Source organism: Piezobacter thermophilus (assembly GCF_055386745.1).
This window is the reverse complement of sequence record NZ_AP042380.1, coordinates 3,107,137-3,162,636: the sequence shown is the minus strand read 5'-3', so window position 1 is coordinate 3,162,636 and position 55,500 is coordinate 3,107,137. Positions and strand designations below refer to the sequence as shown.

Annotated in this window: 55 protein-coding genes (2 of these 55 cut by a window edge); 36 read left to right on the top strand and 19 right to left on the bottom strand. The window is 66.6% G+C overall.

All coding sequences use genetic code 11. The annotated features are described in order from the left end of the window. Window positions 1-116, bottom strand: partial view of a 4-hydroxybenzoate 3-monooxygenase gene (pobA, locus tag ACZ5CM_RS15350; protein ID WP_464639925.1) — the start only. Its footprint begins 1,057 nt before the window's first position; only the first 116 of its 1,173 coding nucleotides appear in the window; its start codon is at window positions 114-116; the stop codon falls past the left edge of the window. Between the two features lie 85 nt (window positions 117-201). Between pobA and ACZ5CM_RS15345 the strand changes: the two genes are divergently transcribed. Then, window positions 202-1,113, top strand: a complete 912-nt coding sequence (locus tag ACZ5CM_RS15345) for a helix-turn-helix domain-containing protein (RefSeq protein ID WP_464639923.1) — start codon at window positions 202-204, stop codon at window positions 1,111-1,113. 34 nt (window positions 1,114-1,147) lie between these two features. After that, window positions 1,148-2,236, top strand: coding sequence for a CaiB/BaiF CoA transferase family protein (locus ACZ5CM_RS15340; RefSeq protein ID WP_464639922.1), 1,089 nt, complete (start codon window positions 1,148-1,150; stop codon window positions 2,234-2,236). A 75-nt stretch (window positions 2,237-2,311) separates the two neighbouring features. Here the strand turns inward: ACZ5CM_RS15340 and hemE are convergent, their stop codons facing one another. After that, window positions 2,312-3,352, bottom strand: a complete 1,041-nt coding sequence (gene hemE / locus ACZ5CM_RS15335) for a uroporphyrinogen decarboxylase (RefSeq protein ID WP_464642651.1) — start codon at window positions 3,350-3,352, stop codon at window positions 2,312-2,314. A 104-nt stretch (window positions 3,353-3,456) separates the two neighbouring features. Between hemE and hemC the strand changes: the two genes are divergently transcribed. Both hemC and ACZ5CM_RS15325 read left to right on the top strand, forming a co-directional pair. Continuing rightward, the gene (gene hemC / locus ACZ5CM_RS15330; RefSeq protein WP_464639920.1) at window positions 3,457-4,413 is read left to right on the top strand and encodes a hydroxymethylbilane synthase; all 957 of its coding nucleotides are present in this window, start codon (window positions 3,457-3,459) and stop codon (window positions 4,411-4,413) included. Between the two features lie 107 nt (window positions 4,414-4,520). Further along, window positions 4,521-4,715 carry a hypothetical protein gene (locus ACZ5CM_RS15325; RefSeq protein WP_464639918.1) on the top strand — a complete coding sequence of 65 codons (195 nt, stop codon included), beginning with the start codon at window positions 4,521-4,523 and terminating at the stop codon, window positions 4,713-4,715. Window positions 4,716-4,742: 27 nt separating this feature from the next. Here the strand turns inward: ACZ5CM_RS15325 and ACZ5CM_RS15320 are convergent, their stop codons facing one another. The 7 genes from ACZ5CM_RS15320 to ACZ5CM_RS15290 form a co-directional block, all read right to left on the bottom strand. Then, window positions 4,743-6,056 carry a TRAP transporter large permease gene (locus tag ACZ5CM_RS15320; RefSeq protein WP_464639916.1) on the bottom strand — a complete coding sequence of 438 codons (1,314 nt, stop codon included), beginning with the start codon at window positions 6,054-6,056 and terminating at the stop codon, window positions 4,743-4,745. Window positions 6,057-6,062: 6 nt separating this feature from the next. Then, on the bottom strand, window positions 6,063-6,593 hold the full coding sequence (locus ACZ5CM_RS15315) for a TRAP transporter small permease (RefSeq protein ID WP_464639914.1): 531 nt from the start codon (window positions 6,591-6,593) through the stop codon (window positions 6,063-6,065). Window positions 6,594-6,657: 64 nt separating this feature from the next. Further along, window positions 6,658-7,638 (bottom strand): TRAP transporter substrate-binding protein, encoded by a 981-nt coding sequence (locus tag ACZ5CM_RS15310; RefSeq protein WP_464639912.1) that lies wholly within the window; start codon window positions 7,636-7,638, stop codon window positions 6,658-6,660. Further along, the gene (locus ACZ5CM_RS15305; RefSeq protein ID WP_464639910.1) at window positions 7,635-8,945 is read right to left on the bottom strand and encodes an NAD(P)/FAD-dependent oxidoreductase; all 1,311 of its coding nucleotides are present in this window, start codon (window positions 8,943-8,945) and stop codon (window positions 7,635-7,637) included. The genes ACZ5CM_RS15310 and ACZ5CM_RS15305 overlap by 4 nt, the downstream gene beginning before the upstream one ends. A 130-nt stretch (window positions 8,946-9,075) precedes the next feature. Next, the gene (yaaA, locus tag ACZ5CM_RS15300; protein WP_464639908.1) at window positions 9,076-9,858 is read right to left on the bottom strand and encodes a peroxide stress protein YaaA; all 783 of its coding nucleotides are present in this window, start codon (window positions 9,856-9,858) and stop codon (window positions 9,076-9,078) included. Between the two features lie 31 nt (window positions 9,859-9,889). Further along, entirely contained in the window at window positions 9,890-11,950 is a 2,061-nt protein-coding gene (gene recQ / locus ACZ5CM_RS15295; RefSeq protein ID WP_464639906.1) for a DNA helicase RecQ, read from the bottom strand. Between the two features lie 119 nt (window positions 11,951-12,069). Next, window positions 12,070-12,357: a YggT family protein gene (locus tag ACZ5CM_RS15290; RefSeq protein WP_464639904.1), complete on the bottom strand. Its 288-nt coding sequence runs from the start codon at window positions 12,355-12,357 to the stop codon at window positions 12,070-12,072. 327 nt (window positions 12,358-12,684) lie between these two features. Between ACZ5CM_RS15290 and ACZ5CM_RS15285 the strand changes: the two genes are divergently transcribed. The 9 genes from ACZ5CM_RS15285 (at window position 12,685) to idi (ending at window position 20,337) form a co-directional block, all read left to right on the top strand. Further along, entirely contained in the window at window positions 12,685-14,052 is a 1,368-nt protein-coding gene (locus ACZ5CM_RS15285) for an MFS transporter (protein WP_464642649.1), read from the top strand. Then, window positions 14,052-14,927 (top strand): penicillin-insensitive murein endopeptidase, encoded by an 876-nt coding sequence (gene mepA / locus ACZ5CM_RS15280; RefSeq protein ID WP_464639902.1) that lies wholly within the window; start codon window positions 14,052-14,054, stop codon window positions 14,925-14,927. The genes ACZ5CM_RS15285 and mepA overlap by 1 nt, the downstream gene beginning before the upstream one ends. Beyond that, complete coding sequence (locus ACZ5CM_RS15275; protein ID WP_464639900.1) at window positions 14,900-15,787, top strand: esterase-like activity of phytase family protein; 888 nt, start codon at window positions 14,900-14,902, stop codon at window positions 15,785-15,787. The genes mepA and ACZ5CM_RS15275 overlap by 28 nt, the downstream gene beginning before the upstream one ends. Before the next feature lie 93 nt (window positions 15,788-15,880). After that, the gene (locus ACZ5CM_RS15270) at window positions 15,881-16,531 is read left to right on the top strand and encodes a queuosine precursor transporter (protein WP_464639898.1); all 651 of its coding nucleotides are present in this window, start codon (window positions 15,881-15,883) and stop codon (window positions 16,529-16,531) included. 86 nt (window positions 16,532-16,617) lie between these two features. Next, window positions 16,618-17,037, top strand: coding sequence for an alternative ribosome rescue aminoacyl-tRNA hydrolase ArfB (gene arfB / locus ACZ5CM_RS15265; RefSeq protein WP_464639897.1), 420 nt, complete (start codon window positions 16,618-16,620; stop codon window positions 17,035-17,037). Window positions 17,038-17,100: 63 nt separating this feature from the next. Further along, entirely contained in the window at window positions 17,101-17,847 is a 747-nt protein-coding gene (locus tag ACZ5CM_RS15260; RefSeq protein WP_464639896.1) for an SDR family oxidoreductase, read from the top strand. Between the two features lie 96 nt (window positions 17,848-17,943). Beyond that, on the top strand, window positions 17,944-18,975 hold the full coding sequence (locus tag ACZ5CM_RS15255; protein WP_464639894.1) for a P1 family peptidase: 1,032 nt from the start codon (window positions 17,944-17,946) through the stop codon (window positions 18,973-18,975). 123 nt (window positions 18,976-19,098) lie between these two features. Next, a complete protein-coding gene (locus tag ACZ5CM_RS15250) occupies window positions 19,099-19,509 on the top strand; it encodes a c-type cytochrome (RefSeq protein ID WP_464639892.1) in 411 nt (136 codons plus the stop codon). A 285-nt stretch (window positions 19,510-19,794) separates the two neighbouring features. Continuing rightward, window positions 19,795-20,337, top strand: coding sequence for an isopentenyl-diphosphate Delta-isomerase (idi, locus tag ACZ5CM_RS15245; RefSeq protein WP_464639890.1), 543 nt, complete (start codon window positions 19,795-19,797; stop codon window positions 20,335-20,337). Window positions 20,338-20,361: 24 nt separating this feature from the next. Here idi and glpK read toward each other — a convergent pair whose 3' ends face one another. The 3 genes from glpK to panB form a co-directional block, all read right to left on the bottom strand. Continuing rightward, entirely contained in the window at window positions 20,362-21,846 is a 1,485-nt protein-coding gene (gene glpK, locus ACZ5CM_RS15240; protein ID WP_464639887.1) for a glycerol kinase GlpK, read from the bottom strand. 92 nt (window positions 21,847-21,938) lie between these two features. Continuing rightward, entirely contained in the window at window positions 21,939-22,790 is an 852-nt protein-coding gene (gene panC / locus ACZ5CM_RS15235; protein WP_464639886.1) for a pantoate--beta-alanine ligase, read from the bottom strand. Next, entirely contained in the window at window positions 22,787-23,626 is an 840-nt protein-coding gene (gene panB / locus ACZ5CM_RS15230) for a 3-methyl-2-oxobutanoate hydroxymethyltransferase (protein WP_464639884.1), read from the bottom strand. Before panB ends, panC begins: the two co-directional genes overlap by 4 nt. 205 nt (window positions 23,627-23,831) lie before the next feature. On the opposite strand from panB, the gene ACZ5CM_RS15225 reads away from it, so the two are divergent. The 5 genes from ACZ5CM_RS15225 (at window position 23,832) to ACZ5CM_RS15205 (ending at window position 30,364) form a co-directional block, all read left to right on the top strand. Beyond that, window positions 23,832-25,283 (top strand): ABC transporter substrate-binding protein, encoded by a 1,452-nt coding sequence (locus ACZ5CM_RS15225; RefSeq protein WP_464642647.1) that lies wholly within the window; start codon window positions 23,832-23,834, stop codon window positions 25,281-25,283. A gap of 166 nt (window positions 25,284-25,449) precedes the next feature. Beyond that, complete coding sequence (locus ACZ5CM_RS15220) at window positions 25,450-26,397, top strand: ABC transporter permease (RefSeq protein WP_464639882.1); 948 nt, start codon at window positions 25,450-25,452, stop codon at window positions 26,395-26,397. Further along, window positions 26,394-27,209, top strand: coding sequence for an ABC transporter permease (locus ACZ5CM_RS15215; RefSeq protein ID WP_464639880.1), 816 nt, complete (start codon window positions 26,394-26,396; stop codon window positions 27,207-27,209). The genes ACZ5CM_RS15220 and ACZ5CM_RS15215 overlap by 4 nt, the downstream gene beginning before the upstream one ends. Next, window positions 27,206-28,813 carry an ABC transporter ATP-binding protein gene (locus ACZ5CM_RS15210; RefSeq protein WP_464639879.1) on the top strand — a complete coding sequence of 536 codons (1,608 nt, stop codon included), beginning with the start codon at window positions 27,206-27,208 and terminating at the stop codon, window positions 28,811-28,813. The genes ACZ5CM_RS15215 and ACZ5CM_RS15210 overlap by 4 nt, the downstream gene beginning before the upstream one ends. A gap of 93 nt (window positions 28,814-28,906) precedes the next feature. Then, a complete protein-coding gene (locus ACZ5CM_RS15205; RefSeq protein ID WP_464639878.1) occupies window positions 28,907-30,364 on the top strand; it encodes an aldehyde dehydrogenase family protein in 1,458 nt (485 codons plus the stop codon). A gap of 29 nt (window positions 30,365-30,393) precedes the next feature. Here ACZ5CM_RS15205 and ACZ5CM_RS15200 read toward each other — a convergent pair whose 3' ends face one another. Beyond that, window positions 30,394-31,131: an N-formylglutamate amidohydrolase gene (locus tag ACZ5CM_RS15200; protein WP_464639876.1), complete on the bottom strand. Its 738-nt coding sequence runs from the start codon at window positions 31,129-31,131 to the stop codon at window positions 30,394-30,396. Between the two features lie 116 nt (window positions 31,132-31,247). On the opposite strand from ACZ5CM_RS15200, the gene pyk reads away from it, so the two are divergent. The 10 genes from pyk to mscL all read left to right on the top strand — a co-directional run bounded on the left by pyk (window position 31,248) and on the right by mscL (window position 40,803). Beyond that, complete coding sequence (gene pyk, locus ACZ5CM_RS15195) at window positions 31,248-32,693, top strand: pyruvate kinase (RefSeq protein ID WP_464639874.1); 1,446 nt, start codon at window positions 31,248-31,250, stop codon at window positions 32,691-32,693. Window positions 32,694-32,739: 46 nt separating this feature from the next. Beyond that, window positions 32,740-32,964: a hypothetical protein gene (locus ACZ5CM_RS15190; RefSeq protein ID WP_464639873.1), complete on the top strand. Its 225-nt coding sequence runs from the start codon at window positions 32,740-32,742 to the stop codon at window positions 32,962-32,964. A gap of 123 nt (window positions 32,965-33,087) precedes the next feature. Continuing rightward, window positions 33,088-33,288, top strand: a complete 201-nt coding sequence (gene rpmI / locus ACZ5CM_RS15185) for a 50S ribosomal protein L35 (protein ID WP_464639871.1) — start codon at window positions 33,088-33,090, stop codon at window positions 33,286-33,288. Window positions 33,289-33,306: 18 nt separating this feature from the next. Beyond that, complete coding sequence (gene rplT, locus ACZ5CM_RS15180) at window positions 33,307-33,672, top strand: 50S ribosomal protein L20 (protein WP_464639869.1); 366 nt, start codon at window positions 33,307-33,309, stop codon at window positions 33,670-33,672. Between the two features lie 78 nt (window positions 33,673-33,750). Further along, window positions 33,751-34,188 carry a PaaI family thioesterase gene (locus ACZ5CM_RS15175; protein WP_464639867.1) on the top strand — a complete coding sequence of 146 codons (438 nt, stop codon included), beginning with the start codon at window positions 33,751-33,753 and terminating at the stop codon, window positions 34,186-34,188. 87 nt (window positions 34,189-34,275) lie between these two features. Beyond that, the gene (locus tag ACZ5CM_RS15170; RefSeq protein ID WP_464639865.1) at window positions 34,276-35,694 is read left to right on the top strand and encodes a TrkH family potassium uptake protein; all 1,419 of its coding nucleotides are present in this window, start codon (window positions 34,276-34,278) and stop codon (window positions 35,692-35,694) included. 96 nt (window positions 35,695-35,790) lie between these two features. After that, window positions 35,791-36,873 carry a phenylalanine--tRNA ligase subunit alpha gene (gene pheS / locus ACZ5CM_RS15165; RefSeq protein ID WP_464639863.1) on the top strand — a complete coding sequence of 361 codons (1,083 nt, stop codon included), beginning with the start codon at window positions 35,791-35,793 and terminating at the stop codon, window positions 36,871-36,873. 148 nt (window positions 36,874-37,021) lie between these two features. Then, on the top strand, window positions 37,022-39,418 hold the full coding sequence (gene pheT / locus ACZ5CM_RS15160; RefSeq protein WP_464639861.1) for a phenylalanine--tRNA ligase subunit beta: 2,397 nt from the start codon (window positions 37,022-37,024) through the stop codon (window positions 39,416-39,418). Between the two features lie 185 nt (window positions 39,419-39,603). Next, entirely contained in the window at window positions 39,604-40,239 is a 636-nt protein-coding gene (locus ACZ5CM_RS15155; protein WP_464639860.1) for a phosphoribosyltransferase, read from the top strand. A 135-nt stretch (window positions 40,240-40,374) separates the two neighbouring features. Further along, a complete protein-coding gene (gene mscL / locus ACZ5CM_RS15150; protein ID WP_464639858.1) occupies window positions 40,375-40,803 on the top strand; it encodes a large conductance mechanosensitive channel protein MscL in 429 nt (142 codons plus the stop codon). Window positions 40,804-40,870: 67 nt separating this feature from the next. Here mscL and ald read toward each other — a convergent pair whose 3' ends face one another. Continuing rightward, window positions 40,871-41,989, bottom strand: a complete 1,119-nt coding sequence (ald, locus tag ACZ5CM_RS15145; RefSeq protein ID WP_464639856.1) for an alanine dehydrogenase — start codon at window positions 41,987-41,989, stop codon at window positions 40,871-40,873. Between the two features lie 143 nt (window positions 41,990-42,132). Between ald and ACZ5CM_RS15140 the strand changes: the two genes are divergently transcribed. Beyond that, window positions 42,133-42,591 (top strand): Lrp/AsnC family transcriptional regulator, encoded by a 459-nt coding sequence (locus ACZ5CM_RS15140; protein WP_464639854.1) that lies wholly within the window; start codon window positions 42,133-42,135, stop codon window positions 42,589-42,591. A gap of 131 nt (window positions 42,592-42,722) precedes the next feature. Continuing rightward, a complete protein-coding gene (gene ppk2, locus ACZ5CM_RS15135) occupies window positions 42,723-43,613 on the top strand; it encodes a polyphosphate kinase 2 (RefSeq protein WP_464642645.1) in 891 nt (296 codons plus the stop codon). 21 nt (window positions 43,614-43,634) lie between these two features. On the opposite strand, the gene ACZ5CM_RS15130 is transcribed toward ppk2, so the two are convergent. Both ACZ5CM_RS15130 and ACZ5CM_RS15125 read right to left on the bottom strand, forming a co-directional pair. Further along, a complete protein-coding gene (locus tag ACZ5CM_RS15130; protein ID WP_464639852.1) occupies window positions 43,635-45,029 on the bottom strand; it encodes an aspartate aminotransferase family protein in 1,395 nt (464 codons plus the stop codon). A 70-nt stretch (window positions 45,030-45,099) separates the two neighbouring features. Continuing rightward, window positions 45,100-45,789: a GntR family transcriptional regulator gene (locus tag ACZ5CM_RS15125; protein WP_464639850.1), complete on the bottom strand. Its 690-nt coding sequence runs from the start codon at window positions 45,787-45,789 to the stop codon at window positions 45,100-45,102. A 140-nt stretch (window positions 45,790-45,929) separates the two neighbouring features. Here ACZ5CM_RS15125 and ACZ5CM_RS15120 point away from each other — a divergent pair, with 140 nt between their 5' ends. From ACZ5CM_RS15120 to ACZ5CM_RS15095, 6 genes are all read left to right on the top strand, one after another. Further along, the gene (locus tag ACZ5CM_RS15120; RefSeq protein WP_464639848.1) at window positions 45,930-47,015 is read left to right on the top strand and encodes a polyamine ABC transporter substrate-binding protein; all 1,086 of its coding nucleotides are present in this window, start codon (window positions 45,930-45,932) and stop codon (window positions 47,013-47,015) included. Window positions 47,016-47,108: 93 nt separating this feature from the next. Further along, window positions 47,109-48,236: an ABC transporter ATP-binding protein gene (locus tag ACZ5CM_RS15115; protein ID WP_464639846.1), complete on the top strand. Its 1,128-nt coding sequence runs from the start codon at window positions 47,109-47,111 to the stop codon at window positions 48,234-48,236. Further along, window positions 48,236-49,126, top strand: coding sequence for an ABC transporter permease subunit (locus tag ACZ5CM_RS15110; RefSeq protein WP_464639844.1), 891 nt, complete (start codon window positions 48,236-48,238; stop codon window positions 49,124-49,126). The genes ACZ5CM_RS15115 and ACZ5CM_RS15110 overlap by 1 nt, the downstream gene beginning before the upstream one ends. Next, window positions 49,123-49,941, top strand: a complete 819-nt coding sequence (locus ACZ5CM_RS15105; protein WP_464639842.1) for an ABC transporter permease — start codon at window positions 49,123-49,125, stop codon at window positions 49,939-49,941. Before ACZ5CM_RS15110 ends, ACZ5CM_RS15105 begins: the two co-directional genes overlap by 4 nt. After that, on the top strand, window positions 49,941-51,254 hold the full coding sequence (locus tag ACZ5CM_RS15100; protein WP_464639840.1) for an NAD(P)/FAD-dependent oxidoreductase: 1,314 nt from the start codon (window positions 49,941-49,943) through the stop codon (window positions 51,252-51,254). Before ACZ5CM_RS15105 ends, ACZ5CM_RS15100 begins: the two co-directional genes overlap by 1 nt. 77 nt (window positions 51,255-51,331) lie before the next feature. Further along, window positions 51,332-52,657, top strand: a complete 1,326-nt coding sequence (locus tag ACZ5CM_RS15095; protein WP_464639838.1) for a UDP-glucose dehydrogenase family protein — start codon at window positions 51,332-51,334, stop codon at window positions 52,655-52,657. Here ACZ5CM_RS15095 and ACZ5CM_RS15090 read toward each other — a convergent pair. The 3 genes in view from ACZ5CM_RS15090 to ACZ5CM_RS15080 are tightly spaced (at most 5 nt apart) and all read right to left on the bottom strand, a layout consistent with a single transcriptional unit that may run on beyond the window. Continuing rightward, window positions 52,615-53,490 carry a phosphotransferase family protein gene (locus tag ACZ5CM_RS15090; RefSeq protein ID WP_464639836.1) on the bottom strand — a complete coding sequence of 292 codons (876 nt, stop codon included), beginning with the start codon at window positions 53,488-53,490 and terminating at the stop codon, window positions 52,615-52,617. The genes ACZ5CM_RS15095 and ACZ5CM_RS15090 overlap by 43 nt on opposite strands. Then, window positions 53,480-54,274, bottom strand: a complete 795-nt coding sequence (locus ACZ5CM_RS15085) for a flagellar hook capping FlgD N-terminal domain-containing protein (protein WP_464639834.1) — start codon at window positions 54,272-54,274, stop codon at window positions 53,480-53,482. The genes ACZ5CM_RS15090 and ACZ5CM_RS15085 overlap by 11 nt, the downstream gene beginning before the upstream one ends. A gap of 5 nt (window positions 54,275-54,279) precedes the next feature. Next, window positions 54,280-55,500, bottom strand: partial view of a flagellar hook-length control protein FliK gene (locus tag ACZ5CM_RS15080; RefSeq protein ID WP_464639833.1) — the 3' portion only. It continues 375 nt past the right edge of the window; 1,221 of the gene's 1,596 nt are visible here — the last part of the coding sequence; its start codon lies beyond the right edge, outside the window; its stop codon occupies window positions 54,280-54,282.

Genomic DNA, 55,500 nt, shown 5'->3' with positions numbered 1-55,500 from the left:
ACATGTTCGCGGCTGTGCTTTTCCAGCACGACATTGTCGATCCCCCGCAGATGCAGAAGCTGCGACAGCAGCAGACCCGACGGGCCGCCGCCGATGATTGCGACCTGAGTTCTCATGCGCGTCCTCCCTGGCGCGGGATGATGCCGCAGCGGGGTGGCCGTGCGAATGGACCCATCATTCATGTTCTTGTACATTTCGAACATGCGCGCCCGAGAAGATGCAATTCGCACCTACAACCTGTTCGGCGAAACCGCCGAACTGCCCGACGTGGTGCATTGCGAAACGATCGAGTCCCGCTCGCGCCTGCACGGCTGGGCGCTTCGCCCGCACCGCCACGCCCGCCTGCACCAGTTCCTGCTGATCGTTTCGGGCGGCGGCATGGCGGATCTCGACGGCCGCAGCATTCCCCTTGCGTCCCGCATGGCCCTCAACATCCCCAGCGGGATCGTCCACGGATTTGCCTTCGCCCCACAAACGCAGGGCTGGGTCATCACGCTGACCTCGGATTTCCTCGACGAAACGCTCCACGCTGGCGAGGGGCTTCGCCCGCCGCTGCACAGGGCGCAGCCGGTCCCGCTTTCGGAGGATCTGCGCCGACTCGGCGCACGGCTTCTCGCGGAACATGCCGGTCACGGATTCGCCCGCGCACAGGTGCTCAGATCGCTGGCCGGCGTGATGATCGGCCTGATGGCCCGGGCCATCGCCGAAGAAGCCGGGCGCGCCGATTCGCCCCGCCAACACCCCCTGTTCCGGCGTTTCGAAAAACTGGTCGAGCAGCAGTTTCGCCGCCGCGCCAGCATCGCCGATTATGCCGCGCAGCTGGCGATATCGCCCACGCATCTGAACCGCATCGTGCGCCAGGCCACCGGCGGGCCGGCCTCGCGTGTCGTGACCGACCGGATGCTGCGCGAAGCGCGCCGCCTGCTGACATATACCGACCTGCCGGTGGCCCAGGTGGGATATGAGCTGGGCTTTTCCGATCCGGCCCATTTCTCGCGCGTCTTCGCCCGCGGCACCGGCCTTGCCCCGCGCGACTTCCGCCGCCGCCTGCAAAGCGGCGGCAACGCACCGCCGCAACGCGACGACGCGCTTGCCTTCGCACCGTCGCGATGAAACCCTTGGCGCGCCACGGACGGAAGGAGGGGTCATGCTGAACGGTGTCCGCATCATCGAGGTCGAGGGGCTCGGCCCCGGTCCCTTCACAGGGATGCTGATGGCCGATCTGGGCGCCGACGTGATCGTGGTGCACCGCAAGGGCGGAGGGGTGACGCCCGGAATGCCCGAAGGCTCGCTGCTCGACCGCGGCAAGCGCTCGATCGCGCTCGACCTCAAGAACCCGACCGATATCGACATCTTCAGATCCCTGATCGCCACCGCCGACGGGCTGATCGAGGGCTTCCGCCCCGGCGTCATGGAGCGCCTGCGGCTCGGCCCCGAAGACTGCCACGCGATCAACCCGGCCCTGGTCTATGGCCGCATGACCGGCTGGGGGCAGGACGGGCCCCTTGCTCACGCTGCCGGCCACGACCTGAACTATATCGGGCTCTCCGGCGCGCTGTGGTATGCCTCGCCGCCGGGTGAACCGCCCCTGACCCCGGCCACGCTGGTGGGCGATATCGGGGGCGGCGCGCTGTATCTGGCGGTGGGCCTGCTGGCCGGCCTTCTGAAGGCCCGCGCCACCGGCCGCGGCACGGTGATCGATGCGGCAATCTATGACGGCTCGGCGCACATGATGAACCTGCTGATGAGCCTCGCCCAGACCGGCAACCTGTCCGTGCAGCGCGGGGAAAGCCTGCTCGACGGCCCTCACTGGTCCCGCACCTACCGCACCGCCGATGGCGGCTTCATGTCCGTGCAATGCCTCGAACCGAAGTTCTACGCCACCTTCCTCGACCTGATGGGCCTCTCCGAGGATCCCGATTTCCGCCACCAGTTCGACCGCGCCCGCTGGCCCGAGCTTACCCGCCGTCTGGCCGAACTGTTCGCCACCAGAACCCGCGAGGAATGGAGCAGGCTCTTCCTCGGCACCGACGCCTGCGTGGCTCCGGTCCTGTCCCCGCAGGAAGCCGGCGAACACCGGATGAACAAGGCCCGCCACACCTGGGTGAACGCCCACGGCACGCTCCAGGCCGCCCCCGCACCACGTTTTTCCGAAGCGCCCGACTGGCAGCCGCCGCCAAGCCCCGCCCGCGACCAGCATCGCACGGAAATCCTGCGCGAACTTGGCCGCGCGTGACTTGCGCCGCCTTTCCTCTTGCAAAAAATACTCCGGGGGTGAACGGGCCGCAGGCCCGGAGGGGACAGCGCCCCCTCAGCCGCGCCGCTCCCGCACCGTGTCAATCATCAGCTGCACATTGGCGGGGTCCGCGTCCGGCGTGATCCCGTGGCCCAGGTTGAAGATGTGCGGCCCGCCCGAGAATGCCTCGACCACCCGCCGCGTCGCCTCTACCAGCGCCGGGCCGCCGGTGACCATGTGCCGCGGGTCGAGATTGCCCTGCACGCAGCCATCCACCTGCACATGGGTCGCCGCCCAGTCGGGATCGACCGAATTGTCCAGCGCCACGCAATCGACACCGGTGGCCCGGGCAAAACCCGCATAGCGTTCTCCCGCCTCGCGCGGAAAGCCGATCACCGGAATCCCCGGATGCCGCTCCTTCAGCGCCTGCACGATCCGCCGGCAGGGCGCGACCGCATAGCGGTCGAACGCCGCTCCCCGCAACGATCCGGCCCAGCTGTCGAAGACCTTGACCACCTCGGCCCCGGCCTCGATCTGGCGGGAAAGATAGGCGATGGTGGCCTCGGTCAACCGCTCGATCAACGCATCGAACAGGGCCGGCTCCTCGGCCATCAGCGCGTGCGCCGGCCCCTGGTCCGGCGTGCCCCGCCCGGCGATCATGTAGGTCGCCACCGTCCACGGCGCCCCGGCAAAACCGATCAGCGCCACCTCGCCGGGCAGTTCGCGGGCAAGGATGCGCACGGTCTCATAGACCGGGGCCAGATGATCGTGAATCGCCTCGGCCGGCTTCAGCCGCGCCAAATCCTCCTGCCGGGTGAGCGTGGACAGCCGCGGCCCCTCGCCGGTCTCGAACCACAGCTCCGCCCCCAGAGCCTGCGGCAGCAGCAGAATGTCGGCAAACAGGATCGCCGCGTCAAAACCGAAACGCCGGATCGGCTGCAGCGTCACCTCGGCCGCAAGATCGGGATTGTAGCACAGCGACAGGAAATCCCCCGCCTGCGCCCGCGTGGCGCGGTATTCGGGCAGATAGCGCCCGGCCTGCCGCATCATCCAGATCGGCGGCACCTCCATCACCTCGCCCGCCAGCGCGCGCATGAGCTTCTTTCCTTCGGCCATATGAGCCCCCGTCACTGTCCTTCCCCCCGCACGTCCCCCCAAGGCGGCAATTTGTCAAGGCCGGGCAGTTGTCACGCCACGCCCGCGCGACTAAAGCTGCCACCATGACCGCACAGCTTCCCACCCCCGCCGCGCCCCTGCGCATCGGCACCCGCGGCTCGCCGCTGGCGCTGGCGCAGGCGCATGAAACCCGCGACCGGCTGGCCACCGCCTTCGACCTGCCCCCCGAGGCATTCGAGATCGTCGTCATCCGCACCACCGGCGACGATGCGGCGCTGATCGCGAAGGACCGCCCCCTGAAGGAACTCGGCGGGAAGGGGCTGTTCACCAAGGAGATCGAGGACGACCTTCTGGCCGGCCGCATCGACATCGCCGTGCATTCGATGAAGGACATGCCGGTGGCACAGCCCGCCGGCCTGGTCCTCGACACCTTCCTGCCGCGCGAGGACGTGCGCGATGCCTTCGTCTCGCCCTCGGTATCCTCGATTTCCGAACTGGCCAAAGGCGCGGTTGTCGGCACTTCGTCCCTGCGCCGGCGGGCGCAGCTGCTCAACCGTCGCCCCGATCTGCGGGTGGTGGAGTTTCGCGGCAACGTCCAGACCCGCCTGCGCAAGCTGGCCGAGGGGGTGGCCGAATGCACCTTCCTGGCCATGGCCGGGCTGAACCGGCTGGCCATGGACGGGGTACCGGCGACGCCGATTTCGCCCGACGACATGCTGCCCGCCGTGGCGCAGGGGGCAATCGGGATCGAGCGCCGCGCCAATGATGCCCGCGTGGCGGAGCTGCTGGCTGCGGTCCACCATGTGCCCACGGGACAGCGGCTTGCGGCAGAGCGTGCCTTCCTCGCGGCGCTTGACGGCTCTTGCGAGACCCCCATCGCCGGCACGGCCCAGTTGCAGGGGGGCACCCTGCGCCTGCGGGGCGAGGTGCTGCGCCCGGATGGCTCGGAATCCATCGCCAAGGACCGCAGCTGCCCGGTCGAGGACGGGGCCGAGCTGGGGCGCGAAATGGCGCAGGACATCCTGAACCGGGCCGGGCCGTCCTTCTTCGACTGGCGCTGAGATTTTCCGTCGGCGCCGAAGAGCGTTGACGGATCGGCCGTGGCATGCCCAGAATGATCGGTGCCCCGCCTCGCTTTCGGGCGGCAGGATCGAAGAAAGGTCGTCACGTGCGCAAACTCGCCCTTGCCCTGATGTCCGGGCTGTTCGTCGCCGGTTGCGAAAAATGCACCGATCCGGCGCGGCTGAATGCCGGTATCGGCATCGGTTCGGGCGGGACGACGGGCGGCGTCTCGGTCGGCAAGACCTGCGGGCCGGCCTATGTCACGCTGGGTCTCGGCAACAGCTATTTCCTGCACTGGTAGGCAGGCCGGCCTTCCGCCAGCCGGCCATCAGCCCCCGGGTCTCTGCCGGATGTTGTCGGGCAGCCATGTCGCCAGTTCGGGAAACGCGATCAGCACGAACACCATCAGCACCATGATCAGGAACATCGGTATTGCCGCGCGCGCGATGAAGGTCATCTCGTGCCCCGTCATCCCCTGAAGCACGAACAGGTTGAACCCGATCGGCGGCGTGATCTGGGCCATCTCGACCACCACGACGATGAAGATGCCGAACCAGATGATGTCGATGCCGGCCTGCCGGATCATCGGTTCGACCACCGCCATGGTCAGCACCACCGAGGAAATCCCGTCCAGGAACATCCCCAGCACGATGTAGAACACCAGCAGCGCCATCAGCAGTTCGAACCGGGAAAGTTCGAGGCTGGCGATCAGGTCCGCCAGCCCCCGCGGCAGGCCGGTGAACCCCATCGACAGCGACAGGAACGCCGCGCCGGCCAGGATCAGGGCGATCATGGCCGAGGTGCGCACCGCTCCCATCAGGCTTTCGGTAAAGGTGGCCCATGTCAGCGAGCCCTGCGACGCCGCGAGAACCAGCCCGCCGACCACGCCGAAGGCCGCCGCCTCGGTGGCGGTGGCATAGCCCATGTACATCGACCCGATCACCACGAGGATCAGGCAGACCACCGGGATCAGGTAGCGCGAATTCTTCACCTTTTCCATGAACGACATCGCCGGCTCGGGCGTCGGGTCGAAGCGTTTCGACGTGACCGCGACGATCGCCACATAGGCCATGAACATCAGCGCAAGGACAAGCCCCGGAAAAACGCCGGCCATGAACAGCCTGGTGATCGATTCGTTGATTGTCACCCCATAGACGATGAGGGTGAGCGAGGGCGGGATCATCAGCCCCAGCGTCGCCGCCCCGGCCAGGGTGCCGATCACCATGTGCTCGGGATAGTTGCGCTGGCGCAGTTCGGGTATCGACATCTTGCCGACCGTGCTCAGCGTCGCCGCGGACGAGCCCGACACCGCCGCGAAGACGGTGCAGCCGACGATATTGGTATGCACCAGCCCCCCCGGCAGGCGGGCCATCCAGGGCGAAAGGCCCCGGAACATGTCCTCGGACAGGCGCGTTCGGAACAGGATCTCTCCCATCCAGATGAACAGCGGCAGCGCGGTCAGCGTCCAGCTCGACGTGGACGACCAGACCTTGGTTATCATCGCATCGCCGGCGGGCCGGGAGGTGAACAGGTCCATGCCCACATAGGCCACGCCCATCAGCGCAAGCCCCACCCACACGCCCGACCCCAGCAGCAGGAACAGGACGAACAGGAAGATGCCGATCGGGATGAGCTGTTCCATGGTGCGCTACTCCGCGTGGCTCTGATCGACAAGGTTGGAGCGTATCCCGTGATCGCCCGCGAAAACCAGCCGCACCAGGTGATCCCAGAAGGCGATGGCCAGCAGGATCGTTCCCGCGCTCATCGACAGTTGCGGAATCCAGATGGGGGTGGCGTCCAGGCCCTGGCTGAGCTCGTTCCACCGCCACGAAACGTAGGTTCCCTTTACCGCGTACCACGCGAACCAGGTGGTGATGACTGTGCCGATGACGAAGCACCACAATTCGCCCCACCAGCGCCATTTTCCCAGCGCCGAAAGGAACAGCGACACGCGGATATGGGCGCCGTGATTGAGCGCATGGGCAAAGGCGAAGAAGGACGCCCCGGCCATGGCGTAGCCGGCATAATCGGTGGCGCCGGGAAAGACGTTGCCGGTCCAGCGGGCCAGCATCTGCAACAGGATGATGACGAGAATCGCGATCAGGAACAGCGATGCGATCACCCCGCCAAGCAGGTAGAGAAAGTCGAGCAGGCGCCGAAGCGCACGGGCTGCCGCCATGTCAGGGCTCCCTTCGGATCGAAAGGGGCCGGGGATCTCGCCCCGGCCCGGCCGTCGTTTCCAGTCAGTTCGATGCCTTGTAGGCCTCGACGATGGCCTTGCCGTCGGCGCCGGCCTTCTCCAGCCATTCCCTGGTCATGGTTTCGCCGATGGCCTTGAGCTCGCGCATCAGCTGCTCGCCGGCCCGCTGCACCGTCATGCCGTTTTCCTTCAGCTTGGACAGCGTGAACGCGGTATAGTCCTTGGACCGCTGAAGCCCCTTGGCCGCGGCTTCCTCGGCGCAGCCGGTCATCACCTTCTGCGTGTCGGCGTCGAGTCCGTTCCACGCATCCATGTTCACGAACACGGCGTTGCGCGGCAGCCATGCGTCAACTTCGTAGAAATGGGTCAGGTGCTCCCACACCTTGCGGTCATAGCCGGTGGCCCCGGACGAGATGAAGCTTTCGGCCACACCGGTGGCCAGTGCCTGGCTCAACTCGGCCGCCTCTACCTGAACCGGCAGCATTCCGGTCAGTTCGGCCATGCGCGCCGTCGCGGTCGAGTAGGAGCGGAACTTGATCCCCTTCAGATCGGCCACCGAGTTGATCTCCTTCTTGGTATAGAGGCCCTGCGGCGGCCACGGCACCGAGTAGAGGTAGTGCAGGTTGTCCTTCTCCAGCGCCTTCACCACATAGGGTTCGGCAATGTCCCAGAGCTTTTCGTGCTCGTCGAAGGACGACACCAGGAACGGGATCGAATCGACCCCGTAGATCGGGTTCTCGTTCTGGTGCGCCGACAGAAGGCGTTCGCCGATATTGGCCTGTCCCGTCTGCACCGCGCGCTTGATCTCGTTGCCGGCGAACAGCGACCCCGAGGGGTGAGTGACGATCTCCAGCTTGCCGCCGGTGCCGTCGGTCACGCATTTGGCGAATTCCGCGCCCGTCACCGAATGGAAGTTGGTCGCCGAATAGGCCATCGGCATGTCCCAGCGTTCGGCGGCCTGGGCGGAAACGGCCGCAGCCGCCACGAGCGCGGTTGTCGCCATCAGGTTCCTGATTGTCTTCATGGTCTCGCTCCCTTGTTGGTTGGTTCCGACACATGCCCGATCTTCTTTGCCCGGCCCTGACTGAAACGTGCCGGGGAATAGGGGCTCAGGTCAATATCGGTATGGCGGCCCGAAATCATCTGCGCCAGCAGTTGCCCGGTCCTCGGCCCGCCCGTCAGGCCGACGTGATGGTGGCCAAATCCCGCATAGACCCCTTTCAGGCCCGGGATCTCCCCGATGACCGGGATCGAGTCCGCCGGCGCCGGGCGATGGCCCATCCATTGAGTGACCTCGCGGTAGCGGATGCCGGGCAGAACGGCGCCTAGGTTGCGCCTGAGCAGCGCGAATGGCGCGCGCGAGGGTGGCGCGTCAAGCCCGCCGAATTCCACGACCCCGGCAAGGCGCAGCCGCCCCTCCATCGGGGTCATCACGAACTTGCCGGATACCACCATGACCGGCGATTTCGGCATGATCGACGGCTCCCACAGTTCGATGTGATAGCCCCGTTCGCTTTCCAGCGGCACCTTCAGCCCCAGCCTTGCAGTCAGCGCCCCCGACCAGACGCCGGCCGCGATCACGGCCGCGTCGCAGGGGATGGTCTCGCCGCCCGCACGCACCCCGGTGACGCGGCCGTTTGCGCGCGCGAAATCCTCGACTTCGGCGCGCAGGATGCGGCCGCCATGCCGCTCCACATGCGCGGCGAGATCCTTCACGTACCGCCCCGGATCGGAGATTCTCCCGTGTCCCTCCAGCCTGGCGGCAAAACCCAGATCGCGCGCGAATGCCGGGTCGCGGGCGTGAAAATCCGCCCCGTCCAGTTCGTCCCACGCGAACCCGTTCTCGCGCCGGATGCGCCAGCCGAAGGCGTCCCGGGCATAATGCGCGCGGTCGCGGTAGATGAACAGGTAGTCGGACGGAACGATCCACCTTTCGGCCCCGGTTCCCGCGGCCAGCGCAAGATGGTCGTCGAGACTGTCGCCGATGATTGCCGTCAGGGCCCGCGCCACCTTGCGCACGTGATCGGCATTCGCGTGCCCGAGATAGCGCAGCAGCCACGGGGCGAGGCGGGGCAGGTAGCCCCATTTGAGGAACAGCGGCTGATCGGGCGAGAGCAGCATCATCGGTGCCTTCCAGATCAGCCCCGGCACCGTCACCGGAACCACCGCACATGATGCCAGCACGCCGCCATTGCCGAAACTCGCGCCTTCCGCGGGTCCGGCCCGGTCGATCAGGATGACGTCGTGGCCCTCGCGCTGAAGCCAGATCGCGGTTGAGACGCCGACAATTCCGGCGCCGATTACCGCTACGGTTTTCCGCTTGCCGCTCATGCGCGTCACCCCCCTTGCCGCCCGATCTCCTGCAGCGTGCCACAGCCAGCCTGCACCGGCGGAGGCATCCTTGCCAAGGAAATCCGCACATGTTCGGTGGGGGCGTGACCGGCAGAAGCGCCGGGCGCGCTCAGAGGGCGGCCGCAGAAGAGGGGGCCGCGTCGCGCACGAAAACCGGGCGGTCGGGCTGCGACAGGTCTGGCCGGAAGCGATATCCGCCGGTGTCGAAATCGCACAACGCCTCCGGGTCCGTCAGCCGCCTCTGGATGATGAAGCGGGCCATGGCGCCGCGCGCCTTCTTGGCGAAGAAGCTGACGATCTTCGGCCCGCCTTCGCGCTCTTCCATGAACACGGGCGTCACCACCTGCAGCTTCAGCGCCGGCCGGTCGGCGGCGGTGAAATATTCCACCGAGGCGCAGTTCACCAGCACATCCGTGCCCAGCGTCCGGGCCTGTTCGTTCAGCGCCTCGGCAATCCGGTCGCCCCAGAAATCGTAAAGCGTCCGGCCCCGGTCGGTCGCCAGTCGCGTGCCCATCTCCAGCCGGTGCGGCGCGATCACGTCGCGCGGGCGCAACAGGCCATAGAGCCCCGACAGGATGCGCAGGTGGTCCTGCGCCCAGTCCATCTCCTCGGGGTCTAGCGAACGCGCCTCCAGTCCGGCGTAGGTGTCGCCCGCGAACATCTCGATGGCCCGCTTGGTCCCCGTGCCCGAGCCGAGCGCGGCAAAGCGCTGCACGTTCAGCGCCGCCAGCTTCGGGGAAATCCGCATGAGCCGTTCCAGGTCGGCGGCGCTCAGCCCCCGCGCCACCTGCGCCAGCCGGCGGGTGTCCTCGGCGAAGAGTGGTTCGCTGCCGCCGTCGGCGCGGGCAGGGGATTCATCGAGGCGCTTGGCGGGGGAGACGACAATCAGCATGGTGCCGTTTCTACCCGTTCCGGTGCCGGGATCAACCGGCGCGCCCCGCCTCTTGCCCAGCCTCGCGCAGCACGTCGAGGAAGGCGGCGGCGAAACGCTCGGCCCGGCGTTCGCCCAGAAGCCGCTTCATCGCCCGTTCGTCGCCGGGGCGAAGCTGCGCCACCCGCGCCAGCAGCGAGGCCGAGCAGCTCAGCGGTCGGGCGGTGCCGTCCGCGCCGCGCTCCAGTTCGGCCTGAACCTGCAGCAGGCGGTCATAGACGTCCCCCGCCGCGCGCCCGGCCAGTTTCCGCCGCACCGGGTGGACCCGTTCGGCGGCGCCGTTGATGACCTCGAGGAAGGCGGCGCCATAGCGTTCGAGCTTCTTCGCGCCGACGCCGCTGATGCGCGCCATGTCGTCAAGCGTGGCGGGCCTGCATTCGGCCATCTCGATCAGGGTCCGGTCGTTGAAGACGACATAGGCCGGCACCCGGGCGGCCTCGGCCAGGGCGCGGCGGCGGGCCTTGAGCGCCGACAGCAGCGGCGCGTCCTCCTCCGAGACCAGCGCCCGCGCCAGAGGGGCGCGCGCGGCCTTGCGGATCGAATCCCGGCGCAGCCGGATCGTTGCCTCGCCGCGCAGGATCGGCAGGGCCGTTTCGGTCATGCGCAACGCGCCGTGGCGGGCGGTGTCGGGGCGGATCAGGTCGCGCCCCATCATCTGCCGGAAGATCGCCTGCCATTGCCGCCGGTCGAATTCCTGCCCGACCCCGAAGGTGGGCAGCCCGTCATGGCCCTGGGCGCGCACCCTGTCGGTGGCGTTGCCGGTGAGAATGTCGATCAGGTGCCCCGCGCCGTAGCGTTCTTCGGTGCGCAGCATCGCCGAAAGCGCCTTGCGCACGGCCTGGGTGCCGTCGAACGACTCGGCGGGGGTGTCGCACAGGTCGCAGTTGCCGCAGGGGCCGGTCTCTTCTCCGAAATAGGCCAGAAGCACCTGCCGGCGGCAGGCCAGCGCCTCGGCCAGGCCCAGCAGCGCGTTCAGCCGCGCGTGATCGGCGGCGCGGCGCTCGGGCGGGGCAAGGCCTTCGTCGATCTGGGCGCGGCGCAGGCGGATGTCGTCTGCGCCGAACAGGGTCAGCGTTTCGGCCGGAGCCCCGTCGCGGCCGGCGCGGCCGATCTCCTGGTAATAGGCCTCGATGCTCTTGGGCAGATCGGCATGGGCGACCCAGCGGATGTCGGGCTTGTCCACGCCCATGCCGAAGGCCACCGTTGCCACCACGATCAGCCCGTCCTCGCGTGCGAAGCGGGCCTCGACGATGCGGCGGTCCTCGGCCTCCATGCCACCGTGGTAGTGGCAGGCGGCGTGCCCGTCTTCGCGCAGCGCCGCAGCCAGGGCCTCGGTCTTGGCGCGGGTGCCGCAATAGACGATGCCCGACTGCCCGCGCCGGGCCGCAGCAAAGGCCAGGATCTGCCGGCGCGGATTGTCCTTGGCAGCAAAGGCAAGGTGGATGTTGGGCCGGTCGAAGCCGTGCAGGAAGACGCGCGGGGCGGCGCCGTGGAACAGCTTGTCCACGATCTCGGCCCGGGTTTCGGCGTCGGCGGTGGCGGTAAATGCCGCCAGCGGCACCCCCAGCGCCCGGCGCAGCTCTCCGATACACAGATAGTCGGGGCGGAAGTCGTGGCCCCATTGGGAAACGCAGTGGGCCTCGTCCACCGCGATCAGACCGACCCCGATCCGCCGCAACATCCCCACCGCCGCCCCCGAGGCCAGCCGTTCGGGCGCCATGTAGAGAAGCTTCAGCCGCCCCTCCTCGAGCGCCTCCCACACGGCATCGGTTTCCTCGGGGGTATTGCCCGAGGTCAGCGCCCCGGCGGTCACGCCGGCCTCCTGCAGGGCGCGCACCTGGTCACGCATCAGCGCGATCAGCGGCGAGATGACCACCGTCACGCCCGGGCGTATCAGGGCCGGCAACTGGAAGCACAGCGACTTGCCGCCGCCCGTGGGCATGATCGCAAGAACGTTCTCGCCCGCCGCCACGGCCTGGACGATCTCGGCCTGACCGGGGCGGAACGCGTCGAATCCGAAGACCTCCCGCAAGAGGGGTTCAGCCGCGGTCATGGGGTGGGGCCTCGTGCCTGTTTGTGCCGTTCTGCCTTCGTGCCCCGACCATCACACGGCGCGCGCCGGCGGGCAAGAGGCGATACCTGGCCCGCCCGCCCGGGTCGGTGGAATCCGGGTCAGTAGAACAGGGCGATGTTGTTGATCAGGATGATCCGCAGGGCATAGATCGCCAGCAGCACCACCAGCGGCGCCAGATCAAGCCCCCCCATCGGCGGCAGGATGCGCCGGACCGGGGCGTAGAGGGGTTCGAGTATGCGGTTGAGCCCGTACCAGATCTGCCCGACAAGCTGCTGGCGGATATTGAGCACCTGGAAGCTGATGAGCCAACTCATGACCACGTGGGCGAGAATGAAGAACCACACGACATCCAGCAGCATCATGAGTATCTGGAACAACGACTGCATAGGCATTTCCCTTTCAAGACGTCCCATGACCTAAGCGGCATTGCCGCCGGGGACAAGAGCGGCGCGGCCACGATTCGCCCCATCCTGAATCCTTGCCCCCGGCCTCTTCCTTCCTCTTGCTCCAAATACTCCGGGGAGCGCGAGGGGCAGTGCCCCTCGCCCGAAGAACCGTCGGGCCAGTCGCCGCATGCCGCAACCCGGACCGCTGCCCCGGACCGCAAGGACCGCACGGAGGCCGGCGCCACAGATCACTTGCCTCTGCGTCGCATCCGCTGTCTTATTCGCCAATACAGGCGGAGGGAGGCAATGTCGGAAATCTCGGCGCAGATGGCGGAAATCTCGACGCGCAAGCGCATCTGGGGTTGGTGGTTCTTCGACTGGGCCAGCCAGCCCTACAACACCTTGATGCTGACCTTCATCTTCGGGCCCTATTTCGCCAAGGTCGCCAGTGCCCGCTTCATCGAGGCGGGCATGGCCGAACAGGCGGCCAAGGCCGAGGCGCAGGCGCTTTGGGGGTACGGCCTGACCGTGACCGGCATCACCATCGCGGTCCTCGCCCCGATCCTTGGCGCCATTGCCGACAGCTCTGGCCGCCGTATGCCGTGGATCCGGCTGTTTTCGGTGGCCTATGTGGTCGGGGCATGGGGCACCTGGTGGACCGCGCCCGAGGACTTCTCGGCCACCTGGGCGCTGATCTTCTTCGGCATCGGCTTCATCGGCATGGAGTTCGCCACGATCTTCACCAACGCCCTGCTGCCGACGCTGGGCCCCAAGCGCGAACTGGGCCGGATATCCGGCTCGGGCTGGGCCTTCGGCTATCTGGGCGGGGTGATTGCCCTGGCGATCATGCTGCTGCTGTTCCAGGCCGGAGAGGGCGGGCGCACCATGGCCGGCATCGAGCCGCTTTTCGGCCTCGACCCCGCGACAGGGGCAGACAGCCGGGCCGTCGGCCCGTTCACCGCGATCTGGTACGCGGTGTTCATGATCCCCTTCTTCCTGTGGGTGCGCGACGGCGAGACCACCCGCGTCACCGGGGCAGGGGTCGGGCGGGCGCTGAGCGATCTTGTCGCCACCATCAGGGGGCTGCCCCGGCATCCCTCGCTGCTGGCCTATCTGGGCAGCTCGATGTTCTATCGCGATGCGCTCAACGGCATGTATACCTTCGGCGGCATCTACGCGGCCGGGGTGCTGAACTGGTCGATCATGCAGATCGGCATATTCGGCATCACAGCCGCCCTCAGCGGGGCACTGTTCACCTGGATCGGCGGCTATGCCGACCGCGCCTTCGGGCCCAAGCCGGTCATCGTCGTCAACTGCCTGGTGCTGATCGGTACCGCCATCCTCATCGTCAACCTGACGCCGGACACGGTGTTCGGGGTGACGCTGGCAGAGGGATCCTCGCTGCCCAATATCCTGTTCTATGTCGCCGGCATGCTGATCGGTGCCGCCGGCGGGGCGCTGCAGTCGGCCAGCCGCAACATGCTGACCCGGCAGGGCAACCCCGCGCGCATGACCGAAGCCTTCGGCCTCTACGCGCTGTCGGGCAAGGCCACGACCTTCGTCGCCCCGGCGCTCATCGCCATTACCACGGATCTCAGCGGCAGCCAGCGTGTGGGCGTGACACCGCTGATCCTGCTGTTTTCCATCGGGCTGGCGCTGCTCTACTGGGTCAAGGCCGAAGGGGATCACGGCTGATGCGCCTGCTGACCCTGGCCTTTCTGTCTCTGGCGGCGCCCTTCGCCACCGCCAGCGCGATGGCCGAGCCGCCGGCAAAGCAGCTCTTCGCCGCCAAGGCGCAAGCTTCCCGGCAGCGGCCGGCACCCTGGGGCGGCTATGCGAGGGGCTGTCTTGCCGGTGCCCGGCAATTGCCCGACACCGGCCCCACCTGGCAGGTCATGCGCCCGGGCCGCAACCGCAACTGGGGGCACCCGGTCACCATCGACTTCATTCGCGATCTCAGCGCCTTCGCCGCCGGCCTGCCGGGGTGGAGCGGCCTCTACATCGGAGACATGAGCCAGCCGCGGGGCGGTCCGATGCTGACCGGGCACCGCAGCCACCAGATCGGGCTGGACGTCGATATCTGGATGCGGCCGGCACGGGACCTGACCCTGTCCCGGCAGCGGCGCGAGACCTTCCCGCCGATCTCGATGCGCCGGAACAAGGGCGCCTACGTGAACGCCAACTGGACCCGGCAGAACCACGCGATCCTGCGCGCGGCGGCACGGGATCCGCGCGTTGCCCGCATTTTCGTCTTTCCCGGTGCCAAGGTGCAGATGTGCAACGATGAGGCGGGCGACCGCCGGTGGCTGCGCAAGATCCGGCCCTGGTGGGGGCACTACTATCACTTTCATGTCCGCCTGAAATGCCCCCGCGGCGCGCGTGGTTGCGTGGACCAGCCACCCCCGCCGCCCGGCGACGGCTGCAAGGAGGCCCGCAAATGGGTGGACGACATACTGAACCCGCCTCCGCCCCGGCCACGCGACCCGAAGGCCCCGCCCCCGAAAAAGCGCCGCGAATACACTCTGGCCGATCTGCCCGGACAATGCGTCTCGGTTCTGCGCTCCAGATAGTCCTCGTACTCGGCCTGGTCCTGACGGCCGGCGCGGCCGGGCAGCCGGCGGCGTTTTTCCTCGGGCGTACGGTCTGGGCGGTCAAGGCGCCGTGGTTCGGCGGCTTTTCGGGGATCGAGCTGTCGCCCGACGGGCGCCGGATGACCGTTCTGTCCGATCGCGGCATGATCGTCACCGCCGACATCCGGCGCGGCAGCACGGGGCTGATCGACGGCATCTCCATCCGCAGCGCCGTGCCGCTGAGGTCCAGCAGGAACGTACGGCTGACCGGGCGGATCAATGACCCCGAGGGGCTGGCGCTGGCCCCCGACGGCAGCCTTTTCGTATCCTTCGAAGGGGTGACGCGCGTTGCCCGATACCGCACCCCCGCCGCCCCGGCGCAGCCCTTGCCCCGGCCCGAGGCCTTCCGTCACTTCCCGGAAAACCGGGCGCTGGAGCCGCTTGCGATCGATTCCCGCGGCCGCCTCTACACCCTGCCCGAGGATGCGCCTGATGCCGCGGGAAACATTCCCGTGTTCCGCTGGAACGGCCGGGCCTGGTCGGTTCCCTTCTCGATCCCGGCCCGAGACGGCTTCCTGCCGGTGGGTGCCGATTTCGGCCCCGACGGCCGCTTCTACCTGCTGGAGCGCAGCATCGGCATCTTCGGCTTTCGCGCCCGGGTGCGGCGCTGGGACATGGAGGGCGGCACGGCCCGCAACGAAACCATCCTGGCGGTCACGCGCCCGGGGCGGTTCGACAATCTCGAAGGGCTCTCGGTCTGGCGGGACGAAGCGGGGCGCATTCGCCTGACAATGATATCGGACGACAACTTCTTCTTCCTGCAGCGCACCGAACTCGTCGAATACGCGCTGGTGGAATGACGTTGCATTCAGGCGCGAGTGCCTGTAATGGCCGCATCGCCCGCGGAACGCGCGGGCCAAGTCGCCGCAACCTTGTCAAAACGGGCACCAGACATGAAACGCGAACACCTCCCCGGCATCATCGCCATGGCCGCAATCGTCGTGGCCTCGAACATCCTTGTCCAGTTCCTCATCCTCGACGGGCTGCTGACCTGGGGCGCATTCACCTATCCCTTCGCCTTCCTCGTGACCGACGTGATGAACCGCGTCTATGGCGTGCAGGCCGCGCGCAAGGTGGTGGTCGCAGGCTTCCTCACCGGGGTCATCAGCTCGCTGATCGGCAGCCAGATCATGCTGCAGGGGGATGGCTACGAATATGTCGCCGTGCCGCTGCGCGTGGCCGTGGGGTCGGGGATTGCCTTCCTGGCCGCCCAGCTTCTGGACGTGGCCGTGTTCAACCGCTTTCGAGACGGCGTCTGGTGGCGCGCGCCGCTGTTCTCGACGCTGGTCGGATCGGCCGTGGACACGGCGCTGTTCTTCTCCATCGCCTTTTCGGCCTCGATCGCCGTCTTCGGCCCCGGCGCCGACGAGCAGATCAGCTGGGCGTGGGAGGCCGTGCCTTTCCTCAACACCGGCCCGACGGCACCGCTGTGGACCTCGCTCGCCTTTGCCGACTGGCTGGTGAAACTCTCGCTGGCGCTGGTCGCCCTGGTCCCCTTCCGGGTCATCGTGAAACGGCTTCTCCCGGCTACCGGCGCCGCCTGAGCCGCGCTCGACCAGCCGCGACACCGGCCCGCCCGCCCCCGCGGGCGGGTTTTGCGGTTTTTGGCTGTGCACCGTAAGGTCTCCCCATGCTGCGCATCGACGACAACATTGTCATTCAGGACTGGGAGCTGACGGAAACCTTCTCGCGCGCCTCGGGCCCGGGCGGGCAGAACGTGAACAAGCTGTCCACCGCCGTAATGCTGCGGTTCGAGGCGGCGCGCTCGCCCTCGCTTTCCCCCGCGGTCAAGGCGCGGCTGCGGAGGCTGGCCGGACGGCGCTGGACCGGCGACGGCGCCATCGTGATCCGCTGCGACGAAACCCGCAGCCAGGCCCGCAACCGCGAAATTGCCCGCCAACGCCTTGCCGACCTGATCGCCCGCGCCCTGGTGGCGCCGAAAAGACGAATCCCGACCCGCCCCACCAGAGGAGCAATCCGCCGGCGCCTTGCCGCGAAAAAGGCCCGCAGCGCGGTGAAGGCCCTGCGCGGCCCGGTGTCCGACGAATAGGTTGGCCCCCCTTTGCCGCGCTGCTAGTCTCGGGCCGACAGGAACATCGGGGGGAGGAACCATATGCGCCTGAAAGGAAAAACCGCGATCGTCACCGGCGGTGCTTCGGGCTTCGGCGCGGGCATCGTCCGCAAGTTCGTGGCCGAAGGAGCCCGGGTGATGATCGCCGACATCAATGGCGACGCGGCCCGCGACATGGCCGCCGAGCTGGGCGACGCCACCCTGGCGCACAGGGTGGATGTCTCGGGAGGGGCCTTGGTGCAGGGCATGACCGAAGCGGCGCTTGCGGCCTTCGGCGCGCTCGACATCCTCGTCAACAATGCCGGCATCACCCACCTGCCCGCGCCGCTCGAAGAGGTGAGCGAAGACGATTTCGACCGTGTGCTCAGGGTCAACGTCAAATCCGTCTACCTGACCGCGCGCGCCCTGGTCCCGCACATGAAGGCCCGCCGCTCCGGCGCAATCCTCAATATCGCCTCCACCGCCGGGCTCAGCCCGCGCCCCCGGCTCAACTGGTACAACGCCTCCAAGGGCTGGATGATCACGGCGACGAAAACCATGGCCGTGGAACTGGCCCCCCACGGGATCCGGGTCAACGCGCTGTGCCCGGTGGCCGGCGAAACTCCGCTGCTCAAGGCCTTCATGGGCGAGGACACCCCCGAGATGCGGGCGAAATTCCTCGCCACCATTCCGCTGGGCCGCTTCTCCACGCCCGAGGACATGGGAAATGCGGCAAGCTTCCTGTGCTCGGACGAGGCCGGGATGATCACCGGCGCGGCACTGGAAGTCGATGGAGGACGCTGCATCTGATGCAGCCCGCCTTTTCATCTCGCCCCAAATACTCCCGCCGGAGGCCGCGCGCCGCAGGCGCGCGCCCATGACCGCCACGACAGCACGAGGAACGGCATGAAACCGGGACCGCGAAACCTGATTACCGACATTGCCGGCCTGAGGGTCGGCAATGCCGGGGACGAGGCGCTCAAATCCGGGGTGACGGTGCTCACGGCCGATGCGCCCTTCACCGCCTCCGTGCATGTCATGGGCGGCGCGCCCGGCACCCGCGAAACCGATCTGCTGGCCCCCGACAAATCCGTGGCCGCCATTGATGCGCTGGTGCTCGCGGGCGGGTCGGCTTTCGGCCTTGATGCCTGCTCGGGCGTGGCCGAGGGCCTGCGCGCGCAGGGGCGCGGCTTTCGCGTCGGACCCGCGCTGGTGCCGATCGTGCCCGGCGCGATCCTGTTCGACCTGCTCAATGGCGGCGACAAGTCCTGGCGGGAAAACCCCTACCGGGCGCTGGGGCGGGCCGCACTCGATGCGGCGGACAGCGATTTCGCGCTGGGAACCGCCGGGGCCGGGACCGGCGCCCTCACCGCCATGCACAAGGGAGGGCTGGGCTCGGCCTCCTTCGTGCTGAAGGACGGCACCACCGTGGGCGCTCTGGTCGCGGCCAACCCCATGGGCAGCGTCACCACCCCCGGCAACCGCCATTTCTGGGCCGCCCCCTTCGAGGTGGGCGACGAATTCGGCGGGCTCGGCCCCGACCCGGCCTCGGGGCTCGGCGGGCAGGGCGACAGCCGGCGGATGGAGGCCATGCTCTCCCTGGCGGGAGCGGGAGAGCGCGCCAATACCACCATCGCCATCGTCGCCACCGACGCCCGCCTTTCCAAGGCGCAGTGCCAGCGCCTGGCCATCGCCGCCCATGACGGCATCGCCCGGGCGATCCTGCCCAGCCATTCGCCCTTCGACGGGGACCTGGTGTTCGCCCTGTCCACCGGCGCGCGCGACCCGGCCGACCCCGATCGTGCCCTAGGGGAAATCGGCCACGCGGCCGCTCTCTGCCTTGCCCGCGCCATTGCCCGCGCGGTCTATCTCGCCCGCCCCGCGCCGGGGGACATCCTGCCCTGCTGGTCACGAGAAAATGACCGCCGATCCGGGTAGGCGGGACAATTCGCGCAGGCCCGGCACTCATCCGCCGGTGGACTCGGGCGCGGCAATGTGGCAGTTGAAAGTCGGACGCAACAACGGTCTTCTCGGGCCATTCCCAGGAACGGAGTACACGCAATGAAACGTATCATCGCAACTGCGCTTGTTGGCCTTCTGGCCGTACCGGCCTTCGCCGAAGGCGATGCCGCCAAGGGCGAAAAGGGCTTCAAGAAGTGCAAGGCGTGCCACGCCATCACCGCTCCCGACGGCACTTCCATCGTCAAGGGCGGCAAGACCGGCCCGAACCTCTATGGTATCGCGGGGCGCGCCGCTGCTTCCGCCGAAGGGTACAAGTACAGCGCCTCGCTGAAGGCCGCGGGCGAGGCCGGCCTGGTCTGGGATGAGGACAACTTCGTCGAATGGCTGAAGAGCCCCAAGGATTTCATCAAGAAGGCCACGGGTGACAGCAAGGCGAAGACGAAGATGAGCTTCAAGCTCAAGAAGGGCGCCGAAGACATCTACGCCTATCTGGAAAGCGTCGCCCAGTAAGGGTTGAATGCCTCATTCCCCCTGGCGGGGCGGGGCAGTCTCGGGTGCCCCCGGAAACGGGCCGTGGCCATGCGCCACGGCCTTTCGCGTTCCGGCCTGCCGGGGCCGGCAGGGCGGGGGTCGTGTCAACTTGACGCGCCCCTTGGAAATCGCCTGACGCACGCCACATGGAGCGTTATCCTTCGGGCGGTTGCGGGGACCGGTGCCAGACGGTCAGAGCCGCCCGCCCGGACAAGCAGCGGCGCCCCCGGCAGCGGCCCCGGCAAAGGCCAGTGAGTGCGAGCCATGACAATTCTTATCCCGGCCTGGGTGAACGGCAAGCTGACGCCGGTCGAGAAGATCGAAGCCCATGAACGCGGATTGCGCCACAAGGCGGTATCCGTCTTCGTCATGCGCGGACAGGAGATCCTCATGCAGCGCCGGGCGGTAGGCAAGTATCACACGCCGGGCCTGTGGGCGAACAGCTGCTGCACCCATCCCGGCTGGGATGAGGAGCCCTGCGCATGCGCCGTGCGCCGTCTGCGCGAGGAGCTGGGCATTTCCGGCCTCTACCCCGAGTTCCGGCACCACCTCGAATACCGGGCCGATGTCGGCAATGGCATGATCGAACACGAGGTGGTGGACGTCTTCCTTGCCCATGCGTGGGAGCCGCTCTCCCTCGCCCCCGATCCCGAGGAAGTGATGGAGACCCGCTGGGTCGACTATCACGACCTCCTGGCTGAGGTGAAGCGCCACCCCGATCGGTTCACTCCCTGGCTCAAGATCTATCTTCGGGACCATGCGAACACGATTTTCGGGCCCGACCTGCTGCTGGCCTCCAGCCCCTGAACCGCGCCGGGTCCCGTCGCGCCGTCAGACGGATATTGCCGCTTGCACGGCGCGCCGCCAGCGCCCGTAGCGGCGCGCACGGCTGTCCGCGTCCATCTGCGGTTCGAACCGCCTGTCCAGCGCCCAGCTTGCGGCGAATTCCTCCATCCCCGGATAGATGCCGGCACGCATCCCGGCCAGCCATGCCGCGCCCAGAGCGGTGGTCTCCTGCATGACCGGCCGATCGACCGGCGCCCCGATCAGGTCGGACAGGCGCTGCATGGTCCAGTCGCTGGCGCTCATCCCGCCATCGACGCGCAGCACCACGTCGCCGGCGCCCTGCCAGTCGGCGCGCATCGCCTCCAGCAGGTCGCGAGTCTGGAAGCCAACGCTTTCCAGCGCCGCGCGGGCAAATTCCCGCGGCCCGGAATTGCGGGTCAGGCCGAACACCGCGCCACGGCAGTCGGGCTTCCACCACGGCGCGCCGAGGCCGGTAAAGGCGGGCACCAGGATCACGTCCTGGGCCGGGTCGGCCGCGGATGCCATGTCTCCGGTCTGCGCGGCGCTCTCGATGATCCCCAGCCCGTCGCGCAGCCACTGCACGGCGGCACCGGCGATGAAGATCGACCCTTCCAGGGCGTAGGATCGCCGCCCCTGCAACTGCCAGGCGATGGTGGTCAGCATCCGGCTCTGTGAGGGCACCGCCTGCGTGCCGGTATTCAGCAGGGCGAAACAGCCGGTGCCGTAGGTGGATTTCATCATGCCGGGGCGGAAACAGGCCTGACCGATGGCAGCCGCCTGCTGGTCGCCGGCCACGTCGAGGATCGGCACCTTCGCCCCCAGCAGCGCCGGATCGGCAAAGCCGAAATCGGCGGCGCAGTCGCGCACCCGGGGCAGGATCGCGGCGGGCACGTCCAGAAGCGCACAGAGATCGTCGCTCCAGTCCCCTTCGTGGATGTCGAACAAAAGCGTCCGAGAGGCATTGGTGGCATCGGTGGCATGGACCCGGCCGCCGGTCAGGCGCCAGATCAGGAAACTGTCGATGGTGCCGAAGGCCAGCTCTCCGCGCGCGGCCCGGTCGCGGGCGCCGGGCACGGAATCGAGGATCCACTTCACCTTGGTGCCGGAAAAATACGGGTCCAGCAAAAGCCCGGTACGCGCGGTGATCTCGGCTTCGTGCCCGGCCGCGCGCAGGGTTTCGCACAAGGGCGCGGTGCGCCGGTCCTGCCAGACGATGGCGTTGTGAATGGGGGCTCCGGTCGCGCGGTCCCAGATCACGGTGGTTTCGCGCTGGTTGGTGATGCCGATCCCGGCCAGGGTGGTTGCCGGCACGCCGGTCTGCTCCAGCACCTGCCGGCAGACCGTGATGGTGGTCTGCCAGATTTCCTCGGGATCATGTTCGACCCAGCCGGCCTGCGGGAAATGCTGGGTGAATTCCTGCTGGGCGATGCCGGCCACCTGCATCGAGGTGTCGAACAGGATCGCGCGCGTGGAAGTGGTGCCCTGGTCGATGGCGAGAATGTGACTCATGCGGGGGCTCCCGGTGCGGTTGCAAGGCTGTCGGTTCGATGTTGGCCGATCCGGGCCCGGCATCCAAGCGATTTCGGGGCCGAGCCGTCCTGTCAGCAGGCGGGGACGGGGATATTGTCGATCAGCCGCACCCCGTCCATCCAAGCGGCGGCAAACAGGCGCGCCGGGCGGTCGGGCCGGTCGAGCGGGGAGAGATCCTCCTCGGCGCGGAGTTCGAGATACTCGATCTCGGCAAAACCGGCCTCGCGCAGCCGCGCGCGCGCGGTTGCAACCAGCCCGTCAAGGGGTTTCCCGCCGGCAAGTTCGGTCGCCACCTGCTGCATCGCGGCATGAAGCTGCGCGGCCCTTTCCCGGCCCGCCGGCGACAGCCGCAGATTGCGTGACGACAGCGCAAGGCCGGACGCTTCGCGCACCGTCGGGCGGCCGATGATCTCGACCGGAATGTCCAGATCGGCCGCCATCCGGCGCACGACCTTGAGCTGCTGAAAGTCCTTTTCGCCGAAATAGGCCCGGTCGGCCGATGTCTGCAGGAACAGCTTGGCGCAGACGGTGGCCACGCCGTCGAAATGACCGGGGCGGAAGGCGCCTTCCATCACGTCGGTCAGCCCCTCGACCGAAACGGTGGTGGCAAATCCCCGCGGGTAGATTTCCTCGGGGTCCGGCACATAGATCGCGTCCACCGCATGCGCCGACAGCTTTTGCGCGTCCTCGTGCTCGGTGCGTGGATAGTTGGCCAGGTCTTCGGGGTTGTTGAACTGCCTGGGATTGACGAAGATCGTCACGATCACCCGGTCGCAGGCCGTGCAGGCGGCTTCCACCAGCGACAGATGCCCCGCATGCAGCGCGCCCATCGTGGGGACCACGCCGATGACCTCGCCGGCGCGCTTCCATTCGGCGGTTCGCGCGCGCAGCTCGGCCAGCTTGCGCAGGATCGGAGCAGTCATGCGGGCGGCTCCTTCGTCGGCGCCTTGTCGGCAAAGACGTGTTCGGCCGCGGGAAACCGGCGCGCGCGGACTTCGGCGGCGTATTCGGCAATGGCGGCTTCGGCCCGGGCGCCCAGATCGGCGTAGCGCTTGACGAATTTCGGCCTGAACGCCTGGAAGAAGCCCAGCATGTCGTCGACCACGAGGATCTGCCCGTCGCATCCGGCCGACGCGCCGATGCCGATGGTGGGAATCGGCACCTCGGCGGTGATCCGGTCGGCAAGGCGGGCGGGCACTTTTTCGAGCACCACCGAGAACGCCCCCGCATCGGCCACCGCGCGCGCGTCCGCCAGAACCCGCTCGGCCTCGGCCGCGCGGCCCTGAACGCGATAGCCGCCCAGCGTGTTGACCGATTGCGGCGTCAGCCCGACATGCGCCATCACCGCAATCCCGCGGGCGACGAGGAAGCGGATTGTCTCGGCCATGTGGGTGCCGCCTTCCAGCTTGACCGCCCCCGCGCCGGATTCCGCCATCAGCCGGGCCGCGTTGCGAAAGGCCTGCGCGGGGCTTTCCTCGTAGCTGCCGAAGGGCATGTCGATGACCAGCATGGCGCGGCTCAGGCCGCGGGCGACGGCCTTGCCGTGAAGGATCATCATCTCCATCGTCACGCCGAGGGTCGAGGGCAGGCCGTGCAGCACCATTCCGACGCTGTCGCCCACGAGGACGAAATCGCAATGCGCGTCCATCAGCTGTGCCATGGGCGTGGTGTAGGCGGTCAGGCTGACCAGCGGCGCGCCCCCTTTCCGGGCGCGGATGTCCTCGGCATTGGGGGCCGAATTGCGGGCTGTTGCGCTCATTTTGGTTCCGTTCGCGTCTCGGTCGGATGCCCAATAGCACGCCGCAGCGCAGCAATCCACATGGATAGCGCCAACAAAACCTTGATCGGATTGCGATTCAGGGAAAGACTTTCGATCGAACGGGCATGCGGCGAGTCGCGACCCGAGACGGGAGGGAGATTTCACCATGGGTATCAAGGTTTTCACGCGAGGGCTGGCGTCAGTCATGGCGGTGGCGGCCGGGCTGTGGGTTGGCAGCGCGCAGGCTCAGGAAAGCCTGACCGTTGCCATGCAGCTGGAGCCGCCGCATCTGGATCCGACCAGCGCCGCGGCGGGGGCGATCGACCAGGTGCTCTATTCCAACGTGTTCGAGGGGCTGACCCGATTCATGGGCGACGGGTCGGTGGTGCCGGGGCTGGCGGAAAGCTGGGAGATTTCCGAGGACGGCACCGTCTATACCTTCCGCCTGCGCGCTGGCGTGACCTTCCATGACGGCACGACCATGGATGCCAATGACGTCAAGTTCACCCTTGACCGTGCCCGCGCCGAAAACAGCGTGAACGCGCAGAAGGCGCTGTTTGCCGGCATCGCGGATGTCGAGGCGGTCGATCCGCTGACCGTGCGCGTGACGCTGAAGGAGCCCGACGGCAGCTTCCTGTTCAAGATGGCCTGGGGCGATGCGGTGATCGTGGCTCCCGAAAGCATCGACAACATCAAGCAGAAGCCCGTCGGGACCGGAGCCTTCCGGTTCGTGGACTGGGTGCAGGGCGACCGGATCGAGCTGGAGAAGAACCCCGACTACTGGGGCACGCCGGCGAAGCTGGACAAGGTGACGTTCAAGTTCATCTCGGACCCCACTGCCGCCTTCGCGGCGGTGATGGCCGAGGATGTGGACGTGTTCACCGGCTTTCCCGCCCCCGAGAACCTGCCCCAGTTCGAGGCCGATCCGCGGTTCCAGGTGCTGGTCGGCTCGACCGAGGGGGAAACCATCCTGGCGATGAACAACAGGATGCCGCCCTTCGACGATGTGCGCGTGCGCGAGGCGGTGGCCCATGCCATCGACCGCCAGGCAATCATCGATGGGGCGATGTTCGGCTACGGCACGCCGATCGGCACCCATTTCGCGCCGCACAACCCGGCCTATGTGGATCTGACCGATCTGTCTGCCTACGATCCCGAAAAGTCGAAGAAGCTGCTGGCCGAGGCTGGCTACCCGGACGGGTTCGAGACCACCCTGCACCTGCCGCCGCCTTCTTACGCCCGCCGCGGCGGCGAGATCATCCAGGCGCAGCTGGCCGCCGTGGGCATCAAGGCGGAAATCATCAATGTCGAATGGGCGCAGTGGCTGGAATCGGTGTTCCGGGGCAAGAACTACGCCCTGACCATCGTCAGCCATACCGAGCCGATGGATATCGGCATCTATGCCCGGCCCGACTACTACTTCCAGTATGACAACCCGGATTTCCAGGCGCTGATGAAGACGCTGAACGAAACCACCGATCCGGCAAAGCGCACCGAGCTGTTGCAGAAGGCGCAGCGGATCATCGCCGAGGACTACGTCAACGGCTATCTGTTCCAACTGGCGGCGTTGACCGTGGCCAGGGCCGGGGTCCGGGGGCTGTGGGCCAATGCACCGACGCAGGCGACCGACCTGACGGCGGTCTATTGGGAGAAGTGAGGGGGCGGGCATCGTCCGGTTTCGGATCGGCGAAGCCCGCCCGACCGGTGCGAGGGGCTCTGCCCCTCGCGCTCCCCGGAGTATTTGAAGCAAGAGGAAAGCAGAGGGGATATTCGGGAACGTGCGGGCGGTTTGATCCACGGCGCCCTGTCCCGGTCCGCCGGTCATGATGCGCTATTCGCTCAAACGCCTCATGTCGCTGATCGTCAGCCTGGCCGTGGCCAGCCTGGTCATCTTCCTGGTGGTCGAGGTGGTCCCTGGCGACCCGGCCAGCTACATGCTGGGCATCAATGCCCGCCCCGACACGGTGGCCGCCCTGCGCGCCGAGCTGGGCCTGGACGTGTCGAAGACCCAGCGCTACCTGAACTGGGTCGGCGGCATGCTGCGGGGGGATTTCGGCACCTCCTACACCTATCGCACGGCGGTCGCCGGCATGATTGCCGAACGGCTGTGGGTGTCGCTGCCGCTGGCCCTTTATGCGCTGGTGCTGTCCACCCTGATCGCCTTTCCCGCCGGCATCTATGCCGCCGCGCGCCGGGGCAGGCCGGGCGACGTGGCGGTGATGGGGGCGACCCAGCTGGGCATTGCCATCCCGAATTTCTGGTTCGCGATGATGCTGGTGCTGATCTTCGCCATCAAGCTGCGCTGGTTCGGGGCGGGCGGGTTTGCCGGATGGGACAGGGGGGCGGGGGCGGCGCTGCGGTCGCTGACCCTGCCGGCCATTGCCCTGGCGCTGCCGCAGGCGGCGATTCTGGCGCGGGTGATGCGCTCGGCGCTGCTGGACGTTCTGGGCGAGGACTTCATGCGCACCGCCCGCGCCAAGGGGCTGAGCCGCCGGCAGGCGCTGTGGCGGCACGGGCTTCGCAACGCGCTGATTCCGGTGCTGACCATCATCGGGATGCAGTTTTCCTTTCTGCTGGCAGGGGCGATCATCATCGAGCAGGTGTTCTTCCTGCCCGGCCTGGGGCGGCTGGTGTTCCAGGCGATCTCGTCGCGCGACCTGATCGTGGTGGAGTCGGTGGTGATGCTTCTGGTCTTTGCCGTGGTCGTGGTGAATTTCGTCGTCGATCTGACCTATGCCGCGGTGGACCCCCGGTTGAGGAGCCGCACATGAACCGCAACCTGCTCATCGGCGCGGCGTTGTCGTCGCTGATCGTCGCGGCGGCGCTGGTGTCGTTCTTCTGGACGCCGTGGGATCATGCGGCGATGAACATTCCCGAGAAACTGCAGACCCCGAATGCGCGCCACTGGTTCGGCACCGACCATTTCGGGCGCGACCTGTTTTCCATGATCATGGTGGGGGCGCGGACCTCGATCGCGGTGGCGCTGGTGGCGGTGGGGATCGGCATGGGGGCCGGGGTGCCTCTGGGACTGGCGGCGGCGGCGCGCAAGGGGTCGTGGCTGGACGAGCTCATCATGCGCGGCAACGACCTGGTCTTTGCCTTCCCGTCGCTGGTCATCGCCATCCTGATCACCGCCGTCTTCGGTGCCGGTGCCGTCAATGCCATCATCGCCATCGGCATCTTCAACATCCCCGTATTCGCGCGCATCACCCGCGGTGCGGCGCTGAGTCTGTGGGAGCGCGAATTCATCCTTGCCGCCCGGGTCGCGGGCAAGGGGGATGCGCGCATCTCGGTCGAGCATATCCTGCCCAATGTGACCAACCTGCTGATCGTGCAGGGCACGATCCAGTTCAGCCTCGGCATTCTGGCCGAGGCCGGGTTGTCCTATGTGGGGCTGGGCGCCCAGCCGCCGCTGCCCAGCTGGGGCCGGATGCTGGCGGATGCGCAGACGATGGTCAGCTTCGCCCCGCATCTGGCGCTGATTCCGGGGCTGGCGATCATCGTCACGGTGATGGGGCTGAACCTGCTGGGCGACGGGCTGCGCGACTGGCTGGACCCGCGGCTGAGGGTGGTGCGGACATGACGCTGCTCGACATTTCCGGGCTGTCGCTGAAGATCGGCACGTTCGAGGTGCTGCGCGAGGTGTCGCTGTCGGTGGCGGCGGGCGAGATCGTGGCGGTGACGGGCGAGAGCGGCTCGGGCAAGTCGATGACGGCGCTGTCGGTGATGCGCCTTCTGCCGGAGCGCGCCGCCGCGCGCGGCGAGGTCAGGCTGGACGGCCGCGACCTGATGGCGCTGTCCGAGGACGAGATGTGCGCGGTTCGCGGGCGCCGGATCGGCATGGTGTTCCAGGAACCGATGACCGCGCTCAACCCGGTGCGGACGATCGGGGATCAGGTGATGGAGACGATCCTGGTTCACCGCGCCATGACGCGCGAGGCCGCCCGGGCGCGCGCCCGCGAGGTGCTGGAGCGGGTGGGGCTGCCCGCCGACCGCTTCCCTCTGTCGCGCTATCCGCACGAGCTGTCGGGCGGGCAGCGTCAGCGGGTGGTGATTGCCATGGCCATTGCCCTGCGGCCGAAGCTGCTGATTGCGGACGAGCCCACGACGGCGCTGGATGTGACCACCCAGGCGCAGATCCTGGACCTGCTCAAGGGGCTGGTGCGCGACATGGGGATGGGGCTGCTGATCATCACCCATGATCTGGCGGTGGTGGCCGGCATGGCCGACCGGATCGTGGTGATGCGCCGCGGCGAGGTTGTGGAAGCGGGCCGCACCGGCGCGCTGCTGACCCGCATGCGCCATCCCTATACGCGGATGCTGTTCGAGGCCTCCCGCCACCGCGTTGCCCTGCCTGCCCCGCCGGCGCGGCCCGAACCGCTGCTGGTGGTCGAGGGGGTGACGCGCGACTATCGTCTTCCGCGGCGGCGGCTGTTCCGGGACCCGGGGCATTTCCGCGCCCTGCGCAATGTCAGTTTTACCCTCAATCGCGGCGAGCGGCTGGGGCTTGTCGGCGAATCGGGATGCGGCAAGTCCACCCTGACGCGGGCGATTCTGGGGCTGGAGCCGGTGCAGGCGGGGCGCATCCTTCTGGACGGGGCGCCGGTCTGGACCGGACGCCGGTCCAATCTTGCGGTGCGGCGCCGGATGCAGGTGGTGTTTCAGGATCCCTTCGGCAGTTTCAACCCGCGTCATCGGGTCGAGCGGCTGATAACCGAGCCCTTCCATCTGCTGGACAACCCGCCGCGCGGTGCGGCCCGGCGCGCCGCGGTGGCCGAGGCGCTGGAGGCGGTGGGGCTGTCGGCCGGGGACGCCGGCAAATACATCCACGAATTTTCCGGCGGTCAGCGCCAGCGCATCGCCATTGCCCGTGCCCTGATCATCCGCCCCGATCTGATCCTGTTTGACGAGGCGGTTTCGGCGCTGGACGTATCGGTGCGGGCGCAGATCCTCGATCTTCTGGCGGATCTGTGTCGAAGCTACGCTCTGACATGGCTGTTCATCAGCCACGATCTTTCGGTGGTCCGGTCGGTGACGGATCGGGTTCTGGTGATGCGGGCGGGCGAGATCGTCGAGCAGGGAGACACGGAGGCGGTTTTCAACGGCCCGCAGCATCCCTATACGCGGGAACTGATCGAGGCGAGCCCGAAGCTTCCCGAGTTGCGGGCGGCGGCGGGGCGGGGATGAGGCCCGGGGGCTGGAATCGGCTTCGCCGATGCCTCCGGCGGGAGTATTTGGGGCAAGAGGAAGAGGCGCCGTGTGCGCCGAGGGGAGGGAAAGATGACTGATTCGGGCGCGATCTGGTTCGAGACCGAAGCCTGTCTGATCGGCGGGGAATGGGTTGCGCCGGCGGGGGGCGAGACCTTGCCGCTGATCGACCCTTCCGACGGGGCCGAGATCTGCCGGATCGCGCGGGGCGGTGCGGCGGATGTGGATGCGGCAGTGGGGGCCGCTCGGGCGGCGCTGGAGGGCGATTGGGGCGCCATGCCGGCCTTCGAGCGGGGTCGGATTTTGTCGCGGCTGGGGCGGCTGGTGCTCGAGCGGGTCGAGGATCTGGCCCGGCTGGAGGCGATGGATGTGGGCAAGCCGCTGAGCCAGGCGCGAAATGATGCCATCGCGCTGGCCCGTTATTGTGAATTTTACGGTGGTGCCGCCGACAAGGTGATGGGGCAGACGATTCCCTATCTGGCCGGATACACCGTCTATGCGCTGCGCGAGCCCCACGGGGTGACCGGGCATATCGTGCCGTGGAACTATCCGATGCAGATCATCGGCCGCTCGGTGGGGGCGGCGCTGGCGATGGGCAATGCGGCGGTGCTCAAGCCCGCCGAGGAGGCCTGTCTGACGGCGCTGGCCTTTGCCCGTCTGGCGCAGGAGGCGGGGTTGCCGGCCGGCGCGCTGAACGTGGTGCCGGGGTTGGGGGGCGAGGCCGGGGCGGCGCTGGCGGCGCATCCGGGGGTGAATCACCTCAGCTTTACCGGCTCGGTGGCCACCGGGGCGCGGGTTCAGGCGGCGGCCGCGGCGAATGTGGTGCCGGTGACGCTGGAGCTGGGCGGCAAGTCGCCGCAGCTGGTGTTCGACGATGCGGATCTGGATGCGGCCCTGCCGTTTCTGGTCAATGCCGGGTGTCAGAATGCCGGTCAGACCTGTTCGGCCTCGTCGCGGATTCTGGCTCAGCGCGGCATCTACGAGCAGGTGAAGGCGCGCATGGCCGAGGCCTATGAGGGTTTGACCGTCGGCCCGGCGCTGGAGGATCTGCGCATGGGGCCGCTGATTTCGGCCCGGCAGAAGGAGATCGTCGAGGGCTATCTGGCGCGGGGGGCGGATCTGACCGTGGCCGCGCAGGGGCGGATCGTGGATCATGCTCCGGCGGCGGGGGCCTATGTGCGGCCTGTGCTTTTTGCCGATGTGCCGCCCGATCATGTTCTGGCGCAGGAGGAGATCTTCGGCCCGGTTCAGGTGCTGATTCCCTTCGAGGACGAGGACGAGGCGGTGCGCATCGCCAATGGCACGCAATACGGGCTTGTCGCCGGGGTCTGGACCCGCGACGGCGCCCGGCAGATGCGGCTGGCGCGGCGGCTGCGCGCGGGGCAGGTGTTCATCAACAATTACGGCGCCGGCGGCGGGGTCGAACTGCCCTTCGGAGGGGTCGGCAAGTCCGGCCATGGCCGCGAAAAGGGCTTCGAGGCGCTTTACGGCTTTTCGCAGCTCAAGACCGTGGCCGCCTGTCACGGCTGAGCGAGGGCCGGAGGGACAGGCAGGGTGGGCTACAGTCCCGCGCGTTCCAGCGCCCGTTCCAGCAGCGGAGCCAGCCTTTCGGCCCATTCCCGTTGCCCGGCATGGTCGGCGATCAGGTCGTTGCGGATTTCGATCAGCACGTTGGGCCGGCCCGTGGCGGTGGCGTGGCGGTCGATGGAATCTCCGGGCAGGTGGCCCGAATAGGGTTCGTTGTCGCCCACGACCAGGTCCCGTTCGGCGTGGAGCAGCTCGAGCAGGGGGCGCGAGAGGCGTTCGTCCGCGGTGTGCAGGATGCCGATATGCCATGGCCGCGGCTCGTGCCCGCGCAGCTGGCGGGTAAAGCTGTGGATGGCCACGATCACCATGTGCGGCAGGGCGGCCAGCCGGGCCAGCTCGCGGTGATAGGGGCGGTAATATGCGTTCAGGCGCCGTTCCCGCTCGTCCGCATCGGCGTGGCGGTTGGCAGGGATCACCGAGCCGTCATAGAGCTTCATCAGCAGGGTGGGGTCGTCCTCGCCCCGGTTGGGGTCGATCACCAGGCGCGAGAAGTTGGCCGCGATCACCGGACCGTTCAGCAGCACGCCCAGGTGCTGCGACACGCCCCAGGCGCCGACGTCGTAGGCGATGTGGCGCTCCATGTCCTCGCGCGCAAGGCCAAGCGAGCCTCCGCCCACATCCGGGGGAACCGTGTTGGTGGCATGGTCGCAGGTGATCAACCAGCGGCCGGGGCGGTCTTCGCCGTGGATGAAATATGGGGTGTATGTCATCTGCCTGCCATCTCTTTGCCGGCAAGCTTTAGGGGAGTTGCCGGGGAATGAAAATCCGGTCATAACCCGGCCAGGCATGTTTGCGATAACAATTCGATTGAGACGGGAGAACCGGCATGAGGCGCCTGCGAAATGTGAAGATCGTGGCCACCCTTGGTCCGGCTTCCGACAGCCACGAGATGATCCGCGCCCTGCACGAGGCCGGGGCGGACGTCTTCCGGCTGAACATGAGTCACGGAACCCACGACGAGATCCGCGAAAAGCACCGGATCATCCGGCAGGTGGAAAAGGAGCTGGGCAGCCCGATCGCCATTCTGGCTGATCTTCAGGGGCCGAAGCTGCGGGTCGGGGTCTTTGCCGACGGCGCCGAGACCCTGCAGGACGGGGCGCGCTTCCGGCTGGACCTGGATCCGGCGCCGGGTGATGCCACGCGCGTCTGCCTGCCGCACCCCGAGATCTTTGCCGCGCTCAGGCCCGGGGCGACATTGCTGGTGGATGACGGCAAGATCCGGTTGCAGGTGGACAGTTGCGGTGACGATTTCGCCGAATGCCGGGTGGTCGTGGGCGGGACGATTTCCAACCGCAAGGGGGTGAACGTGCCCGATGTGGTGCTGCCCGTTGCCGCGCTGTCCGACAAGGACCGCGATGATCTGGAATTTGCCTGCCGGCTGGGGGTGGACTGGCTGGCGCTGAGCTTCGTCCAGCGCGCGCAGGACGTGGTCGAGGCGCGCAAGCTGGTGGACGGGCGCGCGGCAATCCTGTCGAAGATCGAGAAGCCGGCGGCGGTCGAGGCCTTCGACGACATTCTGGCGGTCTCTGACGGCATCATGGTGGCACGCGGCGATCTGGGGGTTGAGATGCCGGTGGCGGCGGTGCCGCCGATCCAGAAGCGGCTGGTACTGAAATGCCGCGCGGCGGCCAAGCCGGTGATCGTCGCCACCCAGATGCTGGAAAGCATGGTCAGCAGCCCGATGCCCACCCGCGCCGAGGTATCGGACGTGGCGGCGGCGATCTACGAGGGCACCGACGCGGTGATGCTGTCGGCCGAATCGGCGGCCGGCCGCTATCCGGTCGAGGCGGTGCGCACCATGGACAAGGTGGCCGTCGAGGTCGAACACGATCCCGCCTATGCCGAGCTTGTGGCGGCGACCCGGATCGCCAAGGGAAGCAGCACCGCCCATGCCATCGTGGCCGCCGCCCGCGAGATTGCCGAAACCACCGAGATCAAGGCCATCTGCTGCTTCACGCAAAGCGGGACGACCGCGCTTCTGACCGCGCGCGAGCGGCCCTTCGTGCCGATCATCGCGATGACCTCGCAGCGCGGCACCGCCCGGCGGCTGTGCCTGAGCTGGGGGTGCAACTGCGTGATGACCGGCGAACTGGAGCGCTTCAAGGGCGCCGTCATCAATGCTGCCCGCGCTGCCCGCGCTGGCGGTTTTGCCAGTGCCGAGGACCAGATCGTCGTGGTGGCCGGCGTGCCCTTCAATGTGCCGGGCACCACCAACATCCTGCGCGTCGCGCCCTGCGACGAACGTTTGATTTCCAACGTGGACCCGGAGTAGGCTTTCCTCGTTCGAAAGGTTCGTTCGTGGTGATGAGGGCTGGCAGATGGATGCCGACCTTGCATTGGTAATCGGTATTGTGCTGGGCGTGTTTTCCGTCCCGGCGATGATGGCAACCACGCGCGGCGGCAGGCTGTCCATATCTCCGGTGCTGATGGCGGCAATCGCGCTGGGGCTGGTGGTCTATGCCTTCAACCGGCATCCCGGAGGCTACGGGTTCGAGGACCTGCCTCGCGTGTTCAGCCGGGTCATTGCCCGCTTTGCCCCCTGATCCTGCCGGGCGATTTTCCCCTTGCATGACGGGGCGGGTTTGCGTAAACGGCCCTCCTGATCGCGCGGCCGGCGAAGCGGCATGCCGAGTCGCGTGTGCAACCGACCCCTGAAGGAGACGGAAATGCCCAAGATGAAAACCAAGTCGAGCGCCAAGAAGCGCTTCAAGATGACGGCGACCGGGAAGGTCAAGACGGCCCAGGCCGGCAAGCGTCACGGCATGATCAAGCGGACCAACAAGTTCATCCGCAATGCCCGCGGCACCACGATCATGTCCGCCCCCGACACCAAGATCGTCAAGGGCTTCATGCCCTACGACCGCTGAGCAGAGGAGGCAAGGACCATGTCCCGCGTCAAAGGTGGAACCAAGACCCACGCCCGTCACAAGAAGATCATCAAGGCCGCCAAGGGTTACTACGGCCGCCGCAAGAACACCTTCAAGGTCGCCAAGCAGGCCGTTGACAAGGCCAACCAGTACGCGACCCGCGACCGCAAGCAGCGCAAGCGCAACTTCCGCGCCCTGTGGATCCAGCGCATCAACGCTGCCGTGCGCGCACATGACGAATCGCTGACCTATTCGCGCTTCATCAACGGGCTGAACAAGGCCGGCATCGAGGTGGACCGCAAGGTTCTGGCCGATCTGGCCGTGCATGAACCCGAAGCCTTCGGCGCCATCGTCGCCAGGGCGCAGGCGGCTCTGGCCGCCTGACAGGCCCGGACAGGTGAACACCGCGAACCCGCATCCGGCAACGGAGGCGGGTTCTGCGGTTTTCAGGAAGCATCCCGCATGACCCGCCTCATACCGCGCAACCCCGATTTCGAAACCCATGTGCGCGAGGCCTTCGCCGCGCAGGGGCTGATGAACAATTTTGGCGCCAAGTTGACCGAGGTGGCGCCGGGCCGGATCGTCATCGAACAGGATTTCCATGAACGCCTCCTGCAGCAGCATGGCGGTCTGCATGGCGGTGCGATTGCGGCGCTGCTGGACACGGCCTGCGGGTTCTCGGCGGTGACGCTGGTGGCGCCGGGCAAGGGAATCACCACCGTCGAGTTCAAGACCAATTTCCTGGCTGCCGGGCTGGGCGAGAGGTTCCGCTTCGTGGCCGAGGTGCTCAAGCCCGGCCGCACCATCATGGTCAGCGAGGGACGGGCGCTTGCCATCGGCGGGGAAAAGGACAGGCTGATCGCCACCATGACCGCGACCATGATGGTGATCGACATCTGAGCCCCTTCGGCGGGACGGTCCCCGCTCTGGCGTCGCGGGGCGCGTTCTGCTTGTCTGGGGCGCGACCGGCAGGGAAGGGAAACGGCCATGCGGCTGGTGATCTTCGCAAACGGCTTGATCGTGCTCGGCGTGGCGGCCCTGATGGCGCTTGACGCCTTCATCTTCCGCGCCACCGCCGGCGTGTTCGCCGAGGCCGCCTTCATCTCGGGCCTTGTCGGCGGCCTGATCACCCTTGCGGTAAGAGGCGGCGAGCTGGCCCGGTTCCGCCGCCCGCATACCTTTCTGCTGACGTCCTCGGTGTGGCTCTCTGCTGCGCTGGCGGGTGCCCTGCCGCTGTTCCTGTGGAAACTGACCGCGGTGGATGCGCTGTTCGAAACCATCTCGGCGGTGACGACAACCGGTTCGACCGTCATGAGCGGTCTTGATGAAACCCCGCCCGGCATTCTTCTGTGGCGCGCCATTCTGCAAGGCATCGGCGGCGTCGGCTTCGTGGTCGCCGGCATGGCGCTTCTGCCGGTCCTGCGGGTCGGCGGGATGCAGCTTTTCCGCACCGAAAGCTCGGACAGGAACGAGAAGGAATTCCGCACCGCCACCCGCTTCGCCATGGGCACGCTGGGCACCTATCTTGCGCTTATCCTCGCCTGCGCGGCGGTGTACCTTGCTGGGGGCATGTCGTCCTTCGACGCGATAACGCACGCGCTGACGACCCTCTCCACGGGCGGGTTTTCCAACTACGACTCATCCTTCGGGCACTTCGACAGCGCCTTTCTGCAATGGTCGGCCACCGCCTTCATGCTGATGGGCGGGCTGCCATTCGTGTGGTATCTGCGCCTTGTCACACGCGGAACCGTGGCCAGCGAACAGGTGCGGGCGATGCTTCTGGCGCTGTCCGCCGTCATCGCGATCATGACCTTCTGGCTGTGGTTCAACAGCGGGTTCCTTCTGTTCGACGCCCTGCGGCTGGTGGCCTTCAACGTGGTTTCGGTGGTGACAACCACCGGCTATGCGACGACCGACTACACCATGTGGGGGCCGTTTGCGGCGGTGGTGTTCTTCGGCCTGACGGCGGTGGGGGGCTGCACCGGATCCACCGCGGGCGGGGCCAAGGCGATGCGCTGGATCATCCTGTGGCGGGCGCTCAAGGCCAGCATGCGCCGGGTGGTCAGCCCCAACGGGGTTTTCGCGATCCGCTACGAAGGCCGCCCGGTGGCGCCGGACGTGCTTCAGGGGGTGATGGCGTTCTTCACCTTCTACCTGGTGACGGTGGCGGTGCTGGCCGGGGCGCTGGCCCTGATGGGGCTGGACTTTGCCACCTCGCTGAGCGGGGCGCTGACGGCGATTGCCAATGTCGGCCCCGGCATCGGCGACAGCATCGGGCCGGCGGGCAATTTCGCCGATCTGGGGGCGGGGCCGAAGCTGCTGCTGGCCTTCGGCATGTATGTGGGCCGGCTGGAGATGATGACCGTCTACACCCTGTTCCTGCCCGGCTTCTGGCGCGAGCTGTGACCCGCAGGCCCCGCGCCGTCTGCGGTGCCCATGTGGAACTTGTGGCCCGCTCGACCTTGCGTTAGCAAGCACGCGTTTGATGCAAGGAGCCTGCCCGTGGACGATCTCGACGATCTCAAGCGAAAATATCTCGGCCAGATTGCCGATGCGGCGGACGAGGCGGCGCTGGAGGCCATCCGCGTCTCGGCCGTGGGCAAGAAGGGCGAGGTCAGCCTGAAGATGCGCGCGCTGGGGAAGATGACCCCCGATGAGCGCAAGCAGGCCGGCCCGGCGCTCAATGCGCTCAAGAGCGAAATCAACAGCGCCCTGGCCGCGCGCAAGGCGGCGCTGGCCGATGCGGCGCTGGAGGAGAGGCTGCGCGCCGAATGGCTGGATGTCACGCTGCCCGCGCGCAGGCGTCGGCAGGGCACCATCCACCCGGTCAGCCAGGCCACCGAAGAGCTGACCGCGATCTTCGCCGAGATGGGCTTTTCCGTGGCCGAGGGACCGCGGATCGAAACCGACTGGTACAATTTCGACGCGCTCAACATTCCCGCCCATCACCCTGCGCGGGCCGAGATGGACACCTTCTACATGCACCGCGCGGAAGGGGACGAGCGGGCGCCGCATGTGCTGCGCACCCATACCTCTCCGGTGCAGATCCGCGCCATGGAGGCCCACGGTGCGCCGCTGCGGGTGATCTGCCCCGGCGGCGTCTATCGCGCCGATTACGACCAGACCCACACCCCGATGTTCCACCAGGTCGAGGGGCTGGCGCTGGACCGGGACATCTCGATGGCGAACCTCAAATGGACGCTTGAGGAATTCGTCAAGGCCTTCTTCGAGGTTGACGAGGTGGAGCTGCGCTTTCGCGCCTCGCATTTCCCGTTCACCGAGCCCTCGGCCGAGGTCGATATCCGCTGCTCGTGGCAGGGCGGGACGCTGAAGATCGGCGAGGGCGACGACTGGCTGGAGATCCTCGGGTCGGGCATGGTCCACCCGAAGGTCATCGCCGCCGGTGGCATCGACCCCGGGAAATACCAGGGCTTTGCCTTCGGTATCGGCATCGACCGGCTGGCGATGCTGAAATACGGCATTCCCGACCTGCGGGCGTTCTTCGAATCCGACCTGCGGTGGCTGCGGCACTACGGGTTCGCGGCGCTCGACGTGCCGACCCTGCGCGGGGGGCTGAGCCGGTGACGTCACGGCAGGGAACAGAGGTTCGCGCCCGGCCCGAGGGTGGGCGCAATTCGCGCCCGCCCTGGGGGGCGGGTCGGGCGCGAACCGGGGCTGACGCCCCGGATATCGGTCTTGCGACGAAACGCATGCTCCTCAAGGAGACCCGGACATGAAATTCACCCTCTCCTGGCTGAAGGACCACCTGGACACCACGGCGACGGTCGAGGAAATCGCCGAGGCTCTGACCGATCTGGGCCTTGAGGTCGAAAGCATCTACAACCCGGCCGAGCGGCTGGCGCCCTTCACCATCGCGCGGGTGAAAAGCGCCGAAAAGCACCCCGATGCCGACCGGCTGAAGGTCTGCGTCGTGGAAACCGTCGATGGCGAGCGCCAGATCGTCTGCGGTGCGCCCAATGCCCGGCCGGGCATCACCGTGGTTCTGGCCCGGCCGGGCGACTACGTTCCCGGCATCGACGTGACGCTTTCGGTCGGCAATATCCGCGGCGTCGAAAGCCACGGCATGATGTGCTCCGAGCGCGAGCTGGAGCTTTCCGACGAACATGACGGCATCATCGAGCTGCCCTCGGGCGAGGTGGGCGAGAAGTTCGTGGACTGGCTGGCCGAGAACGACCCGGCGCGCATCGATCCGGTGATCGAGATTGCCATTACGCCGAACCGTCCCGACGCGCTGGGCGTGCACGGGATCGCCCGCGACCTGGCGGCGCGGGGGCTGGGCACGCTGAAGACCCGCAAACCGGTGACGGTGCCCGGCGACTTCCCGTGCCCCGTCAAGGTGACCATCGACGAGGACACGCGCGATGGCTGCCCGCTGTTTGCCGGGCGGCTGATCCGGGGGGTGCGCAATGGTCCCAGCCCGCAATGGTTGCAGGACCAACTGCGTGCCATCGGGCTGCGCCCGATTTCGGCGCTGGTCGATATCACCAACTACTTCACCTATGACCAGAACCGCCCGCTGCATGTTTTCGACGCCGACAAGGTCAAGGGCGGCCTGCGCGTGCACCGCGCCAGGGGGGGCGAGAAGATCGTGGCGCTGGACGAGAAGGAATATGCCCTTCAGCCCGGCATGATCGTCATCTCTGACGACAACGGACCAGAAAGCATCGCCGGCATCATGGGCGGGCTTGCGACCGGCGTGACTGGCGACACCGTCAACGTCTTTCTGGAGAGCGCCTACTGGAACCACGTCCAGATCGCGCTGACCGGGCGGGCCTTGCGGATCAATTCGGATGCGCGCTACCGGTTCGAGCGGGGGGTGGACCCCGAATACACCTTGCCGGGGCTGGAGCATGCCACGCAGATAATCCTCGACCTGTGCGGGGGCGAGGCCTCCGAGGTGGTGATTGCGGGCGAGGTGCCTGACCACTCCCGCGCCTTCCGGCTCGATCCCGAGCGGGTGAAAAGCCTGGTCGGCATGGACATCCCCGAATCCGAGCAGCGCCAGATCCTGACCCGGCTGGGCTTTCTCCTGGAGGGGAACATGGCCTATGTGCCCAGCTGGCGCCCGGATGTGCAGGGAGAGGCCGACCTGGTGGAAGAGGTCGCCCGGATCGCCTCTCTGACGAAGCTGGAAGGCCGGCCGCTGCCGCGGCTGACGCCGGGCGTGCCCCGGCCGGTTATGACCGTACACCAGCGCCGGGTGCAGGCGGCACGGCGCATGGCGGCGGCGCTGGGCTACAACGAATGCGTGAGCTATTCCTTCATCGACCGCGAGGCGGCCGCGCTTTTCGGCGGCGGCACCGACGAGACCATGCTGGCCAACCCGATTTCCTCGGAGATGTCGCATATGCGGCCTTCGCTTCTGCCGGGGCTTCTGCGGGCGGCGGCGCGCAACCAGGCGCGCGGGTTCACGGATCTGGCCCTGTTCGAGGCCGGGCCGGAATTCTTCGGTGGCGAACCGGGGCAGCAGAGAACGGCCATCGCCGGGATTATTGTCGGGCGGACGGGCCCGAAGGACGTGCATGGCGAGTCGCGCCCTGTAGATCCGTTCGACGTCAAGGCCGATGCCGAAGCGGTGCTGTCGGCGATCGGCGCCCCCGCAAAGGTGCAGGTTCTGCGCGGCGGTGAAGGGTGGTGGCATCCGGGCCGGCATGGGCGCATCTGCCTGGGGCCGAAGAAGGTTCTGGGCGTGTTCGGAGAGTTGCACCCCAGGGTGTTGCAGAAGCTGGACGTCAAGGGCCCGGTGGTGGGTTTCGTCGTCTGGCCGGACGAGGTCCCGCTTCCGCGCAAGTCGGGTGCCAATCGGGGGGCGTTGGCCCTGCGCGACCTTCAGGCGGTCGAGCGCGATTTCGCCTTCGTCGTCGATGCGGATGTGGAGGCGCAGAAGCTGGTGAACGCCGCGGCCGGGGCCGACAAGGCTCTGATCGAGGAGGTGAGGGTTTTTGACGAATTCATCGGCGGCAATCTTGGCGAGGGCAAGAAATCCCTTGCCATCACCGTGCGCCTGCAGCCGAGCGAGAAGACGCTGACCGAGAAGGAGATCGAGGCAGTGTCGGAAAAGATTGTCGAGAAGGTTGCCAGAGCCACGGGTGGCGTTCTGCGCGGCTGAGGGGGGCGGTCTTTCGGATCGCGTACGCGATCCGACCCGAAAGGGGGCTCTGCCCCCTCCGGGCCTACGGCCCGTTCACCCCCGGAGTATTTGGGGCAAAAGGAAGGGGCAGATTCCGTCCCGGTGACGTCGGGTGAATTGCGTGGCATGATCGGCCGTGACAAGGCAGCATGGGAGTAGCGGCCATGTTCCGGGATCGGCAGGATGCGGCAGAGCGGCTTGCGCAGGCAGTTGCGGAAGAAGCGCCGGATGACCCGGTGATTCTGGCGCTGCCACGGGGAGGCGTGCCCCTGGGTGCGGTCATGGCGGATGTGCTCGACGCTCCGCTCGACCTGGTTCTGGTGCGCAAGATCGGGATGCCGGGGCATTCGGAACTTGCTGCCGGGGCAATTGTCGATGGAGACACGCCGGTGTCGGTCTGGAACGAGGAGATCCTGCGTGCCTCGGGGCTGGCGCCGGAAGATTTTTCCGACCAGATCCTCAGGAAACGGGCCGAGATCGAAGCGCGGCGGGCGCGATACATGGCCGGAAGGGCGCCCGAGCCGGTGCGGGGGCGGACGGCAATCATCGTCGATGACGGGATCGCCACCGGGGCCACGATGCGCGTTGCCATCGAGGCAACAAGGTTGCGCGAGCCGGCGCAGCTGTGGGTGGCGGTTCCGGTCGCTCCTGCAGATACGATCCGCGAATTGCGCGCGCAGGCGGATCGGGTGATCTGCCTGGCCACGCCCGAGCCCTTCTGGGCGGTGGGCGCCCATTACCGCAGTTTCCCTCAGGTTCCCGATGAAGAGGTGATCGCGCTCATGCAAGGGCGGGCATGACGGTTCCGGGTGGCGTGGGTGGTCAAGGGATTCGTCTGGTCTCTCTGGATATGGTAGGCTTCAGCCCAAAGTGGTCAATATCTTGATGCCGGAACCATTGACCGCTTTGATCGTGAGCGTGATTGGGAGGGTGCAATGCTCAGGGAATTCAAGGAATTCATTGCCCGCGGCAATGTCATGGACATGGCCGTCGGGATCATCATCGGAGCGGCTTTTACTGCGATCGTCAAATCGCTGGTGGGTGATCTGATCAACCCCGTCATCGGGGCATTGGTGGGGGGGCTGGACTTCTCCAACCTGTTCGTGGTGCTGGGCGATGGTGGTCCCTATGCGTCGCTGGCAGAGGCGCGCGAGGCGGGGGCCGTGGTGTTCGCCTATGGTGCATTCATCACGGCGGTCATCAACTTCCTTCTCATCGCCTTCGTGGTGTTTCTGCTGGTTCGCTATGTGAACAAGGTCAGGGAGGCGGTGAACACTGAAGAAAAGGCAACACCGGCGCCCGATCCTGGGCCGACCGAGAAGGATATTCTGATCGAGATCCGCGATGCCCTGAAGAAGGGATGATCTCCGGGCGCCGGGGGCGAGGGCCGCGCCGCCCGAACGGCGCGGCCGGAAGTCGCAGACGGGTTCGTCAGTTCTTGATCACCAGTTGCGGAGAAACCACGTCAATGCCCAGCGCCTTGCCCACGGCGTAGATCGTCAGCTTTCCCGCGTGCACGTTCAGGCCGTTCAGAAGGTTCGGATCTTCGGCACAGGCCTGTTTCCAGCCCTTGTCGGCAAGAGCCAGCATGTAGGGCATGGTAGCGTTGCCCAGGGCAATGGTCGAGGTGCGGGCGACGGCGCCGGGCATGTTGGCGACGCAGTAATGCATGATCCCGTCCACCTCGTAGATCGGATCCTGATGCGTCGTGGGGCGCGATGTTTCGAAGCATCCCCCCTGGTCGATGGCGACATCGACGATGGCCGCGCCCGGTTTCATGGTGGAAAGCTGCGCGCGCGTGACCAGCTTGGGCGCGGCGGCGCCGGGGATCAGCACCGCGCCCACCACCATGTCGGCGGTGGTGATCAGCTGGGCGGTGGCGCCGGCGCTGGAATAGGCGGTCTTGAACAGCCCGCCGAAGACGTCATCGAGATAGCGCAGGCGCTCCAGGGACTTGTCCAGAACGGTGACGTCGGCCCCCATGCCGGCGGCGACCCGGGCGGCATGCGTCCCCACATGCCCGCCCCCGATCACGAGCACCTTTGCCGGGGCGACACCGGGGACGCCCCCCATCAGGACACCGCGCCCGCCATTGGCCTTCTGCAGGGTCCAGGCGCCGACCTGAGGGGCGAGCTTGCCCGCCACCTCGGACATCGGTGCCAGCAGCGGCAGCCCGCCCCGGTCGTCGGTCACGGTTTCATAGGCGATTGCGGTGACGCCGCTGGCCAGCAGATCGCGGGTCTGCTCGGGGTCGGGGGCGAGGTGCAGATAGGTGAACAGAACCTGGCCTTCGCGCAGCATCCGGCGCTCGGCCGGCTGAGGTTCCTTGACCTTCACGATCATGTCGGCGGAGGCGAAGATTTCCTCGGCCGAATCGAGAATGCGGGCGCCCGCTGCCACATAGCTGGCGTCGTCGAAGCCCGACCCCGCCCCGGCACCCTTTTCGATGACGACTTCGTGTCCGTGCCTGACTGCTTCGTGCACCGCGTTGGGTGTCATGCCGACGCGGAACTCCTGCGGCTTGATCTCTTTCGGGCAGCCGATTCGCATGGGCTGGAACCTCCTCCATTCGTATCCTGCCCGAATCCTAGGCGGTTTCATCCGCAATTTCCGTGATAATATCGGTCGCACAGACTGGTGAAATTCGAACGATCTTCGAAGGATGATCGGATATACGGGAAGGTATGGCGGAAATGACTTTGGATGCGACGGACAGGAAAATTCTGGCGGCGCTGCAGCTTCGCGGCAGGATGTCGAATGCGGAATTGTCGGAAAAGGTGAATCTTTCTCCCTCGGCCTGCCACCGGCGGGTGCAGAGGCTTGAGGCCGAAGGCTATATCAAGGATTACGTGGCGCTGCTGGACGCCCGCAAGATGGGGGTGCCGACAACGGTTTTCGTCGAGATCACCCTGCAGGGGCAGGCGGACGAGTTGCTTGATGCTTTCGAGAAGGCCGTTGCCCGCATCCCCGATGTGCTGGAATGTCACCTGATGGCCGGCACGGCGGATTACATCCTCAAGGTCGTAGCCGAGAACACCGAGGATTTTGCCCGTATCCACCGGCAGTATCTTGCCCGATTGCCGGGCGTGGCGCAGATGCAGTCAAGCTTTGCCCTGCGGACGGTGTTCAAGACCACTGCGCTTCCTATCTAGGATGACAAGCCTGCCGCCATCGCGTTCCGGCGCGGGGTTCGGCGGCAATGTGACGGGCAGGAAAGGAGAATACCGTGACCGACGAGGAATTCGAGCGGAACAAGAGAAGGGAAGATGGCGACAACCACGTGATGGAGTGGCTCGAGGCCGAGCTTCAGGATACCTTCGACGAGGATATCGAGGTCGAGTTCTCCGAACCGATGCTCTCGCTGGAGCTGCGCAAGGTCTACAAGGCGCATCACCCCGACGCGCTGGACCGGCGCACCTATTTCCGCAACCTGCTGCGCCTGCAGGCCGAGCTCATCAAGGTGCAGGACTGGGTGCAGCACACCGGCGCCAAGATCTGCATCCTGTTCGAAGGGCGCGACGCCGCCGGCAAGGGCGGGGTGATCAAGCGCATCGTCCAGCGGCTGAACCCGCGGGTGGCGCGGGTCGTGGCCCTGCCCGCCCCGAACCGGCGCGAGCAGAGCCAGTGGTATTTCCAGCGCTACGTGCCACATCTGCCGGCAGGGGGTGAAATCGTGCTGTTCGACCGGTCGTGGTACAACCGCGCCGGGGTCGAGCGGGTGATGGGCTTTGCCACCGAGGAACAGGTCGAGCAGTTCTTTCAGGACGTGCCCGAATTCGAACGCATGCTGGTGCGCTCGGGCATCATCCTGCTGAAATACTGGTTCTCGATCACCGACGAGGAACAGCAGCTGCGCTTTCTCATGCGCATTCACGACCCGATGAAGCAGTGGAAGCTGTCGCCGATGGATCTGGAAGCCCGCGTGCGCTGGGAGGAATACACCAAGGCCAAGGAAGAGATGTTCGAACGCACCAACATTCCCGAGGCGCCCTGGTATATCGTCGAGGGCAACGACAAGAAGCGCGAGCGGCTCAACTGCATCGAACACATCCTGTCGAAGATCCCCTACTACGAGATCCCCAGCGAAAAGGTCACCCTGCCCGAGCGCAAGCACGACCCGAAATATGAACGCCAGGTCCTGCCGGACGAACTCTACGTGCCCAAGATCTACTGACCGTGCCCCGCGCGCGGCGGTTCAGGCCGCGCGCAGCAGGTCGCGGGATTTCAGCTCGGCCAGGGTTTCGTCCAGGGCCCGGCGGGCGCGTTCGATCAGGATGTCGATCTCGCCGGGGGTGATGGTCAGGGGCGGGGCGATGATCATGCGGTCGCCCACATGGCGCATGACCAGGTTGTTGGCAAAGCAGCGCTCACGGCAGATCAGGCCGACGGTGCCCGGCTCGCTGGCAAAGGGGGCGCGGGCGGCCTTGTCGGGGGTAAGCGCGATCGAGGCCATCAGCCCGAGGATCCGCGCCTCGCCCACCAGCGGGTGATCGGCCAGGGCGTGCCACCTGTCCGCCAGGTGGGGCGCGGCCGTCTCGCGCACATGGCCGATCACGTTTTCCTCTTCCATGATTTCGAGGTTTTTCAGGGCAACGGCGGCGGCCACCGGGTGGGCGTGATAGGTATAGCCGTGGTTGAATTCGATCCGGCCGATCACCTCGGCCACCTCGTCCGAAACGATCGAGGCGCCGATCGGCTGATAGCCCGAGCTCAGCCCCTTGGCCACGGTCATGATGTCGGGGCGGATGTTCAGGGTCTGGCTGCCGAACCAGTTGCCGGTGCGGCCGAAGCCGCAGATCACCTCGTCGGCGATCAGCAAAATCTCGTGTTTGTCGCAGATGCGCTGGATCTCGGGCCAGTAGCTGTCGGGCGGCACGATCACCCCGCCCGCGCCCTGCACCGGCTCGGCGATGAAGGCGGCGATGTTGTCCTCGCCCAGCTCGGCGATGGCGCGCTCCAGCTGGCGGGCACGTTCGAGGCCGAATTCCTGGGGGCTCATCGCGCCGCCCTCGGCCCACCAGTCGGGCTGGTCGATATGGTGGATGTCCGGGATCGGAAGGCCGCCCTGCGCGTGCATCGCGCTCATGCCGCCGAGGCTTGCCGCGCCGACGGTCGAGCCGTGATAGGCGTTGCGGCGGCTGATGATGATCCGCTTGGACGGCTTGCCCTTTTCCGCCCAGTAGGCCCGCACCAGGCGGATATTGGTGTCATTCGCCTCGGAGCCGCCGGAGGCGAAGAAAACGTGATTGAGATCGCCCGGCGCCAGTTCCGCCAGCTTCGCCGCCAGCGCGATGGCCGGCACATGGGTGGTCTGGAAGAAGGTGTTGTAATAGGGCAGCTCGCGCATCTGGCGGGCGGCTACCTCGGCCAGCTCGTCCCGGCCATAGCCGATGTTCACGCACCACAGCCCGGCCATGCCGTCGAGGATCCGGTTGCCCTCGCTGTCGGTCAGGAAGACGCCCCTTGCCCCGGTGATGACGCGCGCGCCCCTGGCAGCAAGGTCTTCATTGGCCGTGAACGGGTGCATGTGATGTGCCGCATCCAGCGCCTGCAGTTCGGCCGTGGGCATGTGGTTGGTGATGACGGTCATGGGACGTCTCCTGCGAATCCGGACGTCTCGCAGAATATGATCAAATTATCGGGTGTCAATTGAAACAGGATCAGCCGCCCGATGCGGAGAGGGTGCCGGCGACCATTTCCATGCCCTGCTGCACGTCCCGTTTCATGGCCTCGGCCGCGCCCTCGACATCGCCGTTTCGCAGCGCGGCCAGCAGATCCTTGTGGCGGTCGGGCAGGTTCTGGGTCCCGAACCGGCCGCAGACCACCCGCAGGGATGGCCCGAAGCGCAGCCACAGCCGGTCGGCAAGCTCGGACATGATCGGGGCCGCGGCCTCGGCATAGATGGCGGCGTGGAATTGGTAGTTCCGGGCCAGGTATCCGGGGACGTCGCCGGTCTCGATCGCCTTGTCCAGCTGGGCGTCGATCGCTTCAAGCCGGGTGATGGCGTGCCTGTCCATGCGCCGCGCCGCCCGCCGGGTGAGTTCGGATTCGATTGATATCCTGACATAATTCAGCTGCTCGATATCCGCCGCAGTGAGGACCGGAACGCTGACCCGGCGATTGCCCTGGAATACCAGCGCCCCGTCGGAAATCAGCCGCCGGATGGCCTCGCGCACCGGCGTCATCCCGGCGCCGAGCGATTCGGTCAGGCCCTGGATCGTGACCGGCTGCCCCGGTGCCATTTCCCCGAACAGGATCTGCGCGCGCAGCTTGCGATACACCCGTTCATGTGCTGGCAGCCCGGCCGCCGGTTTTTCGGTCTTTCGTGCTTCATTTTTGATCAAATTCAAGGCTCTGTCCTGTTGCGGGCCGGAGATGACTTGTCTTGTCCTGCGATGGGTGGAAACATAGCCGTTGCCGATGGGAAAAGCAAAACTTGATCAAATCCCGAAAATCGGGAAATATTCCATTGGCCATCAGGGAGACACTCATGACGATAAAATCACTTGCGCTGACCGCGGTTCTGACCTTGGGCGCCACCGCCGTTCTTGCCGAGGAAGTCCGGGTCTACAACTGGTCGGACTATATCGACGAAGAGCTGCTGACCAAGTTCGAGGAAGAAACCGGCATCAAGCTGATCTACGACGTGTTCGACAGCAACGAGGTGCTGGAAACCAAGATGCTGGCCGGCGGGTCGGGTTATGACGTGGTGGTACCCTCGGGCACCTTCCTGCAGCGTCAGATCCAGGCCGGTGCGTTCCAGAAGCTGGACAAGTCCAAGCTGCCCAATCTCAAGAACATGTGGGACGTGATCATGGAGCGCACGGCGCAATATGATCCGGGCAACGAATATTCCATCAACTACATGTGGGGCACCACCGGCATCGGCGTGAACGTCAACAAGGTGCGCGAGGTGCTGGGCGAGGATGCACCCATCGACAGCCTGGCGCTGATCTTCGATCCGGCCAACATGGAAAAGCTGGCCTCGTGCGGCGTGCATTTCCTCGACGCGCCGACGGAGATGATCCCGGCCGCGCTCAAGTATCTGGGCGAAGATCCCGACAGCCAGGACCCGAAGGTGATCGCCAGGACCGAGGCGGTGCTGTCCGCGGTGCGCCCCTATGTGCTGAAATTCCACAACTCCGAATACATCAACGCGCTGGCCAATGGCGACATCTGCGTGGCCTTCGGCTGGTCGGGTGACATCCTTCAGGCCCGCGACCGCGCCGACGAGGCAGAAAACGGGGTCGAGATCGCATATAACGCCCCCAAGGAGGGCGCGCTGATGTGGTTTGACCAGATGGCAATTCCGGTGGATGCGCCGAACCCGGACGGGGCGCACAAGTTCCTCAACTTCATCATGGACGCGAAGAACATGGCGCAGGCGACAAACTACGTCTACTACGCCAACGGCAACCTGGCGAGCCAGCAATACGTCCTGCCGGAAATCCTTGAAGATCCGGCCATCTACCCGGACGAGGAAACGCTGAAGAACCTCTACACGACCACCCCCTACCCGCCGAAGGTACAAAGGGTGGTCACCCGGCTGTGGACCAAGATCAAGTCGGGCACCTGACAGCCCGCCGCCGGCCGGGCAGCGCCCCGGCCGGCAATTGGGGCATGTCCCAGTCATCCCATCGTCATTTTCCCGCTGCCCCGGGGGTTCGCCTTGCAGACGTCCAGTTTTGAGCCCTGGAACGACCCGGATGCCCGTCCGCTGATCCGGTTCCGCAATGTGACCAAGCGGTTCGGGTCCTTCACCGCCATCGACAACCTGTCGCTGGATATCTACGAACGCGAGTTCTTCGCCCTTCTGGGGCCGTCAGGCTGCGGCAAGACCACCATGATGCGGATGCTGGCCGGGTTCGAGGACCCGACCGAGGGAAGGATCGAGCTGGCCGGGCAGGACATTGCCGGGATTCCGCCCAACAGGCGGGCGGTCAACATGATGTTCCAGTCCTACGCGCTGTTTCCGCATCTGAGCGTATGGGACAATATCGCCTTCGGCCTGCGCCGCGACCGCAAGCCGAAAGAGGAAATCGCCGCCCGGGTCGAGGAGATGCTGCGCCTGACCCGGCTGGAAAAATTCGCCCATCGCAAGCCGCACCAGATCTCGGGCGGGCAGAGACAGCGGGTGGCGCTGGCCCGCAGCCTGGCCAAGGCGCCGAAGCTGCTGCTGCTGGACGAACCCATGGGGGCGCTGGATGCCAAGCTGCGCCAGCAGACCCAGTTCGAGCTGATGGACATCCAGGAAAAGACCGGCACCACCTTCGTGATCGTCACCCATGACCAGGAAGAGGCGATGACGGTCGCCAGCCGCATCGCGGTGATGGATGAAGGCCGCCTGATGCAGGTGGCCACGCCCGATCGGATCTACGAGGAACCCGAAAGCGTCTATGTGGCCGACTTCATCGGCGAGGTAAACCTGTTCGAGGGCCGGGCCACACCCGCGGGCGAGGGCCGCTTTCGCGTGGACTGGGCCGAGGGGCAGCCGCCCCTGATCGCCGCATCTGCGCGCAGCTTTTCGCCGGGGCAGGCCTGTTTCCTGGCTATCCGGCCGGAAAAGGTGGCCATCAGCGCCGAACGTCCGGCGGACGCCGACAACGCGGTGCAGGGGCGCATTCACGACATCGCCTATCTGGGCAACCTGTCCACCTATCACGTGCAGCTGCCCACGGGCCAGATTGTCAAGGCGCAGACATCGAACACGCGCCGGATCTCGCGGCGCAGCTTTACCTGGGAAGACACGGTCTGGCTGTCCTGGACGGCCACGGCCGGTGTTCTTCTGGCGGACTGATGCGGCGCCTGATCCTGATCGCGGTGCCCTATCTGTGGCTGCTGGCGCTGTTCCTGGTGCCTTTCGTCATCGTGCTGAAGATCTCTCTGTCCGATGCCGCGATTTCGATTCCGCCCTATACCCCGACACTGGATCTTTCCGCCGGCTGGCAGGGGATCCGCGATTTCCTTGCCGCGCTGGATTTCGAGAATTTCATCTGGCTGACCCAGGACGATCTTTACTGGAAAGCCTACCTGTCCAGCCTGTGGATCGCGCTGGCCTCGACGGCGATGACGCTGCTGGCCGGCTACCCGATCGCCTATGGCATGGCCCGCGCCCCCGAGGAATGGCGCCCCACGCTGATGATGCTGGTCATCCTGCCGTTCTGGACCAGCTTCCTCATCCGCGTCTATTCGTGGATGGGGATTCTCAGCCAGGAAGGGATTCTCAACCAGTTCCTGCTGTGGCTTGGCGTGATCGACCGTCCGCTGATGATCCTCAACACCAACACGGCGGTCTATATCGGCATCGTCTATACCTACCTGCCCTTCATGGTCCTGCCGATCTATGCCGCGCTGGACCGGATGGACAATTCCCTGATCGAAGCGGCCGAGGATCTGGGCTGCTCGCGGCTGAGCGCATTCTGGCTGGTCACCGTGCCGCTGTCGAAGAACGGCATCATCGCCGGCTGTTTCCTGGTCTTCATCCCGGCGCTGGGCGAATTCGTGATCCCCTCGCTGCTGGGCGGGTCGCGTACGCTGATGATCGGCAAGGTGCTGTGGGAGGAATTCTTCAGCAATCGCGACTGGCCGGTGGCCAGCGCCGTGGCGGTGGTGCTGCTGCTGATCCTGGTGGTGCCCATCGTCCTGTTCCAGCGCAACCAGGAAAGACAGCAGGAGGCCGAGAAATGAACCGCCTCAGCTGGTTCAACACGGTGTCGCTGACGCTGGGATTTGCCTTCCTCTACATCCCGATGGTGATCCTGATCATCTACAGCTTCAACGAAAGCAAGCTGGTCACCGTCTGGGCCGGCTTTTCCACAAAATGGTATGGAGAGCTGTTTCGCGACAGGGCCTTCCTGAACGCCGCCTGGGTGACGCTGAAGGTGGCGGTGGCCTCCTCGACGCTGGCGACGGTCCTGGGCACCATGGCAGCCTATGTGATGGTGCGCGGCGGGCGGTTCCGGGGGCGGACGCTGTTTTCCGGCATGATCTACGCGCCGCTGGTCATGCCCGAGGTCATCACCGGCCTGTCGCTGCTGCTGCTGTTCATCGGGATCGGGCTGGACCGGGGGGTGCTGACCATCGTGCTTGCCCATACCACCTTTTCCATGTGCTATGTCTCGGTGGTGGTGTCCTCGCGGCTGGCCACCTTCGACCTTTCACTGGAAGAAGCGGCGCTGGATCTGGGCTGTTCCCGGGCCGAGGCCTTCCGGCTGGTGACCCTGCCGATCATCGCGCCGGCGGTCATCTCCGGCTGGCTGCTGGCCTTCACCCTTTCGCTGGACGATCTGGTGATTGCGTCCTTTACCTCGGGCCCCTCGGCGACCACCTTGCCGATCAAGATCTTCTCGGCGGTGCGGCTGGGGGTCAGCCCGGAAATCAACGCCCTTTCGACCATCATGATCGCGATTGTCACCGTGGGGGTGATCGCTGCCTCGCTGGTCTCCAAGCGCAACCTCGTGCGGCAGAGAAGGGACGAAATGGCGGCAGAGCGCACCTCGTGATGAAGCACGTCTTTGCCGATTACGCCTATGGCCCCGGTCCCCTGCAGGGATGCTGGTGGGCCGAAACCGTCGCCACGCCGGACTGGCCGCCTGCAAAGGGTGAGATCGCCGCCGATGTCGCCATTGTCGGTGGCGGCTATACCGGCATGTCGGCGGCGCTGCACCTGGCCGAAGCCGGCGCCTCGGTCGCGCTGTTCGAGGCCCGTTTTCCGGGCTGGGGGGCGTCGGGGCGCAATGGCGGGTTCTGCTGCGTGGGCGGGGGCAAGGTTTCGGAATCGGAGTTGCGCAGCCGTTTCGGCGCGGCCCAGGCAGAGGCCTGGTTCCAAACCGAAAGGGCGGCGGTCGAACTGGTGGCTGAGCTGCTGCGCCGCCACCGGATCGCCGCCGACACCCATTCGCAGGGGGAAACCCAGCTGGCCCACAGTGCCCGGGCCATGGCCCGACTGCGCCGGCTGGCCGAGCGGGGCGAGGGCATGTTGACCGAGCGCGAAGACCTGCCCGCCCAGGGTCTGGCCGGCCCGTTCTTCGGGGCGCTCACCAACCCGGTGGGCTTTGCGCTCAACCCGCGAAAATACCTGTTCGGACTGGCGCGGGCGGCGCAATCGGCCGGGGCACGACTTTATCGCGACAGCCCCGTATCGGGGATCGAACGGGGAGCAACCGGCTTCCGCCTGCGCGCCGGAGCGGCCGACATCCGGGCCCGTGCCGTCATCATCGCCACCAATGGCTATTCGAGCGAAGACATCCCCCCCTGGCTGGCCGGGCGCTACATGCCGGCCCAGTCCACGGTCATGGTCACCCGACCATTGACCGACGAGGAACTGTCCGCCCAAGGGTGGACCAGCGACCAGATGGCCTTCGATACGCGCGCACTGCTGCATTATTTCCGGCTGATGCCGGACCGACGCTTCCTGTTCGGGCGGCGCGGGGGGCTGATGGCCTCGCCCCGGGCCGAGGCCGCCGCCCGCAGGGCGACGCGCCGGGATTTCGAGCGCCTCTTCCCTGCCTGGGCGCATGTTCCGGCCACGCACAGCTGGTCGGGGATGGTCTGTCTGGCCCGCAACCGTGTTCCCTATGTGGGCCCGGTTCCCGGCGCGCCGGGCATGTTCGCGGGGCTTGCCTATCACGGCAACGGGGTCGCCATGGGAAGCCATGCCGGGCGGCTGCTGGCGGATCTGGCCCTGGGCCGCCGACCGGAGCCCCCCGTTCCGGCCCCCATGCGCGAGGCGATGCGGCGCTTTCCGCTGGGGCGGGTGCGGCGGGCGCTCATGTGGCCGCTCTACGGGCTGCTGGGGCTGAGCGACCTGTTTTGACCGCGCCGCACGGTTGACAGCCGCGACGGGATCACGCAAGGCAGGCGTATTTCAGCCATGGCAAGAGGCAGGTCGAGATGAAGATTGCGATGATCGGGACGGGTTATGTCGGCCTGGTGTCGGGGGTCTGTTTTTCCGATTTCGGGCACGAGGTCGTCTGCGTGGACAAGAATCCCGACAAGATCGGCCAGTTGAACAAGGGTATCGTTCCAATTTACGAACCCGGGCTTGATCGCCTCATGGAGTCCAATGTCGCGGCCGGACGGCTTTCCTTCACAACCGATCTTGCGGCGGCCGTGGCCGGGGCGGATGCGGTGTTCATCGCGGTGGGCACGCCGACCCGGCGCGGAGACGGGCATGCGGACCTTTCCTATGTCCTGTCCGCCGCCGAAGAGATCGCCGGGGCCCTGACCGGCTATGCGGTGGTGGTGACCAAATCGACGGTACCGGTGGGCACCAACCGGCAGTTGAAGAAGGTGATTGCGCGGGCCAACCCGCAGGCCGAATTCGATGTTGCCTCGAACCCCGAGTTTCTGCGCGAAGGCGCTGCCATCGACGACTTCATGCGCCCCGACCGTGTGATCGTCGGGGTCGAGAGCGACCGTGCCGCGGCGGTCATGGCGGCAATCTACCGCCCGCTTTACTTGCGCGAGTTTCCGATCATCACCACCGATCTGGAAAGCGCCGAGATGATAAAATACGCGGCCAACGCCTTCCTGGCCACCAAGATCACCTTCATCAACGAAATTGCAGCCCTGTGCGAACGGGTGGGTGCCGACGTGAAACAGGTTGCCAAGGGTATGGGGCTGGATGGCCGGATCGGCAACAAGTTCCTGCACGCCGGGCCCGGCTATGGAGGGTCGTGTTTTCCCAAGGACACAACCGCTCTGGCCCGGATCGGGCAGGACCACGCGGTGCCCATGCAGATCGTCGAGACCGTGATCAAGGTGAATGACGAGATCCGGCGTCGGATGGTGGACAAGATCGTCGATCTTCTGGGGGGACGCGTGGCCGGCAAGGTAATCGCGGTGCTTGGCGTGACATTCAAGCCAAACACCGACGACATGCGTGAAGCGCCCTCGCTGACCATCGTTCCGGCGCTGATCGGCGCGGGCGCTCGGGTGCGGGTGGTTGACCCGCAGGGGCGGCGTGAAGGCGAGGCGCTCCTGCCCGGCGTCGAGTGGGTCGAAGATGCCTATATGGCGGCCGAGGGGGCGGATGCGTTGGTGCTGTTGACGGAGTGGAACGAATTCCGGGCGCTGGATCTGCCGCGACTTGCCGGGGTCATGGCCAACCCGGCGATGGCGGATCTGCGCAATGTCTATTCGGCCGACGAGATCATCGGCGCGGGGTTCACCGATTACGTTTCGGTCGGCAGGGACTCGCGATCCGCCGGCGCCTGAGCGGCCAGCGCCTTGCGCTCCAGCTCGAACGCCCGGGCATATTCGGACCTGCCCCGACCGGCCTGCCACAGGCAGTAGGCGGCCATGCGCCAATGGAACCATGGCTCCAGCACAAGAAACCGCGCCACTGTTGCGCGGTCAGGATAGGCGTGCAGAAACACCTGTCGTTCCGCACGCGCAAGGGGTGAGCCCCGATAGAGGAATTGCATCGCCGGCGACAGGAAAATGGCGAGGTCTTCGGCCGGATCACCCAGCATGGGGCACTGCCAGTCGATTAGAACGATCCGGCGGTTCGAGACCACAATGTTGCCGGGCACCGGATCGCCGTGGACGAGGCAGAGTTTCGGAGCGGGGTCGACATGCGCCACCGGCCCGGGTCCCTTCAGCCGCCGCCGTGACGAGGGCGGGCAACGGCTGAGGATTTTCTCGGCCTGCCGGGAAAGCTGGCGGCTGCCCCCGGCTTGAACGGGCAGGCCGGTGGGTGGGGGCAATTCGTGAACCCGCCGCAGCAGTTGCGCGACGCGCGCACTGCCTCGGCGCCAGGTTCGGCCCTCTATATGGCGGTAGATCAGCCAGGCGAGGCCCCCGGAGGTGCCGGTCGCCACGGGCCGTGGCGCCAGCCCGGTACCGTCAAGCCATTTCAGGCACAGGCGTTCGCTTGCAGGGTCGTTCCGAAACAACGGGTTGTTTGCCCCCGTGGCATAGGTTTTCAGGACCAGCTCTGCGCCCTTCGCGGATCGAAATGCCCAGACATCGTTGGTTCGCCCACCGCCAAGAGGCCTGAAACCGGTATCGGCAGCCGCGGTTCCCGTGTTGACGAGATCAGCGATCAAACAATGCGGCGGAGGATGCGGCAGCGCTTGCAGAACTGGTCTCCGTCAGAGTTTCCGGGCCGGAGCCCTGCCTAGCCACGCCGGCGGGGTCGTGCAAGGGGGCCTTGCCGGTCGGTTGGCGCACGGCAATCACGGAAGCGGCCGGGATCGATCGCCCGTCGTCCAGTTGCAGCATGACGGCCCCGTCTTCCAGCCGCGCCTCTCGCACCTGCGCGGCGCTTTCGGCCGGGCGCAGGCCGAGGGAGCTATCTTTCGCAAAAAATTCGACCGAGAAGCCGTAGGTGCCGGGGGGATAGGTCGATCCATCCGGTCGTTGGCCTGTCCACGAGAAGTTCCGAACCGAGGGGGGAAGATCCTCCCGGCCGATTTCATTTCCGGACGAATCGAGAATGACGAGACTCGCCCGATCGGCGCCGGCGGCAGGTGTGACGGAGAGCGGGATCGCCGTTCCGGAGAACGGCGTGCCGGTCGTTGTCCGAATTTCGAGCCCGACCCAGCCGGCGAGACCGGCTCGATTGAGATCGCTCGTCGGGCTTGCCAGGGCCGTCAGGGCTTCGTTGGTCTTCACCTGTTGCTCCACCATTGCGAACTGGGCCAGTTGCGCGGCGTATTCGCTCGAGTTGACGGGTTCGAGAGGATCCTGGTTCCGGGCCTGGGCCGTAAGCATCCTGAGAAAGGTCTGAAAGTCGGAAGTGAGGCCGGTGCGAGACGAATCACGGGTTCCCGGTTGCGTGCCCTCGGGCCTGAGCGTCGCGGGCAGGGGGGAAGAAGCTGAAAGTTCCATTTTCGTCAGATCCTCAGATCCAGTCGGGTTTCATCGAGAAGGCGGATCACCTCGGTCGGTCCCGAGGCATCTTCGGCGCCATGCTTCGCATCCGGTTGCCGGTTCGCGACATGTGCGCCGCTGCCGGGCGCACCACTGCCATGATCGGCAAATTCGATGTTGACGCCCTCGTAGCCCAGGGAATGCAGGTTGGCCGCCAGTTGATCCGCATGGCGGCGCATCAGATCCTGCGCGACCGGGCGATCTGCGGAAATCCACACGGAAATGCCGGCGTCGTCCACCCGCAAGGACATCCGGACGTGCCCCAACTCCTCCGGCTGAAGTGAGATATCGAAATTCCTGTCGGTCTTTCTGTGAATCAGGATTGCCATCTCTCGGGTCATGTCCGGGCGAAAGGAGGCATGGAGAACCGGACGTGTTGCCGGAGAGAATCCTGCGAATGCCGGATCCCGTTGCGCCGGGGGCAGAGAGACGGCATCTATGCGGTCATATGGCCGTTCGCGCTCGGGAATGTCCGGTAAAGACGGGAAAGCCGATCGTCCCGGATCGGACAGAGCAATCGCGGATGGCGAGCCCTGCGACACGCCATTCGCTCCGGACGCGGAAGCTTCGAAATCCCCGGGCGTGTTTCTTGCCCCTGCCGCAATGGTGTCCCCTTTCGGGTATGCGGGGATGGAGTTCGACTCGTTCAATCCCGGGTTCCGGCTCGGAAAGGATGCCCCGTCGCGCCCGATATCACCCTTCGACTCGCGGCCATCCATGGCCGCCGCTTGAGCCGAGACCGGTTGTCGGTCCCTTGTATCGGGTTCGTGCACGTTCTTTCCGAAGAATGACCGGTCATCTTCGTTTCCGAATTCGTGGAGAAGCGTTGTGTCCGGTGTCGAGGCGCTGTTCATCCCTGCCCCATCGGGGGATTCCGGCATTGCCGTGCCACTGCCGATGGATGCGCCGGGCCTCGATCCCTCGGCCATCAGACCGATCTGTACGTCGGGAATGGTACCCAAGCGGGATTGATCGGGTGGCGCATCATCCAGATCAATCGCTTCGACGCGGAAAGAGGAGGAGATATCAGCGACCTGAGACGGAAGATTGCGAGCCGACTGCGAGGTCCTGTCCTGCCCGGTCAGATCATCTGAAGACTGGGCCTCCTTTCGCGCCGGAATGCTGGTCCCCATCTCGACAGAAAGGGGCGGACCTGTCCCGATGTCTTCGGCCGAATCATCGAT

Bases quoted from the DNA above. Each gene is read 5' to 3' on its own strand.
- ACZ5CM_RS15345 (WP_464639923.1), top strand. From the start codon at position 202: ATGCGCGCCCGAGAAGATGCAATTCGCACCTACAACCTGTTCGGCGAA.
- ACZ5CM_RS15340 (WP_464639922.1), top strand. From the start codon at position 1,148: ATGCTGAACGGTGTCCGCATCATCGAGGTCGAGGGGCTCGGCCCCGGT.
- hemE (WP_464642651.1), bottom strand. From the start codon at position 3,352: ATGGCCGAAGGAAAGAAGCTCATGCGCGCGCTGGCGGGCGAGGTGATG.
- hemC (WP_464639920.1), top strand. From the start codon at position 3,457: ATGACCGCACAGCTTCCCACCCCCGCCGCGCCCCTGCGCATCGGCACC.
- ACZ5CM_RS15320 (WP_464639916.1), bottom strand. From the start codon at position 6,056: ATGGAACAGCTCATCCCGATCGGCATCTTCCTGTTCGTCCTGTTCCTG.
- ACZ5CM_RS15315 (WP_464639914.1), bottom strand. From the start codon at position 6,593: ATGGCGGCAGCCCGTGCGCTTCGGCGCCTGCTCGACTTTCTCTACCTG.
- ACZ5CM_RS15310 (WP_464639912.1), bottom strand. From the start codon at position 7,638: ATGAAGACAATCAGGAACCTGATGGCGACAACCGCGCTCGTGGCGGCT.
- ACZ5CM_RS15305 (WP_464639910.1), bottom strand. From the start codon at position 8,945: ATGAGCGGCAAGCGGAAAACCGTAGCGGTAATCGGCGCCGGAATTGTC.
- yaaA (WP_464639908.1), bottom strand. From the start codon at position 9,858: ATGCTGATTGTCGTCTCCCCCGCCAAGCGCCTCGATGAATCCCCTGCC.
- recQ (WP_464639906.1), bottom strand. From the start codon at position 11,950: ATGACCGCGGCTGAACCCCTCTTGCGGGAGGTCTTCGGATTCGACGCG.
- ACZ5CM_RS15290 (WP_464639904.1), bottom strand. From the start codon at position 12,357: ATGCAGTCGTTGTTCCAGATACTCATGATGCTGCTGGATGTCGTGTGG.
- ACZ5CM_RS15285 (WP_464642649.1), top strand. From the start codon at position 12,685: ATGGCGGAAATCTCGACGCGCAAGCGCATCTGGGGTTGGTGGTTCTTC.
- mepA (WP_464639902.1), top strand. From the start codon at position 14,052: ATGCGCCTGCTGACCCTGGCCTTTCTGTCTCTGGCGGCGCCCTTCGCC.
- ACZ5CM_RS15275 (WP_464639900.1), top strand. From the start codon at position 14,900: ATGCGTCTCGGTTCTGCGCTCCAGATAGTCCTCGTACTCGGCCTGGTC.
- ACZ5CM_RS15270 (WP_464639898.1), top strand. From the start codon at position 15,881: ATGAAACGCGAACACCTCCCCGGCATCATCGCCATGGCCGCAATCGTC.
- arfB (WP_464639897.1), top strand. From the start codon at position 16,618: ATGCTGCGCATCGACGACAACATTGTCATTCAGGACTGGGAGCTGACG.
- ACZ5CM_RS15260 (WP_464639896.1), top strand. From the start codon at position 17,101: ATGCGCCTGAAAGGAAAAACCGCGATCGTCACCGGCGGTGCTTCGGGC.
- ACZ5CM_RS15255 (WP_464639894.1), top strand. From the start codon at position 17,944: ATGAAACCGGGACCGCGAAACCTGATTACCGACATTGCCGGCCTGAGG.
- ACZ5CM_RS15250 (WP_464639892.1), top strand. From the start codon at position 19,099: ATGAAACGTATCATCGCAACTGCGCTTGTTGGCCTTCTGGCCGTACCG.
- idi (WP_464639890.1), top strand. From the start codon at position 19,795: ATGACAATTCTTATCCCGGCCTGGGTGAACGGCAAGCTGACGCCGGTC.
- glpK (WP_464639887.1), bottom strand. From the start codon at position 21,846: ATGAGTCACATTCTCGCCATCGACCAGGGCACCACTTCCACGCGCGCG.
- panC (WP_464639886.1), bottom strand. From the start codon at position 22,790: ATGACTGCTCCGATCCTGCGCAAGCTGGCCGAGCTGCGCGCGCGAACC.
- panB (WP_464639884.1), bottom strand. From the start codon at position 23,626: ATGAGCGCAACAGCCCGCAATTCGGCCCCCAATGCCGAGGACATCCGC.
- ACZ5CM_RS15225 (WP_464642647.1), top strand. From the start codon at position 23,832: ATGGCGGTGGCGGCCGGGCTGTGGGTTGGCAGCGCGCAGGCTCAGGAA.
- ACZ5CM_RS15220 (WP_464639882.1), top strand. From the start codon at position 25,450: ATGATGCGCTATTCGCTCAAACGCCTCATGTCGCTGATCGTCAGCCTG.
- ACZ5CM_RS15215 (WP_464639880.1), top strand. From the start codon at position 26,394: ATGAACCGCAACCTGCTCATCGGCGCGGCGTTGTCGTCGCTGATCGTC.
- ACZ5CM_RS15210 (WP_464639879.1), top strand. From the start codon at position 27,206: ATGACGCTGCTCGACATTTCCGGGCTGTCGCTGAAGATCGGCACGTTC.
- ACZ5CM_RS15205 (WP_464639878.1), top strand. From the start codon at position 28,907: ATGACTGATTCGGGCGCGATCTGGTTCGAGACCGAAGCCTGTCTGATC.
- ACZ5CM_RS15200 (WP_464639876.1), bottom strand. From the start codon at position 31,131: ATGACATACACCCCATATTTCATCCACGGCGAAGACCGCCCCGGCCGC.
- pyk (WP_464639874.1), top strand. From the start codon at position 31,248: ATGAGGCGCCTGCGAAATGTGAAGATCGTGGCCACCCTTGGTCCGGCT.
- ACZ5CM_RS15190 (WP_464639873.1), top strand. From the start codon at position 32,740: ATGGATGCCGACCTTGCATTGGTAATCGGTATTGTGCTGGGCGTGTTT.
- rpmI (WP_464639871.1), top strand. From the start codon at position 33,088: ATGCCCAAGATGAAAACCAAGTCGAGCGCCAAGAAGCGCTTCAAGATG.
- rplT (WP_464639869.1), top strand. From the start codon at position 33,307: ATGTCCCGCGTCAAAGGTGGAACCAAGACCCACGCCCGTCACAAGAAG.
- ACZ5CM_RS15175 (WP_464639867.1), top strand. From the start codon at position 33,751: ATGACCCGCCTCATACCGCGCAACCCCGATTTCGAAACCCATGTGCGC.
- ACZ5CM_RS15170 (WP_464639865.1), top strand. From the start codon at position 34,276: ATGCGGCTGGTGATCTTCGCAAACGGCTTGATCGTGCTCGGCGTGGCG.
- pheT (WP_464639861.1), top strand. From the start codon at position 37,022: ATGAAATTCACCCTCTCCTGGCTGAAGGACCACCTGGACACCACGGCG.
- ACZ5CM_RS15155 (WP_464639860.1), top strand. From the start codon at position 39,604: ATGTTCCGGGATCGGCAGGATGCGGCAGAGCGGCTTGCGCAGGCAGTT.
- mscL (WP_464639858.1), top strand. From the start codon at position 40,375: ATGCTCAGGGAATTCAAGGAATTCATTGCCCGCGGCAATGTCATGGAC.
- ald (WP_464639856.1), bottom strand. From the start codon at position 41,989: ATGCGAATCGGCTGCCCGAAAGAGATCAAGCCGCAGGAGTTCCGCGTC.
- ACZ5CM_RS15140 (WP_464639854.1), top strand. From the start codon at position 42,133: ATGACTTTGGATGCGACGGACAGGAAAATTCTGGCGGCGCTGCAGCTT.
- ppk2 (WP_464642645.1), top strand. From the start codon at position 42,723: ATGGAGTGGCTCGAGGCCGAGCTTCAGGATACCTTCGACGAGGATATC.
- ACZ5CM_RS15130 (WP_464639852.1), bottom strand. From the start codon at position 45,029: ATGACCGTCATCACCAACCACATGCCCACGGCCGAACTGCAGGCGCTG.
- ACZ5CM_RS15120 (WP_464639848.1), top strand. From the start codon at position 45,930: ATGACGATAAAATCACTTGCGCTGACCGCGGTTCTGACCTTGGGCGCC.
- ACZ5CM_RS15110 (WP_464639844.1), top strand. From the start codon at position 48,236: ATGCGGCGCCTGATCCTGATCGCGGTGCCCTATCTGTGGCTGCTGGCG.
- ACZ5CM_RS15105 (WP_464639842.1), top strand. From the start codon at position 49,123: ATGAACCGCCTCAGCTGGTTCAACACGGTGTCGCTGACGCTGGGATTT.
- ACZ5CM_RS15100 (WP_464639840.1), top strand. From the start codon at position 49,941: ATGAAGCACGTCTTTGCCGATTACGCCTATGGCCCCGGTCCCCTGCAG.
- ACZ5CM_RS15095 (WP_464639838.1), top strand. From the start codon at position 51,332: ATGAAGATTGCGATGATCGGGACGGGTTATGTCGGCCTGGTGTCGGGG.
- ACZ5CM_RS15085 (WP_464639834.1), bottom strand. From the start codon at position 54,274: ATGGAACTTTCAGCTTCTTCCCCCCTGCCCGCGACGCTCAGGCCCGAG.